General features: G+C 71.4%; 47 protein-coding genes and 3 pseudogenes (1 of these 50 running past the window's edge). 26 read left to right on the forward strand and 24 right to left on the reverse strand.

Translation table 11 applies throughout. From position 1 onward, the window contains the following. The 5 genes and pseudogenes from IF655_RS27210 to tkt all read right to left on the reverse strand — a co-directional run. Positions 1–497: pseudogene (locus IF655_RS27210) on the reverse strand (glucose-6-phosphate isomerase); the annotation flags it as partial. A 1-nt stretch (position 498) separates the two neighbouring features. Then, positions 499–1,425 carry a glucose-6-phosphate dehydrogenase assembly protein OpcA gene (opcA, locus tag IF655_RS27215; RefSeq protein ID WP_199587780.1) on the reverse strand — a complete coding sequence of 309 codons (927 nt, stop codon included), beginning with the start codon at positions 1,423–1,425 and terminating at the stop codon, positions 499–501. Further along, positions 1,422–3,128 carry a glucose-6-phosphate dehydrogenase gene (gene zwf, locus IF655_RS27220; RefSeq protein ID WP_199587781.1) on the reverse strand — a complete coding sequence of 569 codons (1,707 nt, stop codon included), beginning with the start codon at positions 3,126–3,128 and terminating at the stop codon, positions 1,422–1,424. Before zwf ends, opcA begins: the two co-directional genes overlap by 4 nt. Further along, entirely contained in the window at positions 3,128–4,270 is a 1,143-nt protein-coding gene (gene tal, locus IF655_RS27225) for a transaldolase (protein WP_199587782.1), read from the reverse strand. The genes zwf and tal overlap by 1 nt, the downstream gene beginning before the upstream one ends. Before the next feature lie 19 nt (positions 4,271–4,289). Beyond that, positions 4,290–6,365 carry a transketolase gene (gene tkt, locus IF655_RS27230; protein WP_199587783.1) on the reverse strand — a complete coding sequence of 692 codons (2,076 nt, stop codon included), beginning with the start codon at positions 6,363–6,365 and terminating at the stop codon, positions 4,290–4,292. Between the two features lie 146 nt (positions 6,366–6,511). Here tkt and IF655_RS27235 point away from each other — a divergent pair, with 146 nt between their 5' ends. The 3 genes from IF655_RS27235 (at position 6,512) to IF655_RS27245 (ending at position 9,140) form a co-directional block, all read left to right on the forward strand. After that, positions 6,512–7,417 carry an AraC family transcriptional regulator gene (locus IF655_RS27235; RefSeq protein WP_199587784.1) on the forward strand — a complete coding sequence of 302 codons (906 nt, stop codon included), beginning with the start codon at positions 6,512–6,514 and terminating at the stop codon, positions 7,415–7,417. 74 nt (positions 7,418–7,491) lie between these two features. After that, the gene (locus tag IF655_RS27240) at positions 7,492–8,694 is read left to right on the forward strand and encodes an MFS transporter (RefSeq protein WP_199587785.1); all 1,203 of its coding nucleotides are present in this window, start codon (positions 7,492–7,494) and stop codon (positions 8,692–8,694) included. Positions 8,695–8,717: 23 nt separating this feature from the next. Then, positions 8,718–9,140: a MerR family transcriptional regulator gene (locus tag IF655_RS27245; RefSeq protein WP_199587786.1), complete on the forward strand. Its 423-nt coding sequence runs from the start codon at positions 8,718–8,720 to the stop codon at positions 9,138–9,140. Between the two features lie 21 nt (positions 9,141–9,161). Here the strand turns inward: IF655_RS27245 and IF655_RS27250 are convergent, their stop codons facing one another. Further along, entirely contained in the window at positions 9,162–10,574 is a 1,413-nt protein-coding gene (locus IF655_RS27250; RefSeq protein ID WP_199587787.1) for a glycoside hydrolase family 16 protein, read from the reverse strand. Positions 10,575–10,813: 239 nt separating this feature from the next. Between IF655_RS27250 and IF655_RS27255 the strand changes: the two genes are divergently transcribed. Continuing rightward, on the forward strand, positions 10,814–12,151 hold the full coding sequence (locus IF655_RS27255; RefSeq protein WP_199587788.1) for a 6-phospho-beta-glucosidase: 1,338 nt from the start codon (positions 10,814–10,816) through the stop codon (positions 12,149–12,151). 64 nt (positions 12,152–12,215) lie between these two features. Here the strand turns inward: IF655_RS27255 and IF655_RS27260 are convergent, their stop codons facing one another. Together IF655_RS27260 and IF655_RS27265 are read right to left on the reverse strand one after the other, a co-directional pair. Next, the gene (locus IF655_RS27260) at positions 12,216–13,907 is read right to left on the reverse strand and encodes a carbohydrate binding domain-containing protein (protein WP_199587789.1); all 1,692 of its coding nucleotides are present in this window, start codon (positions 13,905–13,907) and stop codon (positions 12,216–12,218) included. A gap of 148 nt (positions 13,908–14,055) precedes the next feature. Then, positions 14,056–15,183: an ATP-grasp domain-containing protein gene (locus IF655_RS27265; protein WP_199587790.1), complete on the reverse strand. Its 1,128-nt coding sequence runs from the start codon at positions 15,181–15,183 to the stop codon at positions 14,056–14,058. Between the two features lie 272 nt (positions 15,184–15,455). Here IF655_RS27265 and IF655_RS27270 point away from each other — a divergent pair, with 272 nt between their 5' ends. Further along, entirely contained in the window at positions 15,456–16,136 is a 681-nt protein-coding gene (locus IF655_RS27270) for a 4'-phosphopantetheinyl transferase superfamily protein (protein ID WP_199587791.1), read from the forward strand. A 59-nt stretch (positions 16,137–16,195) separates the two neighbouring features. On the opposite strand, the gene IF655_RS27275 is transcribed toward IF655_RS27270, so the two are convergent. The 3 genes from IF655_RS27275 to IF655_RS27285 all read right to left on the reverse strand — a co-directional run bounded on the left by IF655_RS27275 (position 16,196) and on the right by IF655_RS27285 (position 17,831). Then, positions 16,196–16,426 carry a hypothetical protein gene (locus IF655_RS27275; RefSeq protein ID WP_199587792.1) on the reverse strand — a complete coding sequence of 77 codons (231 nt, stop codon included), beginning with the start codon at positions 16,424–16,426 and terminating at the stop codon, positions 16,196–16,198. A 176-nt stretch (positions 16,427–16,602) separates the two neighbouring features. Beyond that, the gene (locus tag IF655_RS27280) at positions 16,603–17,148 is read right to left on the reverse strand and encodes a toxin-antitoxin system, toxin component (protein ID WP_199587849.1); all 546 of its coding nucleotides are present in this window, start codon (positions 17,146–17,148) and stop codon (positions 16,603–16,605) included. Positions 17,149–17,174: 26 nt separating this feature from the next. Continuing rightward, positions 17,175–17,831 carry a helix-turn-helix transcriptional regulator gene (locus tag IF655_RS27285; protein ID WP_199587793.1) on the reverse strand — a complete coding sequence of 219 codons (657 nt, stop codon included), beginning with the start codon at positions 17,829–17,831 and terminating at the stop codon, positions 17,175–17,177. A gap of 263 nt (positions 17,832–18,094) precedes the next feature. Here IF655_RS27285 and IF655_RS27290 point away from each other — a divergent pair, with 263 nt between their 5' ends. The 8 genes from IF655_RS27290 (at position 18,095) to IF655_RS27325 (ending at position 27,983) form a co-directional block, all read left to right on the forward strand. After that, a complete protein-coding gene (locus IF655_RS27290) occupies positions 18,095–18,733 on the forward strand; it encodes a hypothetical protein (RefSeq protein WP_199587794.1) in 639 nt (212 codons plus the stop codon). A 135-nt stretch (positions 18,734–18,868) separates the two neighbouring features. Beyond that, positions 18,869–19,867 carry a LacI family DNA-binding transcriptional regulator gene (locus IF655_RS27295; RefSeq protein ID WP_199587795.1) on the forward strand — a complete coding sequence of 333 codons (999 nt, stop codon included), beginning with the start codon at positions 18,869–18,871 and terminating at the stop codon, positions 19,865–19,867. Between the two features lie 175 nt (positions 19,868–20,042). Next, complete coding sequence (locus tag IF655_RS27300) at positions 20,043–21,398, forward strand: ABC transporter substrate-binding protein (protein ID WP_199587796.1); 1,356 nt, start codon at positions 20,043–20,045, stop codon at positions 21,396–21,398. A gap of 4 nt (positions 21,399–21,402) precedes the next feature. Continuing rightward, the gene (locus IF655_RS27305; RefSeq protein WP_199587797.1) at positions 21,403–22,359 is read left to right on the forward strand and encodes a carbohydrate ABC transporter permease; all 957 of its coding nucleotides are present in this window, start codon (positions 21,403–21,405) and stop codon (positions 22,357–22,359) included. A 48-nt stretch (positions 22,360–22,407) separates the two neighbouring features. Next, positions 22,408–23,283, forward strand: coding sequence for a carbohydrate ABC transporter permease (locus tag IF655_RS27310; protein WP_199587798.1), 876 nt, complete (start codon positions 22,408–22,410; stop codon positions 23,281–23,283). Between the two features lie 51 nt (positions 23,284–23,334). Then, positions 23,335–24,942 carry a glycoside hydrolase family 13 protein gene (locus IF655_RS27315; RefSeq protein ID WP_199587799.1) on the forward strand — a complete coding sequence of 536 codons (1,608 nt, stop codon included), beginning with the start codon at positions 23,335–23,337 and terminating at the stop codon, positions 24,940–24,942. A gap of 56 nt (positions 24,943–24,998) precedes the next feature. Then, complete coding sequence (locus IF655_RS27320) at positions 24,999–27,173, forward strand: discoidin domain-containing protein (protein WP_199587800.1); 2,175 nt, start codon at positions 24,999–25,001, stop codon at positions 27,171–27,173. Positions 27,174–27,287: 114 nt separating this feature from the next. Beyond that, entirely contained in the window at positions 27,288–27,983 is a 696-nt protein-coding gene (locus tag IF655_RS27325; protein ID WP_199587801.1) for an LURP-one-related/scramblase family protein, read from the forward strand. A 77-nt stretch (positions 27,984–28,060) separates the two neighbouring features. Here the strand turns inward: IF655_RS27325 and IF655_RS27330 are convergent, their stop codons facing one another. After that, on the reverse strand, positions 28,061–29,023 hold the full coding sequence (locus IF655_RS27330; RefSeq protein WP_199587802.1) for a hypothetical protein: 963 nt from the start codon (positions 29,021–29,023) through the stop codon (positions 28,061–28,063). Then, entirely contained in the window at positions 29,020–29,832 is an 813-nt protein-coding gene (locus IF655_RS27335; RefSeq protein WP_199587803.1) for a phosphatase PAP2 family protein, read from the reverse strand. Before IF655_RS27335 ends, IF655_RS27330 begins: the two co-directional genes overlap by 4 nt. Positions 29,833–30,066: 234 nt before the next feature. On the opposite strand from IF655_RS27335, the gene IF655_RS27340 reads away from it, so the two are divergent. Beyond that, positions 30,067–30,681, forward strand: coding sequence for a TetR/AcrR family transcriptional regulator (locus IF655_RS27340; protein WP_199587804.1), 615 nt, complete (start codon positions 30,067–30,069; stop codon positions 30,679–30,681). A gap of 133 nt (positions 30,682–30,814) precedes the next feature. Here the strand turns inward: IF655_RS27340 and IF655_RS27345 are convergent, their stop codons facing one another. Then, the gene (locus IF655_RS27345) at positions 30,815–31,762 is read right to left on the reverse strand and encodes a DUF2510 domain-containing protein (protein WP_199587805.1); all 948 of its coding nucleotides are present in this window, start codon (positions 31,760–31,762) and stop codon (positions 30,815–30,817) included. Between the two features lie 319 nt (positions 31,763–32,081). On the opposite strand from IF655_RS27345, the gene IF655_RS27350 reads away from it, so the two are divergent. Further along, positions 32,082–34,760, forward strand: coding sequence for an AAA family ATPase (locus IF655_RS27350; RefSeq protein WP_199587806.1), 2,679 nt, complete (start codon positions 32,082–32,084; stop codon positions 34,758–34,760). A 161-nt stretch (positions 34,761–34,921) separates the two neighbouring features. Here the strand turns inward: IF655_RS27350 and IF655_RS27355 are convergent, their stop codons facing one another. Further along, positions 34,922–35,992, reverse strand: a complete 1,071-nt coding sequence (locus IF655_RS27355; protein ID WP_199587807.1) for an ATP-dependent DNA ligase — start codon at positions 35,990–35,992, stop codon at positions 34,922–34,924. A 74-nt stretch (positions 35,993–36,066) separates the two neighbouring features. Between IF655_RS27355 and ligD the strand changes: the two genes are divergently transcribed. Both ligD and IF655_RS27365 read left to right on the forward strand, forming a co-directional pair. Beyond that, the gene (ligD, locus tag IF655_RS27360; RefSeq protein ID WP_199587808.1) at positions 36,067–37,086 is read left to right on the forward strand and encodes a non-homologous end-joining DNA ligase; all 1,020 of its coding nucleotides are present in this window, start codon (positions 36,067–36,069) and stop codon (positions 37,084–37,086) included. 72 nt (positions 37,087–37,158) lie between these two features. After that, on the forward strand, positions 37,159–38,178 hold the full coding sequence (locus IF655_RS27365; protein ID WP_199587809.1) for a LacI family DNA-binding transcriptional regulator: 1,020 nt from the start codon (positions 37,159–37,161) through the stop codon (positions 38,176–38,178). A 35-nt stretch (positions 38,179–38,213) separates the two neighbouring features. On the opposite strand, the gene IF655_RS27370 is transcribed toward IF655_RS27365, so the two are convergent. Then, positions 38,214–39,005: a VOC family protein gene (locus IF655_RS27370; protein ID WP_199587810.1), complete on the reverse strand. Its 792-nt coding sequence runs from the start codon at positions 39,003–39,005 to the stop codon at positions 38,214–38,216. 208 nt (positions 39,006–39,213) lie between these two features. Between IF655_RS27370 and IF655_RS27375 the strand changes: the two genes are divergently transcribed. Further along, complete coding sequence (locus IF655_RS27375) at positions 39,214–39,459, forward strand: WhiB family transcriptional regulator (RefSeq protein WP_199587811.1); 246 nt, start codon at positions 39,214–39,216, stop codon at positions 39,457–39,459. A gap of 41 nt (positions 39,460–39,500) precedes the next feature. Here IF655_RS27375 and IF655_RS27380 read toward each other — a convergent pair whose 3' ends face one another. From IF655_RS27380 to IF655_RS27390, 3 genes are all read right to left on the reverse strand, one after another. Continuing rightward, positions 39,501–40,475, reverse strand: coding sequence for an acyl-ACP desaturase (locus tag IF655_RS27380; RefSeq protein WP_199587812.1), 975 nt, complete (start codon positions 40,473–40,475; stop codon positions 39,501–39,503). Positions 40,476–40,719: 244 nt separating this feature from the next. Further along, positions 40,720–42,360: an ABC-F family ATP-binding cassette domain-containing protein gene (locus tag IF655_RS27385; RefSeq protein ID WP_199587813.1), complete on the reverse strand. Its 1,641-nt coding sequence runs from the start codon at positions 42,358–42,360 to the stop codon at positions 40,720–40,722. Between the two features lie 305 nt (positions 42,361–42,665). Next, positions 42,666–43,082, reverse strand: coding sequence for an SsgA family sporulation/cell division regulator (locus IF655_RS27390; RefSeq protein ID WP_199587814.1), 417 nt, complete (start codon positions 43,080–43,082; stop codon positions 42,666–42,668). Positions 43,083–43,297: 215 nt separating this feature from the next. Here IF655_RS27390 and IF655_RS27395 point away from each other — a divergent pair, with 215 nt between their 5' ends. Then, positions 43,298–43,630 carry a plasmid stabilization protein gene (locus tag IF655_RS27395; RefSeq protein WP_199587815.1) on the forward strand — a complete coding sequence of 111 codons (333 nt, stop codon included), beginning with the start codon at positions 43,298–43,300 and terminating at the stop codon, positions 43,628–43,630. A 53-nt stretch (positions 43,631–43,683) separates the two neighbouring features. On the opposite strand, the gene IF655_RS27400 is transcribed toward IF655_RS27395, so the two are convergent. After that, the gene (locus IF655_RS27400) at positions 43,684–43,980 is read right to left on the reverse strand and encodes a YciI family protein (protein WP_199587816.1); all 297 of its coding nucleotides are present in this window, start codon (positions 43,978–43,980) and stop codon (positions 43,684–43,686) included. A 42-nt stretch (positions 43,981–44,022) separates the two neighbouring features. Between IF655_RS27400 and IF655_RS27405 the strand changes: the two genes are divergently transcribed. Next, on the forward strand, positions 44,023–44,724 hold the full coding sequence (locus IF655_RS27405; RefSeq protein WP_199587817.1) for an endonuclease V: 702 nt from the start codon (positions 44,023–44,025) through the stop codon (positions 44,722–44,724). Between the two features lie 130 nt (positions 44,725–44,854). On the opposite strand, the gene IF655_RS27410 is transcribed toward IF655_RS27405, so the two are convergent. Next, the gene (locus tag IF655_RS27410) at positions 44,855–45,829 is read right to left on the reverse strand and encodes a serine/threonine dehydratase (protein WP_199587818.1); all 975 of its coding nucleotides are present in this window, start codon (positions 45,827–45,829) and stop codon (positions 44,855–44,857) included. 80 nt (positions 45,830–45,909) lie between these two features. On the opposite strand from IF655_RS27410, the pseudogene IF655_RS31835 reads away from it, so the two are divergent. Beyond that, positions 45,910–46,416, forward strand: a pseudogene (locus IF655_RS31835) (LysR family transcriptional regulator); the annotation flags it as partial. 224 nt (positions 46,417–46,640) lie between these two features. Then, a complete protein-coding gene (locus IF655_RS31355; RefSeq protein WP_307815088.1) occupies positions 46,641–47,009 on the forward strand; it encodes a LysR substrate-binding domain-containing protein in 369 nt (122 codons plus the stop codon). 458 nt (positions 47,010–47,467) lie between these two features. On the opposite strand, the gene IF655_RS27420 is transcribed toward IF655_RS31355, so the two are convergent. Both IF655_RS27420 and IF655_RS27425 read right to left on the reverse strand, forming a co-directional pair. Next, on the reverse strand, positions 47,468–48,325 hold the full coding sequence (locus tag IF655_RS27420; RefSeq protein WP_242488960.1) for a hypothetical protein: 858 nt from the start codon (positions 48,323–48,325) through the stop codon (positions 47,468–47,470). Positions 48,326–48,461: 136 nt separating this feature from the next. Further along, positions 48,462–48,916, reverse strand: a pseudogene (locus tag IF655_RS27425) (NUDIX domain-containing protein). A gap of 624 nt (positions 48,917–49,540) precedes the next feature. Between IF655_RS27425 and IF655_RS27430 the strand changes: the two are divergent. After that, complete coding sequence (locus IF655_RS27430) at positions 49,541–50,764, forward strand: transcriptional regulator (protein WP_307815085.1); 1,224 nt, start codon at positions 49,541–49,543, stop codon at positions 50,762–50,764. Positions 50,765–50,892: 128 nt separating this feature from the next. Here IF655_RS27430 and IF655_RS27435 read toward each other — a convergent pair whose 3' ends face one another. Continuing rightward, positions 50,893–52,071 carry a trans-acting enoyl reductase family protein gene (locus IF655_RS27435; protein ID WP_199587820.1) on the reverse strand — a complete coding sequence of 393 codons (1,179 nt, stop codon included), beginning with the start codon at positions 52,069–52,071 and terminating at the stop codon, positions 50,893–50,895. Between the two features lie 259 nt (positions 52,072–52,330). Between IF655_RS27435 and IF655_RS27440 the strand changes: the two genes are divergently transcribed. From IF655_RS27440 to IF655_RS27450, 3 genes are all read left to right on the forward strand, one after another. Further along, positions 52,331–53,512, forward strand: coding sequence for a CaiB/BaiF CoA-transferase family protein (locus IF655_RS27440; RefSeq protein ID WP_206776510.1), 1,182 nt, complete (start codon positions 52,331–52,333; stop codon positions 53,510–53,512). 55 nt (positions 53,513–53,567) lie between these two features. Then, on the forward strand, positions 53,568–54,782 hold the full coding sequence (locus IF655_RS27445) for an acetyl-CoA C-acetyltransferase (protein WP_199587821.1): 1,215 nt from the start codon (positions 53,568–53,570) through the stop codon (positions 54,780–54,782). An 86-nt stretch (positions 54,783–54,868) separates the two neighbouring features. Next, positions 54,869–56,636 carry the 5' portion of a 3-hydroxyacyl-CoA dehydrogenase NAD-binding domain-containing protein gene (locus tag IF655_RS27450; RefSeq protein ID WP_199587822.1) on the forward strand. Its footprint extends 407 nt past the window's final position, so 1,768 of the gene's 2,175 nt are visible here — the first part of the coding sequence; it begins with the start codon at positions 54,869–54,871; its stop codon lies beyond the right edge, outside the window.

The raw sequence follows: 56,636 nt of genomic DNA on the forward strand, positions 1-56,636 counted from the left end.
GCCGGACCCAGATCCGAGCCGCCGATACCGATGTTCACGACGTTCTTGATCCGCTTGCCGGTGTGCCCGGTCCACTCACCCGAGCGGACCCGGTCGGCGAAGACGGCCATCTTGTCGAGGACCGCGTGCACGGCCGGGACGACGTTCTCGCCGTCCACCTCGATGACCGCCTCACGCGGGGCGCGCAGCGCGGTGTGCAGGACCGCCCGGTCCTCGGTCACGTTGATGCGGTCACCGCGGAACATCGCGTCCCGCAGCCCGAACACGTCCGTAGCCGTGGCCAGTTCCTGGAGCAGGGCGAGCGTCTCGTCCGTCACCAGGTTCTTGCTGTAGTCGATGTGCAGGTCGCCCACCCGGACGACGTACCGCTCCGCGCGGGACGGGTCCGCCGCGAACAGCTCGCGCAGGTGCGGCTGGGGCGTGGCACGGTGGTCGGCCAGCGCCGTCCACTCGGGCCTGCGGGTGAGCTTGGGGGTGTCTGACGGTGCGTCGGACATGTCAGGAGTTCTCCTTGGTGGCCTCGCCCTTGAGGGCGATGGCGTACATCTCGTCTGCGTCGAGGCGGCGCAGCTCCTCGGCGATCAGCTCCGAGGTCGGGCGGACCTTCAGCGCCAGGGTGCGCGGCGGCTGACCCGGCAGGGTCAGCGTGGCCAGCGGGCCCTCGGGCCGGTCGATCACGATCTCGCCCTCGGCGGTGCCGAGCCGTACGGCGGTGACGACCGGGCCGCCGCTGACGACACGGTCCACCTTCACGTTCAGGCGGGCTTCCAGCCAGCGCGCGAGCAGCTCGGCGCTGGGGTTGTCCTCCTCCGCCTCGACGGCGGCCGAGGTCACCTTGATCCGCGCCTGGTCCAGCGCGGCGGCGAGCATCGAGCGCCACGGGGTCAGACGGGTCCAGGCGAGGTCGGTGTCGCCGGGGGCGTAGGTGCGGGCCCGGGTCGCCAGGACCTCCAGGGGTCGCTCGACCGCGTACAGGTCGGTGATCCGGCGCTGGGCGAGCGCGCCCAGGGAGTCCTTGGCGGGCGCCTCGGGAGCCTCCACCGGCCACCAGACGACCACGGGGGCGTCGGGGAGCAGCAGCGGCAGCACGACGGACCCGGCGTGGTCGGAGACCTCGCCGTAGGTGCGCAGCACGACGGTCTCACCGGCGCCTGCCTCGGAGCCGACGCGGACCTCGGCGTCGAGGCGGGAGTTGGTCCGGTCGCGCAGGGTGCGCGGGTGGCGCTTGATGACGACCAGGGTGCGCGAGGGGTGCTCGTGCGAGGCTTCCTCGGCGGCCTTGATCGCGTCGTAGGCGTTCTCCTCGTCCGTGACGATGACCATCGTCAGGACCATGCCGACGGCGGGGGTGCCGATCGCTCGGCGGCCCTCCACCAGCGCCTTGTTGATCTTGCTTGCCGTGGTGTCGGTCAGGTCGATCTTCATGGCCTGCGCCAGCTCCGTCCGTCTCGTGCGAGCATCTCGTCGGCTTCCCGCGGTCCCCAGCTTCCGGAGTCGTACTGCGCCGGCTTGCCGTGGGTGTCCCAGTACTCCTCGATCGGGTCGAGGATCTTCCAGGACTCTTCCACTTCCTGGGTACGGGGGAACAGGTTGGCGTCGCCGAGGAGCACGTCCAGGATGAGCCGCTCGTACGCCTCGGGGCTGGACTCGGTGAAGGACTCGCCGTAGGCGAAGTCCATCGAGACGTCCCGGATCTCCATGGAGGTGCCGGGCACCTTGGAGCCGAAGCGGACGGTCATGCCCTCGTCGGGCTGGACGCGGATGACGATCGCGTTCTCGCCCAGCTCCTCCGTGGCGGTGGAGTCGAAGGGGGAGTGCGGAGCGCGCTTGAAGACGATCGCGATCTCGGTGACGCGACGGCCCAGGCGCTTGCCGGTGCGCAGGTAGAACGGCACGCCCGCCCAGCGGCGGTTGTCGATCTCCAGCTTCACGGCCGCGTAGGTGTCGGTGGTCGACTCGGGGTTGATCCCGTCCTCTTCGAGGTAGCCGACGACCTTCTCGCCGCCCTGCCAGCCCGAGGCGTACTGGCCGCGCACGGTGTGCTCGCCCAGCTCGTCGGGGAGGCGGACCGACTTGAGGACCTTCAGCTTCTCGGTGAGCAGCGAGTCCGCGTCGAACGCGATCGGCTCCTCCATGGCGGTGAGCGCCATGAGCTGGAGCAGGTGGTTCTGGATCACGTCACGGGCGGCGCCGATGCCGTCGTAGTAGCCCGCGCGGCCGCCGATGCCGATGTCCTCGGCCATCGTGATCTGCACGTGGTCCACGTAACTGCGGTTCCAGATGGGCTCGTACATCTGGTTGGCGAAGCGGAGCGCCAGGATGTTCTGGACGGTCTCCTTGCCGAGGTAGTGGTCGATGCGGAACACCTGGTCCGGCTCGAACACCTCGTGCACGATCGCGTTCAGCTCGTGCGCGCTGGCCAGGTCGTGGCCGAACGGCTTCTCGATGACCGCGCGGCGCCAGGAGCCCTCGGGGGCGTCCGCCAGACCGTGCTTCTTGAGCTGCTGGACGACCTTGGGGAAGAACTTCGGCGGCACCGAGAGGTAGTACGCGAAGTTGCCGCCGGTGCCCCGGGAGGCGTCCAGCTCGTCGACGGCCTGCTTGAGCTGGTCGAAGGCGGTGTCGTCGTCGAAGTCGCCGGGGATGAAGCGCATGCCCTCGGCGAGCTGCTGCCACACCTCCTCGCGGAACGGCGTGCGCGCGTGCTCCTTGACGGCGTCGTGGACGACCTGTGCGAAGTCCTGGTCCTCCCAGTCGCGGCGGGCGAAGCCCACCAGGGAGAAGCCCGGCGGCAGCAGACCGCGGTTGGCCAGGTCGTAGACGGCCGGCATGAGCTTCTTGCGGGACAGGTCACCGGTGACACCGAAGATGACCAGACCCGACGGACCCGCGATGCGGGGCAGTCGGCGGTCGCGGGCGTCGCGCAGCGGGTTGTCCCAGTCGGCGGCCGGGACCACCGGGACGCGCACCTGCTCGGCCGCGCGGGCGGCGGCGGGCCGCTCCTTGGCCTTGGCGCGCGCCTTGGTCCCGGTCTCGGCGGGTGCCGCCTTGACCTCGGCCTCGGCCGGGGCCTGCGCGGCCCCGGCTTCGGCGGGGGCCGACTTGGCCCCGGCTGACTTGCTTGCCATTACGCGTCCACTCCCTTGCTCTTCAGGGACTCGGTCACGGCGTCCAGCAGCTCCAGCCAGGCGGCCTCGAACTTGGCGACGGCCTCGTCCTCGAGCTGCTGGACGACCTCGTCGTAGGAGATGCCCAGCTTCTCCACGGCGGCGAGGTCGGCGCGGGCCTGCTCGTAGCGGCCGGTCACCGTGTCACCGGTGATGTCGCCGTGGTCGGCGGTGGCCTTGAGCGTGCCCTCGGGCATGGTGTTGACGGTGCCGGGGGCGACCAGCTCGTCCACGTACAGGGTGTCCTTGTACGCCGGGTCCTTCACACCGGTGGAGGCCCACAGCGGACGCTGCTTGTTGGCACCCGCGGTGGCCAGCGCCTGCCAGCGGTCGGACGAGAAGACTTCCTCGTACGCCTCGTAGGCCAGACGGGCGTTGGCGAGGGCCGCGCGACCCTTCAGGGCCAGCGCCTCGTCGGTGCCCAGCGCGGTCAGGCGCTTGTCGATCTCGGAGTCCACGCGGGACACGAAGAAGGACGCCACGGAGTGGATCTGGGAGAGGTCGATGCCGCGCTCCTTGGCCTTCTCCAGACCGGCCAGGTAGGCGGCCATGACCTCGCGGTAGCGCTCCAGGGAGAAGATCAGGGTCACGTTGACGCTGATGCCCAGGCCGATGACCTCGGTGATGGCCGGCAGACCCGCCTTGGTGGCCGGGATCTTGATCATCACGTTGGGGCGGTCGACCAGCCAGTTGAGCTGCTTGGCCTCGGCCACGGTGGCGACGGTGTTGTGGGCCAGACGGGGGTCGACCTCGATGGAGACCCGGCCGTCGCGGCCCTCGGTGGCGTCATACACGCCGCGCAGGATGTCGGAGGCGTCGCGCACGTCGGCGGTCGTCATCATGCGGACGGCCTCGTCGACGGTCAGACCGCGCACGGCCAGGTCGGTGAGCTGCTCCTCGTACCCCTCGCCCGAGCCGATGGCGGCCTGGAAGATGGAGGGGTTGGTGGTGACGCCGACGACGCCGCCGTCCGTCACCAGCGCGGCGAGGCTGCCCGAGGTGATCCGCTTGCGCGACAGGTCGTCCAGCCAGACCGAGACGCCCTCGTCGGCGAGACGCTTGAGGGAACCGGGGGTGCTGATTGCTTCGGTCACAGTGCTCATTCTTTCTTTGTCGCGTGGATCAGGCGCGCGCGGCGGCCAGCGATTCGCGGGCCACGTCGGCGACGTTCTCGGGGGTGAAGCCGTACTCGGCGAACAGGGTCTTGGCGTCGGCGGAGGCGCCGAAGTGCTCCAGGGAGACGATGCGGCCCGCGTCGCCCACGTAGCGGTACCAGGTCAGCCCGATGCCGGCCTCGACGGCCACGCGCGCCTTGACGGCGGGCGGCAGGACGCTCTCGCGGTAGGCGCGGTCCTGCTGCTCGAACCACTCCACGGACGGCATGGAGACCACGCGCGTACCGATGCCCTCGGCCTCCAGCGCCTCACGGGCGGCCACGGCGAGGTGCACCTCGGAGCCGGTCGCGATGATGATCACCTCCGGGACCTCGGTCGAGGAGTCGGCGAGGACGTAGCCGCCCTTGGCCGCGTCCTCGTTCGGAGCGTACGTCGGGACACCCTGGCGGGTGAGGGCGAGTCCGTGCGGTGCCGGGTCGCTGGCGTGCCTCTTCAGGATCTCGGCCCAGGCGATGGCGGTCTCGTTGGCGTCCGCCGGGCGGACGACGTTGAGGCCCGGGATCGCGCGCAGCGAGGCCAGGTGCTCGACCGGCTGGTGGGTCGGGCCGTCCTCGCCGAGACCGATGGAGTCGTGCGTCCAGACGTACGTCACCGGGAGCTGCATGAGGGCCGACATGCGGACGGCGTTGCGCATGTAGTCGGAGAACACCAGGAAGGTGCCGCCGTAGACGCGGGTGTTGCCGTGCAGGGCGATGCCGTTCATCTCGGCGGCCATGGAGAACTCGCGGATACCGAAGTGGACGGTACGGCCGTACGGGTTCGCCTCGGGCAGCGGGTTGCCCTTAGGGAGGAAGGAGCTGCTCGCGTCGATGGTGGTGTTGTTCGAGCCCGCGAGGTCGGCGGAGCCGCCCCACAGCTCGGGCAGGACCGGGCCGAGCGCCTGGAGGACCTTGCCGGAGGCGGCGCGGGTGGCGACCGAGGTGCCCTCCTCGAAGACCGGCAGGGCGTCCTGCCAGCCCTCGGGCAGCTCGCCCTTGGAGACGCGGTCGAACAGCTCGGCGCGCGCGGGCTGGGCGGTGCGCCACTCGGCGATCTTCTTGTCCCAGGCGGCGTGCGCCTCGGCACCGCGGTCCAGGGCGCGGCGGGCGTGACGCAGGACCTCGTCGGAGACCTCGAAGGACTGCTCCGGGTCGAAGCCGAGGACGCGCTTGGTGGCCGCGATCTCCTCTGCGCCGAGCGCGGAGCCGTGGGACGCCTCGGTGTTCTGGGCGGTCGGGGCGGGCCAGGCGATGATCGTGCGCATCGCGATGATGGAGGGGCGCCCGGTCTCCGCCTTGGCGGCGGTCAGCGCCGCGTACAGCGCGGGGACGTCCACGTCGCCCTCGGCGGTGGGCTCGATGCGCTGGGTGTGCCAGCCGTACGCCTCGTACCGCCCCAGGACGTCCTCGGAGAAGGCGGTCTCGGTGTCGCCCTCGATCGAGATGTGGTTGTCGTCGTAGAGGAAGACCAGGTTGCCGAGCTTCTGGTGGCCGGCGAGCGAGGACGCCTCGGCGGAGACGCCCTCCTCCAGGTCGCCGTCGGAGACGATCGCCCAGATGGTGTGGTCGAAGGGGGAGGTGCCCTCGGGAGCCTCCGGGTCGAACAGACCGCGCTCGTAGCGGGCGGCCATGGCCATGCCCACCGCGTTGGCGGCGCCCTGGCCGAGCGGTCCGGTCGTCGTCTCGACACCGGCGGTGTGCCCGTACTCCGGGTGGCCGGGCGTCTTCGAGCCCTGGGTGCGGAACGCCTTGAGGTCGTCCAGCTCCAGCTCGTAGCCCGCGAGGAAGAGCTGGGTGTACAGCGTCAGCGAGGTGTGGCCGGGGGACAGCACGAAGCGGTCACGGCCGGTCCACTCGGGGTCCGCGGGGTCGTGCTTCATCACCTTCTGAAAGATCGTGTACGCGGCAGGCGCGAGGCTCATCGCGGTGCCGGGGTGGCCGTTGCCGACCTTCTGCACGGCGTCGGCCGCGAGAAGCCGGGCCGTGTCGACGGCGCGACGGTCGAGATCGGTCCACTCGAAGCTCTCGGGTGTCTGCGTGCTCATCTTCAAGAAGTCCTCGTTCGAAGCATGGTTTCTGATCAAACGCGTTCAAACTTAAAAGTCTGACTTTTTCGCGGAAAGGTCGGGGTGTGTCAGCCTGTGGTGAATCTGGGACAACGAACGCGTGAGAGGGACGGCGCGAAAAGAACATGGCGGACAGAACCACTCAAGCCGCTCCGGGCGGTCGGCACGGCGAGGGCATCGCGACCTTCCCCTTCCCGACCGAGCTGGCGGTGGGCGGCGTCGGGATGCAGGTCGGCGCGATGGGCACCGATCACTCCTGGCACGCCGACGCGCCGCTCGACCGCGTCCACCGCATCGACTTCCACGTGGTCATGCTCTTCACCGGGGGTCCCGTACGGCACATGATCGACTTCGCCGAGTACGAGGCGGGACCCGGCGACCTGCTGTGGATCCGGCCCGGCCAGATCCACCGCTTCGACCGCACCCGTGAGTACCGGGGCACCGTTCTCACCATGCAGCCCGGCTTCCTCCCCCGCTCCACCGTCGAGGCCACCAACCTCTACCGCTACGACCTGCCTCCGCTGCTGCACCCCGAACCCGCCCAGCTCGCCGCACTCCAGGCGTCCCTGGACCAACTGCGCCGCGAGTACGAGGACACCACTACCCTCCCGCTCAGCCTGCACACCGCCGTCCTGCGGCACAGCCTGACGGCGTTCCTGCTGCGCCTGGCCCACCTCGCGGCCAGCTCCGCCGAGGCGTCCCGGCGCCAGGCCGACACCACCTTCACCCTCTTCCGGGACGCGGTCGAGAAGGGGTTCCCCACCAACCACAGCGTCAACGCCTACGCCGACGCCCTCGGTTACTCCCGCCGCACCCTGGTCCGCGCCGTCCGCGCCGCCACCGGGCAGACCCCCAAGGGCTTCATCGACCGCCGCGTCATCCTGGAGGCCAAACGCCTCCTCGCCCACACCGACATGCCCATCGGCCGCGTCGGCGCCGCCGTCGGCTTCCCGGACAACGCCAACTTCTCCAAGTTCTTCCACCTGCACACCGGGCAGACGCCGGTGGCGTTCCGGGCGGAGCTGCGCTGAGGCGGGGCGTTGCCTCGGACCGGGCTTGACCGGGCTTGACCCTCACCCCGGCGTGAAGGTCGAGGCTGCCGGACATGAACCGAACGCCACACCCGTCCCGGGCACTCGCGGTCCTGACGCTCTGCTCGTTCACCCTCGGCACCGGCGAGATCATGATCGCGGGACTGCTGCCCGCCATCGCCGCCGACGTCTCGGTCCCGCTGTCCACGGCGGGGCTGCTGGTCAGCGCGTTCGCCCTGACCGTCGTCGTCGGCGGTCCGGTCCTCGCGCTCGCCACCGGTCGCGTCCCGCGCCGGGGGATGCTCGTCGCCCTGATGGGCTGTTACGTCCTGGGCAACGCCGTCTCCGCGCCGGCCCCGGGCTTCGGGCTCCTCGCCGGGGGTCGTGTCCTCGCCGCCCTCGCGCACTCCGCGCTGATGCCGCTGTTCTTCCGCACCGCCGCCGACCTGGTCCCGCCGGAGCGGCGCGGCCGGGCGGTCGCCCGGGTCTCGGCCGGATTCAGCCTGGCCATGATCGCCGGGCTGCCGCTCGGCACCGCCGTCGGGCAGTGGCTGGGCTGGCGGGCCACCTTCTGGGCCGTCGCCGCGCTCACCGCCGCGGTCACGGTGTGCGTGGCACCGCTGGTGCCCGGCTCTCCGGAACAGGCTGCCCCAGGACGGCGCCTGACGGAACTGCGGGTGCTCGGCGACCGGCGGGTGCGCGCGGTCACGGCGGTGACCGCCCTGAGCGCGGCGGCCGCCTTCACCGCGTACACCTACGTCACTCCGCTGCTCACCGACACCGTCGGCTTCAGCCCCTCCGCCGCGACCGTGCTCCTGCTGCTGTTCGGCATCGGCGGCACGGTGGGCAGCACGGTCGGCGGGCGGCTCACCGACCGCTCGGTGACCGGCGCGATCGGCTGGACCGTGGGAGGGCTCGCCGCCGCCCTGCTGCTCCTGGCCGTGACCACCGGGGCGAAGGCGCCCGCGGTGGCCGCCCTGTTCCTCTTCGGAGTCACCTACTACGCCGTCATCCCGGCGGTGAACACCCGGCTCCTCGACGTCGCCGCCGGACGGGCTCGCACCCTCGCGCTCACCGTGCAGAGCTCGGCGTTCAACCTCGGTACGGCGCTGGGCGGCTGGCTCGGCGGACGGCTGCTCGCGGCCGGGGCCGGACTGGAGCGGTTGCCGCTCGCGGGTAGCCTGATCGCGCTCGCGGCGCTGGCGTGGACCCTGCGGGAAGCGGCGGGGGAGCGGCGCGCCGCCGTGGCGGACCGCCCGGGCGAGCGTGTCGCCTGACCTCCCGGGAAAGAGGGAACACCATGCGCATCGGGGAACTCGCCCACGCGACCGGCACCACCACCCGGGCCCTGCGCTACTACGAGGAACACGGGCTGCTCCGCCCCGAACGCTCCGCGAACGGCTACCGCTCCTACGGTCCCGACGCCGTCCGCGTCGTCGAGAACATCCGCCTGCTCCTGGCCTCCGGCCTCACCACCGACGACCTGCTCCTGATCGAGGACTGCCTGCGCGACGAACTCGCGGGCACCCACCGTTGCGCGGAACCCGCCGCCAAGACCGCGCTGCTCGAACAGCGGCTGACCGTGGTCCAGGGGCGGATCGACGAACTGGCGCGGGTACGGGCAGAGTTGCTGGACCGGCTGACGGAACTGGGCGCGCGTCCCGGAAACGGCTGCCGCCAGGAGGCGCACCCCCTGGCGGCAGCCGCCGTTCCCTCTCGCTGACAGAACTCGCTGACAGAACTGTCAGTGGGCGAAGCCGAACCAGTTCACGTTCACGAAGTCGGCCGGCTGGCCGCTGCTGAAGGTGAGGTAGACGTCGTGCTTGCCGGTGACCGAGGAGATGTTGGCCGGGACCGTGCGCCAGGTCTGCCAGCCGCCGGTGTTGCCGACGGCGAAGCTGCCGATGGGGGCGTTGCTACGGCTGTCGAGGCGGACCTCGACCAGACCGCTGATGCCGTCGGGGGCGCCGCTCGCGACCCGGGCCTTGAACTGGGTGGCCGGGGTGGAGCCGAAGTCGACGCCCTTGTACTGGGCCCAGTCGCCGTTGGAGACATAGCCGAGGTCCTGACCGCCGCCGGAGTCCGTGGTGGACTCGGTGGTGGTGCCGGACTGGCTGTCGTAGGACTCGGCCTGGATCGTGCCGTAGGCGTCACGGCTGCCGCCGGAGGGTGGGGGAGTGGTGCCGCCGCCACTGGACTGGAGGACCTGGACGTAGTCCACGGTCATCGGGTGCCCCGGCTCGGTGCCGCCGTCGGGACCGCCGCCGAAGGCGCCCGGGAAGCCGCCGCCCATCGCCACGTTGAGGATCACGAAGTAGCCGTGGTTGGTGGCGTTGGCCCAGGTGGTCGCGTCGACCTGGTTCGCCTTGACGGTGTGGAAGTTGACGCCGTCGAGGTAGAAGCGGATCTCCTCGGGGCTGGTGGAGCGGTCCCACTCCATCGCGTAGGTGTGGAAGCCCGCCTGGCAGGAGGTGCCGGTGCAGGCGGTCGAACCGCCGATACCGGTGGTCTCGTTGCACGGACCGCCCGGGTTGGTGCCGCAGTGCACGGTGGCCCAGTCGGTGTTCAGACCCTGGACGTTCTCCATGATGTCCAGCTCGCCGACGCCCGGCCAGTTCTGGTAGTTGCCCCGGAACGGCGCGCCGAGCGCCCAGAACGCCGGCCAGTAGCCCTTGGCCGCCGCGCCCGTGACGTTGGGCAACTGGATGCGCGCCTGCACGCGCAGCTTGCCGCCCGCCGGGGGCTGGAAGTCGGTGCGCTTGGTCTCGATGCGACCCGAGGTCCAGTTGCCCGAGGCGTCGCGGCGCGGGGTGATCAGCAGATTGCCGTTGCCGTCCAGCGCGACGTTGCTGGTGCTCGAGGTCATCGTCTCGACCTCACCGGTGCCCCAGTTGGCCGCGCCGCCGGGGTACGAGGTCCCGGTGTCGTACTGCCAGTTGGAGGTGTTGACGCCGGAACCGGCCGCGCCGTCGAAGTCGTCCAGGAAGACCTGGCTCCAGCCGGAGGAGGGCGCGGGCGCGGAGGCGTCGGCGGGGGCGACGCCCGTCGCGGCGGCCACGGCCGCCAGGCCCAGCGTGCCGATGGCCGCGACCAGGGCCCGGCGGACCGGGTACCGGCGTCTGCCGACCGCGCGCGGCATACCGGAGGTTTCGCTCATGGGGGGTGCCTTCCGGGTACGGGGAAAAGTGCTGCGGGTGCCCTTGAGAGCGCTCTCAAGGTGCCGCCAATGTGCTCCGCGCTCTTGCGGGCGTCAAGGGTTGAAGCAAGGAAACTCCTTGCGGGGCAAGGGAGTTCACGCCCTGAAGCCGCCCGTACCGGAGCAGATCGCGCCGGGTCCGCCCCGCGCGTGCCATGATCCGGGAAGGTGACCGAAGGCGGCGCGCGAAGGGTACGGACGTGAGGCTGACGATTCTGGGAGGCGGCGGATTCCGCGTGCCGCTCGTGTACGGCGCGCTGCTCGGCGACCGTGGCGCGGGGCGGGTCACCGACGTCGTGCTGTACGACACGGACGCCGCGCGGCTGCGAGCCGTGACGCGGGTGCTGGGGGAGCAGGCGGCGGGGGTGACCGACGCGCCGCGCGTCACGGCCACCACCGACCTGGACGAGGCGCTGCGCGGAGCCGACTTCGTGTTCTCCGCGATCCGGGTCGGGGGACTGAAGGGACGCGCCGAGGACGAGCGGGTCGCGCTGGCCGAGGGGGTGCTCGGGCAGGAGACCGTCGGCGCCGGGGGCATCGCCTACGGGCTGCGGACCGTGCCCGTCGCCGTCGGCATCGCCCGCCGGATCGCCCGGCTCGCGCCGGACGCCTGGGTCATCAACTTCACCAACCCGGCAGGGCTCGTCACCGAGGCGATGTCCCGCCACCTGGGCGACCGCGTCATCGGCATCTGCGACTCCCCGGTCGGTCTCGGGCGCCGTATCGCCCGGGTGCTCGGCGCCGATCCGCGCGAGGCGTTCGTGGACTACGTCGGGCTCAACCACCTCGGCTGGGTACGGGGGTTGCGCGTCGCCGGACGCGACGAACTCCCGCGCCTGCTCGCCGACCCCGCGCTGCTCGGCTCCTTCGAGGAGGGGCGCCTCTTCGGCACCGACTGGCTCCAGTCCCTCGGCGCGATCCCCAACGAGTACCTGCACTACTACTACTTCAACCGCGAGACCGTACGCGCCTACCAGGACGTCGAGTTGACGCGCGGCGCCTTCCTCAGCGAGCAGCAGGACCGCTTCTACGCCGACGCCGCCGACCCCGGCGCCTCCGCCCTCGCCGCCTGGGACCGCACCCGCGCCGAGCGCGAGGCGACGTACATGGCGGAGAACCGGGAGAGCGCGGGTGCGGGCGAGCGGGAGGAAGAAGACCTGTCCGGCGGCTACGAACAGGTCGCCCTCGCCCTCATGCGGGCCGTCTCCCGCGACGAACGCACGACCCTGATCCTCAACGTCCGCAACCGCACGACCCTTTCGGCGCTCGACGCCGACGCGGTCGTCGAAGTGCCGTGCCAGGTCGGCGCGGACGGCGCGCACCCCCTCGCCACCGACCCGCTGCCCGGTCACGCCACCGCACTGGTCTGCGCGGTCAAGGCGGTGGAGCGGGAGGTGCTGGCCGCCGCCGGGTCGGGCTCGCGGGCGAGCGCGGTCAAGGCGTTCGCCCTGCATCCACTGGTCGACTCGGTGGACGTCGCGCGCCGCCTCCTCGACGGCTACACCGCTGTCCACCCCGAACTGGCGTATCTGACCTAGGGGTTTCCGGCGCAGGACGGAGGGCCGCTCCGCCGAGCGGCCCTCCGCCGTGTGCGACGTGACCTCAGCCGGTGAAACCGGCCGTGATCGACGTGAACTGCCAGGTGCTCTGGCTGATGCCGGAGCAGTTGCTCACCACGCCGCCGCCGGGGCAGGACCGGTCACGGTTGACCGCCCAGTAGGCGAGACGGGCGATGTGGTGGGAGTTGGACCAGTCCTTGATCTGCGTCCAGATGGCAGGCGTGGTGTTCTCCTGCTGGTCGGACAGACCGTTCATGCCGGAGATCCCGAGGTGGGAGTACGCGGTCGCGTCGTCCCAGCCGAACGTGGACTTGAGCTTGTTCTTCAGACCCTCGGCCGCGTTCACGGTGTTGCCGTACATGTCCGAGCCGCCGCCGAAGTCGAACGGCATGATGGTGAACACGTCGATGTTGGCGTTGAGCGACTGCGCCTGCTCGATCAGCCGGTTGCCGTAGTAGGTCGGGCCGGTGGTCGAGGTGCCGAAGGTGACGATGGTCTTCAGGCCCGGGTTGTTGGCCTTGACCGTCTTCAGCGCGGTCAGGATCTTCGCCTGCACGGCCTCGTTCTCGAACTCGTCCGTGTTCTCGATGTCCATGTCGATCGCCTTGAGACCGTAGGCGTCGATCACCTTCTGGAGGGCACCCGCGAGCGCGCTCGCCGAGGAGCAGTTGGCGCCGAGCTTGCTGCCCTGCCAGCCGCCGAAGGAGGGGACGACGTCACCGCCCGCCGAGCGGATCTGGTTGATCGCACTCTGGTCGGCGCCGCCGGTCAGCGGCCTGCTGCCGTCCCAAGAGGGGTTGCAGCCGCCGGAGTCGAGCACGAACGCCATCGTGAACCACTTGATCCCGGTCGCGCTCATCACGGTCTGCGGGTTCGGCGGATCGCCCCAGCCCTCGTAGAGGTACGGCGCCGCCTGCTTGAAGCCGCCGCCCCCGCCGCCGGAGCCCGCGTCCGTCGTCACGCTCACGGAGTTGGACGCCCCGGAGACGTTCCCGGCCGCGTCCCGCGCCTTCACGGTGAAGGTGTACGACGTGCTCGGCGACAGCCCGCTGACGGTGGCCGACGTGCCCGCCACGCTGAGGAGCTGGTTGGAGCCGCTGTAGATGTCGTAGGCGGTCACGCCGACGTTGTCGGTGGCGGCGTTCCACTTCAGCGATACGCTGGAGGAGGTCTTGCCGGTGGAGGCGAGACCGCTCGGCGCGCTCGGCGCCTGGGTGTCACCGCCGCCCCCGCCGCCGCCCGGGCCGTCCAGGTTGATGTCGTCGGCCCAGTAGGTGCCCTGCGCGTACCAGCCGTGCACATAGATCTTGGCGCTGGTCTGCGAGGCACCCGTGGTGAAGGAGAGGCTGAGCTGGCTGTAGGCGGACGGCGAGGTGGTCCAGGTGGACGCGCCGCCGTCGACGCCGAGGTAGACGTACGAGCCGCGGACCCAGCCGCTGAGCGCGTACGTGGTGTTCGGCTTGACCGCGACCGTCTGGCTGCACTGGGCGTTGTCGCTGTCGCTCACCGCGCCCTGGAGTGCCTTGGAGCCGCCGTGCACGGGGGAGGAGACGACCGAGCCGAGGTTGCCCGTACAGGTCCACGGCGACAGACTCCCCGACTCGAAGCCGGGGTTGGTGAGGACGTTGGCCGCCTGGGCGGTGCCCGGCAGGGCGATGGCACCGCCGAGCGCGAGGGCGGCGGAACCGAGCAGGGCGAGAAGCCGGCGTCTGGGACGCCCGAATGGATGACGCACGCGATCTCCCTGTGGGGATGGAGGTGTCCGGGAGTGCACAGAGTGCGAAGGAGGTGCGTCGTCCAAAGTGGTATGGACCAATTCAACTGTCAAGCCATTGAACCGAATTGGCCCATACCAAGAGACCTCGTGGAGCGGGCGGGCGCTCTCAGAGGAGCGGCAGCGCCGCCGCGCGGGCGGTCGACTGCTCGGTGGGCGCCGGTGCGACGGGCAGCAGCACCTCCGCCTCCTCGGTGCGCTGCCGGGGCACCGACACCGGGCGCAGCGGACGCGGTCCGGACACCGTCGTGTAGTCCTGCCCGAGGAACGGCGGCTCGATCACGCCCGGGTCCTCGCCCATGGCCAACTGCACTGCCGCCCAAGGCGCGTTGACCCCGCACAGCGCGAGCTGGTGCAGCCCGCCCGCCGCGCGGGTGTTCACGTCGAGCAGCACCGGACGGTCGCCGAACATGCGGAACTGGATGTTGGACAGATGGTGCAGCCCGAAGCCCTCCGCGATCAGCCGCGCGGGCTCCAGCCAGCGCTCGTCCAGGGTGAACCCGCGCCGCCTGCCGTTCTTGGTGCGCCCGATCGACAGCCGGATGCGGTTGTCCGTGCCGGTCAGGCAGTCCACCGACACCTCCGGCTGCTCCAGCCTCGGCATCACCAGCCAGTCCACCGGCTCCTCGGCGCGCCGCAGCGCCTCGACCACCAGATCGAGCTGGACGTACGGCCCGGGGAAGCCGCTCAGGTGGGTCAGCGAGAAGGGCGAACGGGTGATCACCCGGAAGCCGACCCCGCCCGCACCGGCCGCGGGCTTGAAGCACGCCTTGTGCCCCGCCTCCTCCAACTCCTCGACAGCCGCGACGAGTTCGTCCGCCGTCCGCACCCGCCACCACGGCGGCACCGCGACCCCCACCGAGGTGACCGCCTCGTACGCCGTCGCCTTGTCCTCGAAGACGGCCACCGCCTCCGGCGTCGGCGCGAGCAGCGCGGTGCCCGCCGCCTCGAACTCCGCGCGGTGCGCCACGATCGCCGTCTGGTGCAGCCGGGGCACGAACACGTCGATGCCGCGCCGGGCGCACTGGTCGAGCGCGAACTCGACGTATCCGGCGGGAGACAGACCCTCCGGCTCCAGGTCGGCGGTGTCGGCGGCGGCCAGCACGGGCGAGTCCGGGTCGCCGTGCGTGGCGTGGATCTCCACCGCGCGGTCGCTCGGGTTTCTGCGGAGCTGATCCATGAAGAACACGTTCTCCGCGTACGTGCGGTTGAGCCATACGCGTACGCGAGAGACCATGCGGGCCGCCTTTCGGGGTTTTCGGGCAGGACTCAGCGGCCCGTGCCCGGGCAGGGAGGAGGAAGGGTCACCAAAACGCCCTGGAGAAGGGGAGGTTGGGCGCTGATGTTGGGGCGATCATACGGCCTTCGGCGGTGTGCGCGTGCAACGCGCGTGTTACGGATCGACCGCCCCGCCGGCGCCCTTGGGAGCCGGTGCTGTCTTGCCCGGTGGGGGCGGATGTGCTGGGGTGAAATCCCCGTCGCGCCCGCCGTCTGTGGAGGTCCTGTCCGGTGATCGAGGAACTGCTCCCGGAGTCCGTGGTGGCCGTGGAGGCGTTCGGCGAACCGGAGGACGCGGACAGCGCGCTCTTCCCCGAGGAACGGCCGCTGGTGGCCCGCGCGGTGGCCAAGCGCCGCCGCGAGTTCGCCTCCGTACGCGTCTGCGCGCGGCACGCCATGGAGAAGCTGGGCGTACCGCCCGCGCCCGTGCTCACCGGGGAGCGCGGCGCCCCGCTCTGGCCCGCGGGGCTGACCGGCAGCATGACCCACTGCGACGGCTACCGCGCCGCCGCGCTCGTCCGCACCGGCGAGCTGGCGTCCCTCGGCATCGACGGCGAGACCCACGCCGCCCTGCCGGACGGCGTCCTCGACGCCATCGCCCTGCCCGGTGAGCGCGAACGGCACGGGGCGCTCGCCGCCGCCCGGCCCGACGTGCACTGGGACCGGCTGCTGTTCAGCGCCAAGGAGTCCGTGTACAAGGCGTGGTTCCCGCTGACCCGGGCGTGGCTCGACTTCTCCGAGGCGGACATCGAGCTGCTGCCCGGGGCGGACGGCGCTGCTCACGGCACCTTCCACGTCCGGCTGCTGGTGCCGGGTCCAGTGGTGGGAGGCGTGCGGCTGGCGGGGTTCGAGGGGCGGTGGGTCGTCGGACAGGGGCTGGTGCTGACGGCGGTGTCGGTGCCGCGCGGCTGAGCGTCAGCGCCCGGCGCCTTGAGGGGGCTCAACCCTCCGGGCACCAGCCCCCACAGGTCTCACCCCTCCGGGCACCAGCTCCCCACCAACTGGAAGAACTCCTCCTCGTTCCCCGCGAGCCCGGCGCCCGCGAGTGCCCGCTCCGCCTCCGCCAGCACGGTCGGCGGGACGACCGCGGGCCGGGGCCCGGCCGCCGCCGGGCCGTCGAACGCGGCGCGCACGGTGTGCAGCAGCCGCAGATACGCCTGGACGGCGGTGCGCTCACGGTCGGTCAGTACGGCGGTGGCCATCGGTCGGCTCTCCCCGGCTCGGCGTCATGGATCACGCGCGCTGCGGCGCACGGGTCCAGCTTGCCGTCCGCCACTGACAACGCCCCGGCGCGCACAGCGCGGGTGTCGCCCGGTCGGCGCAGGACGCGCCCGGTGCCGTAGGCCATGTGGGCGGGGGAGCGGGGGAACCGGTGAGGTCAGCCCTGCGGACCCGGATAGCCGAGCGAGGTGCTGATGCGACCCGCCACGTCGTCCCGGATCACCGGACCGCTCAGCGACGAACCGCTCATCCGGGTACGGCACTTGCTGGCGAGGAGCAGCCCGAAGGTCTCCGCGTCGCGCTCCGCGTCCAGGTCGAAACGGGTCCGCGCGGCCACCCGCTGCACAGCCGCCTGGAGCGCGGCAGGGTCGGGATCGTCGGCCAGCAGCCGGGTGGCCACGCCCACCCCGAGACCCTCGACATGGTGATCGCAGTGCCCGGCCTGCATGTGCCACAGCTCGTGCCCGAGGATCACCAACTGGTGGTCGGGGGCGGTGCGTTCCTCCACCACGACCAGGTCGCGGTCGGTCATGTCCAGCCACAGCCCGCTGGCGGTGCCGGGCGGGAAGACGGCCGTACGGAACTGCACCGGGCGCCCGCGCCGGTGGCTCATCGCCGTGCACAGCGCGCGGTACAGCTCGGGCGGCGGCACCGGCGCGGGCAGGGCGAGTTGCCCGACCAGCTCGGTACACAGCCGCCGCATGTCCTTGGCGATGCCCCTCACGCGGCTCACGACTCGGGCTGCCGGACGCTCTCCAGGAGCATGTCGAGCCACTCGGCGACCTTGTCCCGGTGCTGGTCGGTGGGGAGTTGGGCGGCGCGCCAGGCGATTCCGCGCACCCCGTGGTCCTGGAGCAGCCGTTCCAGCGGGTCCTCGGCCGTGCTCACCGCGGCCCGCTCCCGGTCCGCGAGGCGCTGGAGCAGTTCCTGCTCGGTGTACTGGAGCGCGCTCGCCAGCGCCTCGGGGTCCTCGGCGGTCAGGAAGCCCGCGTGCACCCGGAAGAACCGCTGGAGCGCGTCGCAGTGCTCCATGGTCGGGCGCCGGTCGCCGTTGATGAGGGCACCCGCCTGCTGCCGGGACATCCCCGCGCCGTCGGCGATCTCCTGCTGGGTGTACTTGCGGCCCCCGGGCTTCAGCCGGGTGCGGCGCAGCAGGTCGAGGCGCTGCAGGAAGCGCGCCTGCACGTCCGGCTCGCCCGCGGGGCGCCCGCCGAGCAGCGCCCTGACCACCGGCTCCGGGACACCGCTGGCGACCGAGAGCCGCCCGGTGTCGAAGACCTCGGCGTGCGGTACGCCCAGCCGGTCGGCGAGGGCGGTGACGCGGGCGACGACGGCGGGTAGCTGAGCGGTCGCCGCGGCGCCCGGATTCTCGTAGCCATCCGTCACCGACAGAACTCCTACGTCTCTCAAGGCAAGTCTCCGGGGCCGTGGACCGACGCGTCCGCGTCCGCGTCCGTCACCGCCGGCCGCGAGTGAACTTCCCGGAGAGTAGCCGGTCGTTCGAACTCGCATCCAGGTCTCGCCACAACTGTGGCGAATTTCGGCCGTCAACAGGCATGGAATGCCACGATAGTTGACACGGCTCTCGTCCGGGCCCCAGGATCGCAGGGCCGCGAGAAGGCGGCCGAGGCAAGAGGGGTGACCTCTCGATGGCACACCAGGCAGGAGGGCGGCGGCCGGCAGCACGGCCCGTCCCCGAGAGCTCCGAGACGCGGGCGTATCTCGAGGACTACGCCGCCGTGGTGGAGGCTGCCCCGTTCCCCTCGCTCGTCGTGGACCACCGCTGGAACGTACTCCTTGCCAACGGCGCCTTCGGCAGGCTCTTCGGGGACGTGCGCCCCCACCCCACCGCGATGCCCGGCGACAACTTCCTGCGCTTCGTCCTCTTCCACCCCGACGCGGCCCAGGTGCTCGGCGAGCACGAGCCGGGCTGGTGCCTGCCGATGCTGGTCCAGTTGAAGTCCGCGATGGAGGGGTACGGCCACGACCACGAACTCCAGGCGATACGCCGGGACGTGGCCCACGACCCGCTCATGGACGCCGCCTACCGGCAGGGGCTGCCGCACTGGATACGCGCGGTCGGGGAGTCGGCGGCGCGGCTCGACGGCGCCGTACGGCTGCTGCACCACCCCGACCCGCGCCGGGGCACCGCCGAGTGCCGCATCGTCGACGAGACCCCGCCCCTCCTGCGCGAACTGGGCCACCGCAGGCTGACGATGATCCCCCGCGAGCCCGCGGTTCCCACGCACCGGGCCCGGCTGACGATCGTCCCGCCCCCACAGACCTGACCCGGCCCCGTCGGTGTTCAGGTCACCGACGGCGCCGGGTCTTCCGTCGCGGCGATCCCCCCTCCTCCAGGACCGCCGGTCACCTCTGTCTCCGTTACGCAAGCCGCTTGCATCACTTGCGCTACCCTTGCGCGCATGACGCGACGACTTGCGGAAGTGGCGAAGAAGGTCGGGGTCAGCGAGGCCACGGTCAGCCGGGTGCTCAACGGCAAACCCGGAGTCTCCGAAGCCACCCGGCAGTCGGTCCTCACCGCCCTCGACGTCCTCGGCTACGAGCGGCCCACCCAGTTGCGCGGCGAGCGCGCCCGGCTCGTCGGGCTCGTCCTGCCCGAGCTGCAGAACCCGATCTTCCCCGCGTTCGCCGAGGTCATCGGGGGCGCGCTGGCGCAGCTCGGACTCACCCCGGTGCTCTGCACACAGACCAAGGGCGGCGTCTCCGAGGCGGACTACGTGGAACTGCTGCTCCAGCAGCAGGTGTCGGGCGTCGTCTTCGCCGGAGGTCTCTACGCCCAGGCCGACGCCCCGCACGACCACTACCGCAGGCTCGCCGAGCGCAAGGTGCCCGTGGTGCTGGTCAACGCGGCGATAGAGCACCTCGGTTTCCCGGGCGTGTCCTGCGACGACGCGGTCGCCGTCGAGCAGGCGTGGCGCCATCTGGCCTCCCTCGGCCACGAGCGCATCGGCCTGCTGCTCGGTCCCGGCGACCATGTGCCGTCCGCCCGCAAGCTCGCCGCCGCCCGCGCCCTGGCGGGCGACCTGCCCGACTCCCGGGTGGCTCGCGCCATCTTCTCCATCGAGGGCGGTCACGCCGCCGCCTCCCGGCTGATCGACCACGGCGTCACCGGCATCATCTGCGCCAGCGACCCGCTCGCCCTCGGCGCCGTAAGAGCCGCCCGGCGCAAGGGACTTGACGTGCCGGGCCGTATCTCGGTCGTCGGCTACGACGACTCGGCGTTCATGAACTGCACCGAACCCCCGCTCACCACCGTCCGCCAGCCCATCGAGGCCATGGGCCGCGCCGCCGTGGAACTGCTGAACGCGCAGATCGGCGGCACCGCCGTACCCGCCGAGGAGCTGCTGTTCGAGCCCGAGCTGGTGGTCCGGGGCTCCACCGGACAGGCTCCGCGCGACTGAGGTCCGGACCGCGATCCCGGAGATACGGTTGACTGTCGAATAATTACAGATTCCGCGCGACATCTTGCGGCCTCCTGTCGGCGGTGCTTGAGTGTGCGGCGCCCACTGCTCCCGCCGTGAGTGCCCGCCACACCTGTGCGCGGCACCCATGGCTCCCGCCATGAGGGGTCCACCGATGAGAAGCACCGGGTTCCGCCGCACCCTCGCCGCGATCGGCGTCTGTTCCTCCCTCGCGCTCACCGCCGCCGCATGCGGCTCGGGCGACGACGACAGCTCGGCGGGCGGGAAGACCCGCATCACCGTCAACTGCGAGCCGCCCAAGAGCGCCAAGACCGACCGCGCCTTCTTCGAGCAGGACATCGCCTCCTTCGAGAAGCAGAACCCGGACATCGACGTCGTCGCGCACGACGCCTTCCCCTGCCAGGACCCCAAGACCTTCGACGCCAAACTCGCCGGTGGCCAGATGGAGGACGTGTTCTACACCTACTTCACCGACGCCCGGCATGTGGTCGACATCCACCAGGCAGCGGACCTCACGCCGTACCTGAAGGACCTCAAGAGCTACGACTCGATCCAGCAGCAGCTCCGGGACATCTACACCGTCGACGGCAAGGTCTACGGCATCCCGCGCACCGGCTACTCCATGGGTCTGCTCTACAACCGCGCCCTCTTCAAGAAAGCCGGACTCGACCCCGACAAGCCCCCGGCCACCTGGGACGAGGTCCGCGCCGCCGCCAAGAAGATCGCCGCACTCGGCAACGGCACCGTCGGATACGCCGACTACAGCGCCCAGAACCAGGGCGGCTGGCACTTCACCGCCGAGCTGTACTCCCAGGGCGGCGACGTGGTCAGCGCCGACGGCAAGAAGGCCACCGTCGACACCCCCGCGGGTCGCGCCGTCCTGCAGAACCTGCACGACATGCGCTGGAGCGACGACTCGATGGGCAGCAAGCAGCTCCTCATCATCAACGACGTGCAGCAGCTCATGGGCTCGGGCAAGCTCGGCATGTACCTCTCCGCGCCGGACAACATCCCGATCCTGGTGAAGGAGAAGGGCGGCTCCTACAAGGACCTCGCGCTCGCCCCGATGCCCGGCGGCAAGGGCACGCTCATCGGCGGCGACGGCTACATGTTCAACAAGAAGGACAGCCCCGCCCAGATCCGCGCCGGGCTCAAGTGGCTCGACCACATGTTCCTCACCCCCGGAAAGGGCTTCCTCGGCGACTACGCCCGCGCCAAGCAGCACGACGCCCCCGTGGGGCTGCCCGAGCCGCGCCTGTTCACCGGCGCCGCCGACGCCAAGGACCAGCAGGTCAAGAAGGCCAACGCCAACGTCCCGGTGGAGAACTACCAGGCGTTCCTCGACGGCAACCACAGCCTGGAGCTGAAGATCGAGCCGCCGCACGCCCAGCAGATCTACTCCGTCCTCGACGGCGTGGTCTCCGCCGTCCTCACCAAGAAGGACGCGAACATCGACCAACTGCTCAAGGACGCGTCCGGCAAGATCGACGGCATCCTCGCCCGGAGCTGACGCCATGACGAAGACGGCCGAGCGGCAGCCCCCCGCGGTCGCCGCCCTCCCGGCCCCGCCCGGTCCCGCCCCGGCGGGCGGCGGCCGGCGCCGCCGGGTCCTGCTCGACCAGGCCCGCGCCTACGCCTTCCTGCTCGGCGGGCTGATCTGCTTCGCGCTGTTCTCCTGGTACCCGGCGATCCGCGCCGTCGTCATCGCCTTCCAGAAGTACACCCCCGGCTCCCCGCCCGAATGGGTCGGCACCGCCAACTTCACCCACGTCCTGGACGACCCGGAGTTCGGCGCCGCCTGGCGCAACACCCTCACCTTCACCCTGCTCGCGCTGCTCCTCGGCTTCGCCGTCCCCTTCGTCCTCGCCCTCGTCCTCAACGAACTCCGGCACGCCAAAGCCTTCTTCCGGGTCGTCGTCTACCTGCCGGTGATGATCCCGCCCGTGGTCAGCGCGCTGCTGTGGAAGTGGTTCTACGACCCGGGCGCGGGCCTGGCCAACGAGGCGCTGCGTGCCCTGCACCTGCCCACCTCGAACTGGTCCAACGGCACCGACACCGCGCTGATCTCCCTGGTGATCGTGGCGACTTGGGCCAACCTCGGCGGCACCGTCCTCATCTACCTCGCCGCGCTCCAGTCCATCCCCGGCGAGCTGTACGAGGCTGCCGAACTCGACGGGGCGAACCTGCTCCAGCGCATCCGGCACGTCACGATCCCGCAGACCCGGTTCGTGATCCTGATGCTGATGCTCCTTCAGATCATCGCCACCATGCAGGTGTTCACCGAACCGTTCGTCATCACCGGCGGCGGACCGGAGAGCGCGACCGTGACCGTGCTCTACCTGATCTACAAGTACGCCTTCCTCTACAACGACTTCGGCGGCGCCTGCGCCCTCAGCGTCATGCTGCTCGTCCTGCTCGGCGCCTTCTCCGCCGTCTATCTGCGGCTCACCCGCACCGAGGGGGACGCGTGAACACCCGTACCGAGGAGGGCACATGAGCACCCGCACCGAGGGGGAAGCATGAGCACCCGCACCCTCGTCTCCCCGGCCACCCTCGCCCGCCCGCGCGGAAAGACCGTCTACTGGACGGTGTTCACCGCCGTCGTCCTCCTCTTCGCGCTCGCCTTCCTCTTCCCCGTGTACTGGATGGCGTCCGGCGCGATGAAGTCCCCGGACGAGATCGCCCGCACACCCCCCACCCTCGTCCCCGAGCACTGGCACCTCACCGGCTACACCGACGCCTGGGACCTGATGCAGCTCCCGGAGCACCTGTGGAACACGGTGGTGCAGGCGGCCGGCGCCTGGGCGTTCCAGCTCGTGTTCTGCACCGCCGCCGCCTACGCCCTCTCCAAGCTGAAGCCCGCCTTCGGCAAGGTGGTCCTCGGCGGCATCCTCGCCACCCTGATGGTCCCGGCGCAGGCACTGGTCGTCCCCAAGTACCTGACCGCCGCCGACCTGCCCTTCCTCCACACCAGCCTGCTCAACGACCCGCTCGCCATCTGGCTGCCCGCCGTCGCCAACGCCTTCAACCTCTATCTGCTCAAGCGGTTCTTCGACCAGCTCCCGCGCGACGTGCTGGAAGCGGCCGAGATCGACGGCGCGGGCAAGCTGCGCATCCTGTGGTCGGTCGTGCTGCCCATGTCCCGGCCGGTGCTCGGCGTGGTGTCGATCTTCGCGCTGGTCGCCGTCTGGCAGGACTTCCTGTGGCCGCTCATGGTCTTCTCCGACACCGACAAGCAGCCCATCAGCGTGGCCCTGGTCCAGTTGTCGCAGAACATCCAACTGACCGTGCTCGTCGCCGCGATGGTGATCGCGAGCATCCCCATGGTGGCCCTGTTCCTCGTCTTCCAGCGGCACATCATCGCCGGGATCAGCGCGGGCAGCACCAAGGGCTGACCCGGGTCCGACGCACGGGTGACCCGCCCCCCCGACAGAAAGGCACGCACCGTGGCACAGCCCACCCCTGCCCGCGCGACCGACGACTGGTGGCGCTCGGCCGTCATCTACCAGGTCTACGTCCGCAGCTTCGCGGACGGCGACGGCGACGGCACCGGGGACCTCGCCGGGGTCCGCGCGAAGCTGCCCTACCTCGCCGAACTCGGCGTGGACGCCCTGTGGTTCAACCCCTGGTACGTCTCCCCGATGAAGGACGGCGGCTACGACGTCGCCGACTACCGCGGGGTCGACCCCGCCTTCGGCACCCTCGCGGAAGCCGAGAAGCTCATCGCCGAGGCGAGCGAACTCGGCATCCGCACCATCGTCGACATCGTGCCCAACCACGTCTCCGACCAGCACCCCTGGTTCCGCGCCGCCCTCGCGGCAGGACCCGGCAGCCCCGAGCGCGAGCTGTTCCACTTCCGCCCCGGACGCGGCGAGGACGGTCAACTCCCGCCCAACGACTGGCCGTCGCAGTTCGTCGGCTCCACCGAACCGGTGTGGACCCGGCTGCCCGACGGCGACTGGTACCTCCACCTCTTCACCCCCGAACAGCCCGACCTCAACTGGGACCACCCCGCCGTCCGCCGCGAGCACGAGGACATCCTGCGCTTCTGGTTCGAACGCGGCGTCACGGGCGTCCGCATCGACTCCGCCGCCCTGCTCGCCAAGGACCCCGAACTGCCGGACCTCGCCTCGTCCCCCGAGCCGCACCCCTTCGTCGACCGCGACGAACTCCACGCGATCTACCGCTCCTGGCGCACGGTCGCCGACTCCTACGGCGCGATGTTCGTCGGCGAGGTCTGGCTCCCCGACGCCGAACGCTTCGCGCGCTATCTGCGCCCCGACGAACTCCACACCGCCTTCAACTTCGCTTTCCTGTCCTGCCCTTGGGACGCGACGAGACTGCGCTCCGCCATCGACTCCACCCTCGCCGAGCACGCCCCCGTCGGCGCCCCCGCCACCTGGGTGCTCTGCAACCACGACATCACCCGCACCGTCACCCGCTACGGTCGCGAGGACACCGGATTCGACTTCGCCACCAAGGAGTTCGGCACCCCCACCGACCTCGCCCTCGGCACCCGCCGCGCCCGCGCCGCCGCCCTGCTCTCGCTCGCCCTGCCCGGCTCGGTCTACCTCTACCAGGGCGAGGAACTGGGTCTGCCCGAAGCCGACATCCCCCGTGAGCGCGTCCAGGACCCGATGTACTTCCGCTCCGGCGGCACCGATCCGGGGCGCGACGGCTGCCGCGTCCCGCTGCCCTGGTCGGCGGGGGAACCCTACGCGGGCTTCGGCTCACGCGAGGAGCCCTGGCTGCCGCAGCCCGCCGACTGGGCGGCGTACGCCGCCGACCGGCAGCGCGCGGACCCGCACTCCATGCTCACCCTCTACCGCGAGGCCATCGCCGCCCGCCCCGCCTTCGGCGACGGACCGCTCACCTGGCTTCCCGCCCCCGAAGGCGTGCTCGCCTTCGCCCGCGCGGACGGCGCGCTCTGCGTGGTCAACCTCTCCGACGCACCCGCCGAACTGCCCGCGCACTCCGAACTCCTGCTCAACAGCGGTCCCTTGGACGACGAGGGCCGACTGCCGCAGGACACCGCGGTCTGGCTGCGCGCCTGACCGCACCCGCACCACTTCTGCTATCCCCGGCACCCCCCCCACGAAGGGATCAGCACATGGACACCAGCACCGCCAAGTACCTCAGACTGCCCGCCGTCGGCGCGGCCGTCGCCCTCGCCGCGGGCATGATCGTCGCCGTGGCCCCCGCCGCGCACGCCGCCTCGGGCGCGAACCTGCCCTTCACCTCCGTCGAGGCGGAATCCGCGACCAGTACCGGCACCAAGATCGGTCCCGACTACACCCAGGGCACCGTGGCATCGGAGGCGTCCGGTCGTCAGGCCGTACGGCTCACCTCCGGGCAGCGCGTGGAGTTCACCGTGCCGCGCGCCGCCAACGCCGTGAACCTCTCCTACAACGTCCCCGACGGCCAGTCCGGCTCGCTGGACGTGTACGTCAACGGCACCAAGATCTCCAAGACGCTCCCGGTGACCTCCAAGTACTCGTACATCGACACGAGTTGGATAGCGGGCGCGAAGACACACCACTTCTTCGACAACTCCCGGCTGCTGCTCGGCCAGAACCTCCAGGCCGGGGACAAGGTGGCGTTCCAGGCGACCGGCACCCAAGTGACCGTGGACGTGGCCGACTTCGAGCAGGTCGGCGCTGCCGCCTCGCAGCCCGCCGGGTCGGTGTCCGTCGTCTCCAAGGGCGCGGACCCGAGCGGGAGCGGCGACTCCACCCAGGCGTTCCGCGACGCCATCGCCGCCGCCCAGGGCGGCACGGTGTGGATCCCGCCGGGCGACTACCGGATCACCTCCTCGCTCAGCGGCGTGCAGAACGTGACCCTCCAGGGCGCGGGCAACTGGCACTCGGTCGTGCACACCTCCCGCTTCATCGACCAGTCCAGCTCCTCAGGCAATGTCCACATCAAGGACTTCGCCGTCATCGGCGAGGTCACCGAGCGCGTCGACTCCAACCCGGACAACTTCGTCAACGGCTCGCTCGGACCGAACTCCTCGGTCTCCGGCATGTGGCTCCAGCACCTGAAGGTCGGGTTCTGGCTGATGGGCAACAACGACAACCTGGTGGTGGAGAACAACCGCATCCTCGACACCACCGCCGACGGTCTCAACCTCAACGGCAACGCCAAGGGCGTGCGGGTCAGCAACAACTTCCTGCGCAACCAGGGCGACGACTCGCTCGCCATGTGGTCCCTCTACGCCGCCGACACCAACTCCAGCTTCGAGAACAACACCATCTCGCAGCCCAACCTCGCCAACGGCATCGCGATCTACGGCGGCACCGACATCTCGGTCAAGAACAACCTGGTGTCCGACACCAACGCCCTCGGCAGCGGCATCGCGATCTCCAACCAGAAGTTCCTCGACCCCTTCTCCCCGCTCTCCGGCACCATCACGGTCAGCGGCAACACCCTGGTCCGCGCGGGCGCGATGAACCCCAACTGGAACCACCCCATGGGCGCGCTGCGCGTGGACTCCTACGACAGCGCGATCAACGCGACCGTCAACATCACCGACACGACGATCACCGACAGCCCGTACTCCGCCTTCGAGTTCGTCTCCGGCGGCGGCCAGGGCTACCCCGTCCGCAACGTCAACGTGAGCGGCGCGACCGTGAAGAACACCGGCACGGTCGTCGTCCAGGCGGAGGCGCAGGGGGCGGCGACCTTCAAGAACGTGACCGCGACCCAGGTCGGCGTCGCCGGGATCTACAACTGCCCCTACCCGTCGAACTCCGGCTCCTTCGCGCTCACCGACGGCGGCGGCAACTCCGGCTGGTCCAGCACCTGGTCGGACTGCTCCTCCTGGCCCCAGCCGGGGCAGGGCAACCCGGACCCGGACCCGAACCGCAACCTGGCCAAGGGGCGTCCGGCGACGGCGACCGGCTCGCAGGACGTCTACACCCCGGGCAAGGCGGTGGACGGTGACGCCAACAGCTACTGGGAGTCGGCCAACAACGCCTTCCCGCAGTCCTGGACGGTGGACCTCGGCTCGTCGTACGGGGTGCGGCGGCTGGTGCTCAAGGTGCCGCCGTCCTCGGCGTGGGGCGCCCGTACGCAGACCGTCGCGGTCCTCGGCAGCGCCGACGGCTCTGGCTACTCGACCGTGGTCGGCGCGAAGGACTACCGCTTCGACCCGGCTTCGGGCAACACCGCGACCGTCTCGCTGCCGAGCGGGACGAACCTGCGCTATCTGCGGCTGACCGTGAGCGCCAACACGGGCTGGCCGGCCGGGCAGTTCAGCGAGGTGGAGGCGTACCAGACCTCCTGACGCGAGGGGCGCGGGCGGTCGCCCGGGAGAACCGGGCGACCGCCTGTGCGTCCGTTCGGCCACGATTCGGAAAATTCCTGGTCAGGTCCAGGTCAATCCCCATAGTGTGCCCCGGTGACCACGCAATCGAACATTCCTTCCGACGCCGACCCGAAGGTCCAGCGTCAGGTGCAGCAGCAGGCCGGGGTGGCCGCCTCGGCCGCGGGCGGCGGCACCCTCTTCACCGAGCCCGTGCTCGTGGTGAATCAGAAGGCCAAGCTCATCGAGCTGACCAACGAGTACACGGTGATGGACCAGAACGGCGGCCGGCTCGGCTCGGTCGTCGAGGTCGGTCAGGGCGTGCTGCGCAAGATCCTGCGCCTCGTCTCCAGCCTGGACCAGTACCTGACCCACCGCCTGGAGATCCGGGACGCCGCGGGTCAGCCGCAGTTGCTGCTCACCCGTCCCGCGAAGATCTTCAAGTCCCGGGTCGTCGTCACGCGCCCCGACGGCTCGCCGGTCGGCGAGATCGTGCAGAAGAACATGATCGGCAAGATCAACTTCTCCATGACCGCCGAGGGCCGCGAGATCGGCGCGATCAAGGCCGAGAACTGGCGCGCCTGGAACTTCGCGATCACCGACCACGAGGGCACCGAGGTCGCGCGGATCACCAAGACGTGGGAGGGGCTGGCCAAGACGCTGTTCACCACGGCGGACAACTACGTCCTCCAGATCCACCGCCCGCTGTCCGACCCGCTGCTGAGCCTCGTCGTGGCCGCGGCTCTGACCGTGGACACCGCGCTCAAGCAGGACGCCCGCGGGCTGGGCTGATCCCGCCCCGCGCAGCGAAAAGGCGGCGGCGCGTGTCCGATGGGACACGCGCCGCCGCCTTTCGTACGGGACGTCCGTCACAGGCGCGTCAGCCGGTTCCGCCCCGGCTGACGCGGCACGAGCGCCGGTTCGGCCGTCGCCGTCTCCGCCTTCAGCGCGAGTACGGCGGCGACGGGATGCTCGTCGTCGTACGCCGGAGGTGACGCGGAAGCCGCGTGGGACGGTGTCACCCGGGTCAGCACCACCACGCCCCACGAGGCGAGGAGTGCCCCGGTCACGCCGAGCAGGATCCCGCTGGTACCGCCCTTGAGCCCCTGTCCGAGGAGGGTCAGTCCGATGACCGCCGCCGCGACCGGGTTGGCCAGGGTGACCACCGCGAGCGGGGCGCCGAGACCGCCCCGGTAGGCGGTCTGGGACAGCAGCAGTCCACCCGTGGCGAAGGCGGCGACCAGCACGGCCACCACGATCACCCGGGGGCTCAGGGCGGGACCCGAGTGGTCCGTGGCCGCCACCGTGGCGGTCTGGGTGAGCGCGGAGGCGACACCCGAGGCGAAGCCGGAGGCGGCGGCGTGCCGCAGTCCTGGACGGGTGCCGGGCCGGGAGAGCAGACCGATCACCGCGATGGTCGTCCCCGCCACCGCGAGCGCGGCCGTCAGGCTCAGCACCCGGTGCGGTGCCGGACCCGAGGCGGTGATCAGCAGTGCGCCGAGCCCGAGCAGCGTCAGTGCCGTACCCCGCCACTCCGCCGGGCTGACCCGGCGCCCCGCCGCCCGTGCCCCGAGCGGGACCGCCGCGACCAGGGTGAGGGCGCCCAGCGGTTGGACCACGGTCAGCGGTCCGAAGCGCAGCGCGACGACGTGCAGGAGTGCCGCGCCCGCGTTCAGACCGACCGAGGACCACCAGGCGCCGGTGCGGAGCAGATGGAGCAGACCGGAGCCCGCGTCGCGGGAGGCCAGCCGTTCCTGGGCGACCGCCGCGGCCGCGTAGGCGACGGCGGAGATCAGCGAGAGACCGACGGCGATCAGGATCGCGGCGCTCATCGGACCGCACCCGTGAGCACGGACCCCTCCGGGGCGAGCCGCGCGGGACGCCCGAGGGCGAGCGGGCGGCCCGCGCCGCGTCCCGGCGCGTGGTGCGGCGGGTGGACGACGGCGAGGGCGATGCCGAGCATGGCGGTCGCCACGACCGAGTCGAGCCAGTAGTGGTTGGCGGTGCCCACGATGACGATCAGCGTGACCAGCGGGTGCAGCAGCCAGAGCCAGCGCCAGCGCGAGCAGGTGGCGGCGATCAGACCGACCGCCACCATCAGGGCCCAGCCGAAGTGCAGCGAGGGCATCGCGGCGAACTGGTTGGAGAGGTGGTCGCGGGCGGGCGGGCCGTAGACCGAGGGGCCGTAGACCCGGGCCGTGTCGAGGAGACCGGTGCCGGTCACCATCCGGGGCGGCGCCAGCGGGAAGGTGAACGGCAGGACCAGCGCGGCGGCGGTCACCAGCGCGAGGACCCGGCGCGCCCACACGTAGTGCGCGGGGCGGCGCAGATACAGCCAGATCAGGAACGCCACGGTCGCCGGGAAATGGACGGTGGCGTAGTAGGTGTTCGCCAGGTGCACCGGGGTCGTGCCGTGCAGCAGCAGCGCCTGCACGTCGGTCTCGTCGGGCAGATGGACGGCGCGCTCCAGACCCCACACGCGGTGGGCGTCGCGGAACGCCTCGGCGGTGTGGCCGATGGCGAGCCGGCGGCCGAGCTTGTAGACGAGGAAGAGCCCCGCGACGAGCAGGAACTCGCGCAGCAGCGGCGGCCTCGCTATCGCGTCCGCCCCTCCTGGGGAAGGCTCGGTTCGGGCATTCATCCCCCGGCCCCTTCTTGACGGTGGTGCTGCCGGTCCCGGACCGGATGCCCGGAACTCAGCCATGCGATACGTCTCCGTACCGAAACGTCAGTGTACCGAAACGACCATGTACCGATACGACAGTGTACCGATACGGTCGAGTTCCGGTACGCTTGCGTATCGCTTGAACTGGGGCAACACTGGGAGCGGGCCGCACGGACGCGGTCCCGGGTGACGAGTGAGGGGAAACCACGCATGACGTCGCAGGCCGCGGACGGACCGGACACGGTCGCCGCCTCGCGCCGCTCCAAGATCACGCCGGAGCGTGAGCGGGAGTTCTTCGACGCCGTGCTCGACCAGGTCCGCGAGTGCGGGTACGACTCCCTGACCATGGAGGGCATCGCTTCCAGCACCCGGTGCAGCAAGTCCACGCTCTACCGGCAGTGGAAGACCAAGCCGCAGTTCGTCGCCGCTGCCCTGCGGGCCAACCGCCGGGTGCGCTTCGCCGGGATCGACACCGGCTCCCTCGCCGAGGACCTGCGCCAGGCGGCCCGTGCCGCGGGCGACTGGTCGGGCAAGGACACCCGGCTCCTCCAGGCGCTCATGCCCGCCGCCGCGGTCGACAAGGAACTGGCCGAGGCGCTGCGCGACGCGCTGGTCGCCCCCGAGATCACCGCGCTGGAGAAGATGATCGCGCGCGGTGTGGCCCGCGGCGAGGTCCCGGCCGGGCATCCCGCCCTCGAGTTCGTGCCCGCGATGATGTTCGGCGTCCTGCGGGTACGCCCGGTGCTCAGCGGCCAGTACGCCGACGCCGACTACCTGGTCCGCTTCGTGGAAGCCGCCGTGCTCCCCGCGTTCGGACTCACCTGAGACCCAGGCCGCCGTTCACGGGATGACTGAACGGTGACCTGCTCGCGCCGCACCGTGGGGACGGGGGCGGCGCGCACCCCCTGGCCGGGTGGGGCCCCCTTGAGCGGAGGGGTCCCCACCCGGCCGATTTCGTTCACACGTCCTGGCCGCTGCCGCCGCCCGACCACACCTTGATGCCCTTGAGGATCTCGTCGATCACTGCGGTGCGCTGGCCGACGTCCAGGCCGAAGCGGACGACGAGGATCTCGTGGGCGTCGTTGGGGGAGGGGAAGGCGACCGACTCCACGTAGCCGTCGGAGCCCTTGCTCGTGACCGCTTTCCAGCGGACCAGGTAGCCCTTCTGTCCGGCCACCGTCACGGTCTTGGAGGCGAGCACCTCGTGGGAGGTGATGCTGCCGTAGGTTGTGCCGCCGTACGACTGCTTGGCGTTGGCGGCGATGTCCGCCTTGGCGACCGCCTCGGCGGTGTCGCCCTTGGTGCCGAGGGCGGTGGCGGACGCGGTGTAGGCGCCGCCCGCCGTGCAGCTCTGGGAGGCGTTGCCCGGGCACTTGTAGGACTTGTCGGAGGTCACCTGGGCGCCGATGCTGATGACCTCGCCGGTCCAGCCGTCCGGCACCGGCATGCTGATCCCGTTGAAGGGGTCGGGCAGCGTGCCGCCGCCCTTGACCTTGGGTATCTGGGAGCGGCGCGGCGACGGCGAGGACCCGGGGTCGCCCGGACCGCCCCGGTCGCCGGGACCGGAGCCCTCGGGTCCGCCCCGGCCGCGCCGCTCCTGGCCCGCGCCCGCGCGGTCGTGACCGCCGCCGGAGTCCTTGGCGAGGGCGTACACCCCGACCCCGATGCTCGCCAGCACCGCGACCGCCGCCGCGACGGCTATCCCGATCCGCAGTCCGCGCCGGGGCGCGGGCGGGGGCGGGTAGGGGGCGGTCGCCGGATAGGCAGGGGGAGCGGGGTACGTGCCGTGACCGGCCGGGCGGACCTGGGCCGTCCAGGCGGTGCCGTCCCACCAGCGTTCGGCGGGCGGGGCGTTGTGCGGCTGCCCGGGATCGGGGTACCAGCCGGGAGGAGTCACCTGCGTCATGGACACACCGTATGAGGCATCGGTGAAAGCGTGATGAGAGCACCCCGGCCGAATCGCCCGGCGCGCCGGACCGGCTGCCGCGCCGACGTGACTTCCGTCACGCCCGAACGACCCGCTCCTGTTCCCAACTCGCACCAATCCAGGCATTATTGACGCCTCATCGGGCGCAGACCGACCGGTCGGGCCGGGTCGGGGGCGACTGGCCGGTAACCAGTCCGCACGGGGGATACGACACTGCCCGGTCGGACCACCATCCCTCCCCCCAGGCGGCTACGCTCGTGGTCTGCACGCCGTCCGGGCGACCTGGGGAGGGAACAGGATGACGCGGGCACGGCCGTCGGCGGCCGCCTCGGCCCACCTGTGGGAACGGGACGCGGAACTCGCCACCATCGCGCAGGCGATCGACGAGCTGCGCGCCGACCGCTCCTCCGGCGGCAACGTCCTCGTGATACGCGGCGAGGCCGGACTCGGCAAGACCGCGCTGCTCAACGAGACCCGCCGCCTGGCCGAACGCCAGAACTGCACCGTCTGGTCCGCCCGCGCGGGCGAGACCCTGCGCACGGTCCCCTTCCACGTCCTGCGCCAGTTGCTGCAGCCCATGCTGACCTCGATGCTGCCGGAGGAGGCCCGCGAGTACCTCGGCGACTGGTACGACATCTCGGGTCCCGCCCTCGGCATCGTCGAACCCGGCGCCGCCCCCGCCGACCCGCAGTACGTCTGCGACGGACTCGTCGCCACGGTGCGCCGGTTCGCGACCCGGGAGTGGCCGCTCGTCCTGCTCATCGACGACGCCCACTGGGCCGACCTGGAGACGCTGCGCTGGCTCGCCGCGTTCACCGCCGACCTGGGCGAACTGTCCGTGCTCGTCGTGGTCACCCGCCGCTCCGGCGCCCTGCCCGGGGGCACCGCCCGCCACCTCGACGCGGTGGAGAGCGCCGGGCACCGCGTCGACGGTCTGAGCACCCTCACCCCGGAAGCCACCGCCGGGCTCACCCGCGACACCGTCGGCTCGCACGCCGACGACCCCTTCTGCCGCGAGGTCTGGGCCGTCACCGCGGGCAACCCCTACGACACCGTCGAACTCCTCGCCAAGGTCCGCGACAGCGAACTCCAGCCGGTCGAGGGCAGGGCCGCCGAACTGCGCGCCCTGAACCACTCCGGACGCGGCGGCGGAGTCGTGGAGCGCCTGTCCGTACTCGGCGACGAGGCCACCCGCTTCGCCTGGGCCGCCGCCGTCCTCGGCACCGGCAGCACCGTCGACCTCGTCGCCCGGGTCGCCGGGATGACCCCGACGGCCGCCCAGGAGTGCCTCGAACGCCTCGGCGTCGCCCGCATCCTGACCGAGGGCATCGCGGACCCCACCCGGAACGGACCGCAGGGCACGGTCCTCGAGTTCGTCCACCCGCTCGTCGCCACCGCCGTCTACGACTCCATGACGGACGCCACCCGGGGCTTCTTCCACGGCGTCGCCGCCAAGACCGTCACCGAGAGCGGACGCGGCGCCGCCGAGGCGGCCCGGCACCTGCTGAAGGTGGAACCGGAGGGCGACGAGGAACTGGTCACCCAACTCCGCGAAGCCGCCCGCGAACACCTTGCCGTCGGCGCCCCCGACGCTGCCTGCCGCTGCCTGGAACGCGCCCTGCGGGAACCACCCCGCCCCGACGTCCGCGCCAAGGTCCTCTACGAACTCGGCTGCTCCACCCGTCTGACGGCGCCCGCCGTCACCGTCGAGCACCTGCGCGCCGCGCTCGCCACCCCCGGTCTCGACCACGCCGAGCGCGTCGAAGCCGTCATCCGTCTCTCCCAGGCGCTGCTCCACAACGACCAACTGGAGGAGGCCGTCCGCACCGTCGGCGCCGAAGCCGCGCGGTACGAGACGGGACCGGTGCGGATGCGCCTGGAGGCGGTGCGCTTCATGTGGGAGGCGATCCACCGCGAGACCGTCTCCCCGGAGCGCTCCCGGCGCCTGGCCGAACTCGCGGACACCTGCACGGGGCGCGACAACTCCGAGCGCGCGCTGCTCATCCTGCGCGGCTTCGACGCCATGACCCACGGCGAGGACGCCCAGGTCGTCGTCGAACTGTGCGACCGCGCCCTGGTCAACAACCGCCTCGCGCCCGGACTCGGCTGGACCGACGAGGAGTGGGGCGTCGAACTGCTGATGATGCTCGGCAGCACCTACGCCTACACCGACCGGCTCGACCTCGCCGACAGCCTCTTCGCCGAAGCCCTGCGCGCCTACACGAGCGCGGGCTGGCACGGCGGTCACCTCTCCCTCGCCAACTCCTATCTGGGACTCGCCCTGCGCCGCCAGGGCAAGCTGAAGGAGGCGGAGGAAACCCTGCGCGAGGCGCTGACGCTCGCCGAACGCGTCGGCCGCAGGCTGCCGTTGTACTGGTCCGCGATGTGCGGTCTGGTCGACACCCTGCTCGCCCGGGGTCACGTCGAGGAGGCGTGGGCGGTGGCGGAGCGCGGCGGCTTCGCACCGCCGTACCCCTCCACGATCGTGCTGCCCGACCTCCACTCCGTACGCGGCCGTCTGCTCCTCGCCGTCGGCCGCACCGAGGAGGGGATCAACGAGCTGGAAGCCGCCGAGAAGACCGCCGTCGCCCGGGGCGGACACAACCCCGTCCTCGCCCCCTGGGCCGTCGACCTCGCCCGCGCCCTCGCCGCCCAGGACCCCGCCCGTGCACGGGCGCTCGCGGCGGACGCCCGCCGCCAGGCCGAGCGGTTCGGCACCGACACCGCGATCGGTGAGGCACTGCGCTGCGCCGCCGCGCTGGCCACCGGACCGGAGGCGGTCCGCCTCGCCCGCAAGGCGGTCGCCTTCCTGGAGGCGTCCCCCTGCCAGTACGAGCACGCGGCCGCCCTCGTGGAGTACGGCATCCTGGCCGACTCGGCACCCGACCTCGCCCGGGGTCTGGAACTGGCCCGCTCCTGCGGCGCCGACGGTCTGGTCGCCCGCGCCGAGCGCGCCCGGCGCTCCGGCACGACCTAGGGCCTGTCCGGCGGATCTTCGTGGGCCCGCGACGCCTGGCACGCACTCTCGCCGCACGCCCGAATCACCCGAGTACGTCCAGTACGAGGGAGATCCGGGCGCACGCCGAGAGCACGCACCAGCCGCCGCGGGCTGCTCCACGAAGATCCGCCGGACAGGCCCTAGCCCGCGCTCCCCAGGATCTCCGCGAGGTCGTAGCGCACCGGCTCCTCCAACTGGGCGTAGGTGCAGCTCTCCGGGGTGCGGTCCGGGCGCCAGCGGCGGAAGCGCGCCGTGTGCCGGAAGCGGGCGCCGTTCTCCATGTGGTCGTACGCCACCTCCGCGACCCGCTCCGGGCGCAGCGGCACCCAGGACAGGTCCTTCTTGCCCGACCAGCGGCTCGGCGCCCCCGGCAGCCGCGCCTCCTCGTGCGCCGACTCCTCCGCCCAGCGCGCCCACGGATGCCCGCTCACGTCCGTCATCCGCAGCGGCGCCAGCTCCTCGATCAGCTCCGCGCGCCGCTTCATGGAGAACGCCGCCGCCACGCCCACGTGCTGGAGGACGCCGTGGTCGTCGTACAGCCCGAGCAGCAGCGAGCCCACCACCGGTCCGCTCTTGTGCAGCCGGTAGCCCGCCACCACCACGTCCGCCGTCCGCTCGTGCTTGACCTTGAACATGGCCCGCTCGTCCGGGAGATACGGCAGCCCGAGCGGCTTGGCCACGATCCCGTCGAGCCCCGCCCCCTCGTACTGCTCGAACCACTCCCGCGCCACCTCGACGTCGGTCGTCGCCGGAGCCAGATGCACCGGCGGGGTCACCCCGTCCAGCGCCCGGTCCAGCAGGGCGCGCCGGTCGGCGAGCGGCACGTCGAGCAGGGCGTGGTCGTCCAGCGCCAGCAGGTCGAAGGCGACGAAGGAGGCGGGCGTCCGCTCGGCCAGCGTCCGCACCCGCGACTCGGCCGGATGGATGCGCTCGGTCAGCGCGTCGAAGTCCAGACGCCCCTCCCGCGCGATCACGATCTCCCCGTCCACCACGCACCGCTCGGGCAGCCGCTCCCTGAGCGCCGCCACCAGCTCGGGGAAGTACCGGGTCAGCGTCTTGCCGGTACGGCTGCCCAGCTCGACCTCGTCCCCGTCGCGGAACACGATCGCCCGGAAGCCGTCCCACTTCGCCTCGTAGTGCATCCCGGGCGGGATCTTCGTCACCGGCTTGGCGAGCATCGGCTTCACGGGCGGCATCACCGGCAGATCCATGGCTCCGATTCTGCGCGCACCCCGCCGAGCGCGCCCGGTGTGCGCGGTGTGCGGGGGACGCCTACGGTGGCCGCATGGGCGATGCGGTGGAACTGGAGGTGGCCGGCCGGACCGTACGGCTGACCCACCCGGACAAGGTCTTCTTCCCGGAGCGCGGATTCACCAAGCTCGACGTCGCCCAGTACTACGCCTCCGTCGGTCCCGGCATCCTGCGCGCCCTGCGCGACCGCCCCACCACCCTGGAGCGCTACCCGGACGGGCTCGACGGCGAGTGGTTCTACCAGAAGCGGGCGCCCAAGAACATGCCCGACTGGATCCCCACCGCCCACATCACCTTCCCCAGCGGCCGCAGCGCCGACGAGATGTGCCCCACCGAGGAGGCGGCGGCGGTGTGGGCCGCGCAGTACGGCACGCTCACCTTCCACCCCTGGCCGGTGCGCCGCGACGACGTCGACCACCCCGACGAACTGCGCATCGACCTCGACCCGCAGCCCGGCACTGGCTACGAGGACGCCGTGCGCGCCGCCTTCGAACTCCGTTCGGTACTGGAGGAGTTCGGGGGTCTGCGGGGCTTCCCCAAGACCTCCGGCGGGCGCGGACTGCACGTCTTCGTGCCCATCGAACCGCGCTGGACCTTCACCCAGGTCCGCCGCGCCGCCATCGCGGTCGGCCGCGAACTCGCCCGCAGGATGCCCGAGCAGGTGACGGTGAAATGGTGGAAGGAGGAGCGCGGCGAACGCATCTTCGTCGACTACAACCAGACCGCCCGCGACCGCACCATCGCCTCCGCCTACTCCGTGCGCCCCCGCCCCGAGGCGACCGTCTCCGCCCCGCTGCGCTGGGACGAGGTGGCCGACGCCCGCCCCCGCGACTTCGACCTCGCCACCATGCCGGTCCGCTTCGCGGAGGTCGGGGACGTGCACGCCGACATGGCCGACCACGCCTACTCCCTGGACGCCCTTCTGGAGCTGGCCCGCCAGGACGAGCACGACCACGGGCTTGGCGATCTGCCGTACCCGCCCGAGTATCCGAAGATGCCCGGCGAGCCCAAGCGGGTGCAGCCGAGCCGGGCTCGCAAGGACGAGGCTTCCTGACGCTCTCGCCCCCGGTGCCGGGGGTCGTCGCGCGGTTATCCTGGGCGGCAGCCGCCCGATGAGGAGCACCGAGTGACCGAGGCAGTGCCGCGCCCCACGCTGGAGGCCGTAGCCGAGCGGGCCGGAGTGTCGAGGGCCACCGCCTCCCGCGTCGTCAACGGCGGCGACGGAGTGCGCGCCCCGCTCGTCGCCCGCGTCCAGGAGGCTGTCGAGGAACTGGGCTACGTCCCCAACCGCGCCGCCCGCAGCCTCGTCACCCGACGGCACGACGCGGTCGCCGTCGTCATCGCCGAACCCGGCACCCGCGTCTTCGCCGACCCCTTCTTCGCCGCCCAACTGCGGGGAATAAGCAAGGAGTTGACGGCACGCGACAACCAGCTCGTGCTGCTGCTCACCGAGGGCAGGGACGACCACGCGCGCGTGGCCCGCTATCTGGCGGGCGGTCACGTGGACGGCGCGCTCGTCTTCTCCCTCCACCTGGACGACCCGCTGCCCGGCCTCATCCACGACGCGGGCGTCCCCACCGTCTTCGGCGGTCGCCCCGACTGGAGCGACGGCCGGGGCGGACCTGTCTACGTCGACAGCGACAACCGGGGCGGCGCCCGCGCGGCCGTACGCCATCTGGTCTCCCTCGGCCGCACCCGCGTCGCGCACATCACCGGTCCCCTGGACCAGACCTCGGCGGTGGACCGCCTGGACGGCTACCGCGACGTCATGGGCACCGACGCCCCCGACCTCGTCGTCTACAGCGACTTCACGCCCTCCGGCGGCGAGCGCGCCATGCGCGAACTCCTCGACCGCCGCCCCGACGTCGACGCCGTCTTCGCCGCCAACGACCTCACCGCCCTCGGCGCCCTCCGCGTCCTGCGCGAACACGGCCGCCGCGTCCCCGAGGACGTCGCCCTGATCGGCTTCGACGACATGGCCCCCGTCGCCGAACAGACCGACCCGCCCCTGACCACCGTCCGCCAGGACATCGAGGAAATGGGGCGCCTGATGGCCCGCCTGCTGCTGCGCGGTCGCACGGCACCCGAGTCCGGCCCGTCCTCGGTCGTCCTGCCGACGACACTGGTCCACCGGGCGACGGCGTAGCTCAGCGCTGGGACTCAGTGCCGGGTCGGTCTGGGTCAGCTCTGAGTCGGCTCGCCCCTGATCACCGCGAAACGGGCGCCGTACGGGTCGGTGAGGCGGGCCATGCGCCCCACGCCCGGAACGGTGGTCGGCGGCAGCAGCACCGTGCCGCCCCCCTGCCGCGCCCGCTCGGTCACCCCCTCGGGGTCCGTCACCGCGAAGTACGGCAGCCAGTACGCGCCCGTGTCCGCGTCCGCCGGGTCGTCGAGGGAGCGGACGACGCCGCCGAACATCGTGTCCTCCCCGGCGCCGGGCGGGTTGACGCAGGTGTACATGCCGTCGGGGAACGCGGTGGCGGAGGTCTCCAGACCGAGGACCCGGTGGTAGAAGGCGGCGCCCGCCGCCACGTCCGGGGTGTGCAGCTCGACCCAGCACAGCGCGCCCGGCTCGCTCGCCGCGTCCAGACCCTCGACCTCGCCGGGCTGCCACACGCGGAACACCGCCCCCGCCGAGTCGGCGAGACCCGCCATCCGGCCGAGCCCCATCACCTCGCCCGGCGCCAACAGCACGCTGCCGTGCGCCCGTTCGGCCGCCTGCGCGGTGGTCTCGGCGTCCTCGGTCCGGAAGTACACCGTCCAGCCCGGCAGCTCACGCCCCGCGCCGGTCGGCATCGCACCGGCGACCGTCCTGCCGTCCGACTGGAGGAAGCCGTACCCGCCCGCGTCCGGGCCCAGCGAGTGGAACCGCCAGCCGAACAGGGCGCTGTAGAAGGCGAGCGCGCCGTCGAGGTCGGGGGTGGCGAGGTCGATCCAGTTCGGGGCGCCCTCCAGGGCGCGGGTGCTGAGCATGGCTTGCCCTCCTCGCAGGGACCCCTCACGGTCCGTGGCACTGCCGAGTCTGGCACCGCGCACCGGCACGCGCCGCCGGAGCGCGTCCGCGCGCGCCGCCGTGCGGGGAGGCGGCGGGAGGGGGAGCATGGGGCGGGCGCCGGTCTCCCGGGGCGTTGTTGAACCGGCGTTGATAGAACGTTTTTCGCGGCCCGGCACGATCCGTCGCATGCACACCGAGACCATGACCCCGGCCGACACCGACTGGCAGAACCAGGCGCTGTGCGCGCAGACCGGGGCCGAGTTCTTCTTCCCCGAGCCCGGCAGCTCCGTCCGCGAGGCGAAGCGGATCTGCGGCATGTGCGCGATCCGCTCCGCGTGCCTGGAGTACGCGCTCACCCATGACGAACGCTTCGGGGTGTGGGGCGGGATGTCGGAGAAGGAACGCATGGCACTGCGGCGCACCTCCCGCTGAACCGGGGGAGGCACGCCGCAGAGAGTCGGGCCAGGTGCGGGTCAGCCCGCCGCGCGCGCCGCCATCCGCGCCTTGCGGGCCGCGAGACGCTCGTCGAACGTCGTCGCCTGCGCGTCCAGACCGCCCATGTACAGGCCGAGTTCCTCCTGCGCCGCGGCACCCTCGGGACCGAGCCCGTCGATCTCCATGACCTTCAGGAAGCGCAGCACCGGCTGCAGCACGTCGTCGTGGTGGATGCGCAGGTTGTAGACCTCGCCGATGGCCATCTGCGCGGCGGCCCGCTCGAAGCCGGGGATGCCGTGACCGGGCATGCGGAAGTTGACGACCACGTCGCGCACCGCCTGCATGGTGAGGTCGGGGGCCAGCTCGAAGGCCGCCTTCAGCAGGTTCCGGTAGAACACCATGTGCAGGTTCTCGTCGGTGGCGATGCGCGAGAGCATCCGGTCGCAGACCGGGTCGCCCGACTGGTGGCCGGTGTTGCGGTGCGAGATGCGGGTCGCCAGCTCCTGGAAGGCGACGTACGCGACCGAGTGCAGCATCGAGTGCCGGTTGTCCGACTCGAAGCCCTCGCTCATGTGCGACATGCGGAACCGCTCCAGCTCGTCCGGGTCGACCGCGCGCGAGGCGAGCAGATAGTCGCGCATGACGATGCCGTGCCGTCCCTCCTCCGCCGTCCAGCGGTGCACCCAGGTGCCCCAGGCGCCGTCCCGCCCGAAGAGCGAGGCGATCTCGTGGTGGTAGCTCGGGAGGTTGTCCTCGGTGAGCAGGTTCACCACCAGCGCGGTGCGGCCGATGTCGGTGACCTTGGACTGCTGCTTGGCCCACGGCTCGCCGTCCTCGAACAGTCCGGGGAAGTTGCGGCCGTCGCTCCAGGGCACGTACTCGTGCGGCATCCAGTCCTTGGCGACCTTCAGGTGCCGGTTCAGCTCCGTCTCCACCACCTCCTCCAGCGCGAACAGCAGCCGGGCGTCGGTCCACGCGGACGGGCTGCCGAGGTGAGGGGAGGTGATCGTCACGGGAACTCCAGGTAATGCCGAGCGGGGAGCACAGATGAAGTGAAAGAGGGCGGGCAGGCCGATGAAGACCCCGCGCCGCGAACCTACGTGATCGTAGGCTACGAATCCGTAGGTTACGAACCCGTAGGTTAAGGGTGGCGTAAGGACGGCTCCGCAGCAGGTGGGAGGGCGTTTCGGGGACACGGCGGCGGCTACGCCGAACGGCCCTGGAACCGTCGGTTCCAGGGCCGTTCGGGTGAGTGCGTCACTCGGTCGGGGTCGCCTCGATCTCCTCCCGGCTCGTCTCGCGCAGCACCCCGTCCGCCATCAGCAGCCAGCGGGTGATCCCCACCGAGTCGAGGAACGGCAGATCGTGGCTCGCGATCAGCAGCGCGCCCTCGTACGAGTCCAGGGCCGAGGTGAGCCGGCGCACGCTCGCCATGTCCAGGTTGTTCGTCGGCTCGTCCAGGAGCAGCAACTGGGGCGCGGGCTCGGCGAGCATCAGCGCGGCAAGCGCCGCCCGGAAGCGCTCGCCGCCGGAGAGGGTGCCCGCGAGCTGGTCGGCCCGCGCGCCCCGGAACAGGAAGCGGGCGAGCCGGGCGCGGACCCGGTTCGTGGTGGCGTCCGGCGCGAAGCGGGCCACGTTCTGCGCGACCGTCGCCGTGTCGTCCAGCACGTCCAGGCGCTGCGGCAGGAACCGGAGCGGGACGTGCGCCCGCGCCTCGCCCGCCACCGGCGCCAGCTCCCCGGCCACCGTCCGCAGCAGGGTCGTCTTGCCGGAGCCGTTGCGCCCGACCAGTGCGATCCGCTCCGGGCCGCGCAGATCGAGGATGCCCTCGACCCGCGCCCCGAATGCCGTCTCCAGTTTCTCCAGGGTGAGCACCTGGCGGCCGGGTGGCACGGCGGTGTACGGCAGATCGACGCGGATCTCGTCGTCGTCCCGTACGGCGTCCACCGCCTCGTCCAGCCGGTCGCGTGCCTCCGCGAGCCGTTCCTCGTGCAGGATGCGGTGCTTGCCCGCCGACTCCTGGGCGGCGCGTTTGCGGGCGCCCATCACGATCTTCGGCTCGCGCTTGGAGTCGTTCATCTTCTGCCCGTACCGCTTGCGGCGGGCCAACTTGGTCTGGGCGTCGGACAGTTCGCGTTTCTGCCTGCGCACGTCTGCCTCCGCCGCGCGGACGGTGCGTTCGGCTGCCTCCTGCTCCACCGCCAACGCCTCCTCGTACGCCGTGTAGTTGCCGCCGTACCAGGTGACCGTGCCGGAGCGCAGGTCCGCGATCCGGTCGACCAGGTCGAGGAGTTCGCGGTCGTGGCTGACCACGACGAGGACGCCGGACCAGGCGGCGACCGCCGCGTAGAGGCGTCTGCGGGCGTACAGATCAAGGTTGTTGGTGGGCTCGTCCAGGAGCAGCACGTCGGGGCGGCGCAGCAGGAGGGCGGCCAGGCGCAGCAACACCGCCTCGCCGCCGGAGAGTTCGCCCACCGTGCGGTCCAGATCGAGGTGTCCGAGACCGAGTTCGCCGAGGGTGGCCAGGGCGCGCTCCTCGACGTCCCAGTCGTCGCCGAGGGTCTCGAAGTGCGCCTCGGCGGCGTCGCCCGCCTCGATGGCGTGCAGGGCGGCGCGCCGGGCGGCGATGCCGAGGACCTCGTCCACGCGCAGACCGGTGTCGAGTGTGACGTGCTGCGGGAGGAGTCCGATCTCGCCGGTCGCCTTCACGGAGCCGCCCGAGGGGGTGAGTTCCCCGGCGATCAGCTTCAACAGGGTCGATTTTCCCGACCCGTTGGCGCCGACGAGACCGGTGCGGCCGGGACCGAAGGCGATGTCGAGACCGTCCAGGACGGTCGTGCCGTCGGGCCAGGCGAAGGAGAGGGAGGTGCAGGTGAGTGACGCGGGTGCGGATGACATGGAGCCTCGCGGAATGCTGGTGCGGTCGGGGGCGCGTGTCGAGACACCGCGAGGCGGAAACCGGGAACCAGCGGAGGCGGGAGAAAGGGCCTGTGTCTGGAGGACGGCTCGGTCGCCGAGGTCGTACGCCACGGACACCCCAAAGGGTGTGAACGCGGTGTCTCAGGACCTCAGACGAGCAACGTCCTACTCCGATCGACGACAACAGAACCGCTGTACACCGTAGGAGCGGCCGGGAGGGCTGTCAAAAGAATTACCCGGCGGGATGAACCGGCGCCCGAGCGATCAGCGGCGCCGCCCCGCGTTCAGCAGGCGTCCCGCATCAGCTCGGCCAGACCGTGGTCCAGGTCCAACTGGAGGTGCTCCAGACCGACCGGCACCAGCTCGGCGGTGGCCGCGAGGAAGCGCCGTACGTCACCGGAGCGCAGATGCACGACCGCCATGCCCTCGGGGGCGTGGAACTCCAGCACCGTGCGGTCGTAGCCGTAGGGGCGGACCCGTACGTCCCCCTGCCCCTCCGAGCCGGTCAGCCCGGCGGAGAGCAGCTCCCGGGAGAAGGTCCAGCAGATCTCCACGCCCGCGAGGGTGGCCGGGGCCGGGAAGGTCATGCGGACGGCGAAGGGGTCCTGCCGGTCGTAGTGCAGCGTGACGGGAATGGTCGGCATGCGCGGGGCGGCCGCGACCAGCCGCGCCTCCACTACCTGCTCGATGGTGGACAACACCTTGCTCCCTCGTGACGGCCGGACGCCCTCGGGGCGTCCGGCGACCTGACACCGGAAGAGACGACGGAAGCGGCCGTTCCGTGCACATGGAGGGAACGTGACGTCCGTCACCGTCCGGGTGCGTCCGGTGAGCCCGCGCGAACGGGGTACCCGCACGGTGTCCCCCTCAGCGCGGGGACGCGCGGACGACTACGGACACGACGACGGGAGTGACCATGCCTGCCGGTTCCAGCCCCAAGCGCGAGCGTCAGTACGAGCACATCAAGGAGAGCGAGCGGGAGCGGGGTGCGAGCACCGACCGGGCCGAGGAGATCGCCGCGCGCACGGTCAACAAGGAGCGCGCCCGCACCGGCGAGTCCAAGAGCGCGAGCCGCACCTCGACCGAGGACATGTCCTCCGGCGAGCGCGGCGGCAAGCGGTCGGGCAGGGGCTCCGGCGGTCCGACCTACGACCAGCTCTACAACGAGGCGAGGCAGCGCGACATCCACGGCCGCTCCGACATGAACAAGGAGCAGTTGCGGCGGGCCCTCGACGAGAAGAAGAGCTGAGGCAGGGGAGAGCCGGGGCAGAGGGGGAGCCGGGGCAGGGGGAGAGCCGGGGCTCAGCCCAGCGTCTCCCGGTACTGCTCAAGACCGGGCGCCGTCTTCGTCGCGGTGAACTCGGTGACGCGGTACTCGCACACCCCGGCGGTGACGAACGGATCGCCCGCCACGACCTCCTCGACGGCCGCCCGGTCCGCGCCGACGGCCAGGATGATCCCGCCGTCCCGCGGGTTCTTCCGCCCGGAGGCCAGGAAGATCCCCTTCGCGTACTGCTCGTCCAGCCAGGTCACATGCGCGGCGAGAGCGGCGTCGACGGCGTCGAGCGGGGCGGTGTAGGTCAATTCGAGCACGAACATGATCGCGAGCGTACCGCCCGCCGTCGTACAGTCGGCCGCACCATGACGAAGATCGCACCGGTGCCCGAGGACTGGCCCGCCACGGAGGCGCAGGCGCGCGCCGTCCAGGACGCCCTGCGCGCCCGGGTGATCCTGGACGAGCCGGGTCCGCCGCCGGGCACGGGTCACGTCACCGGTCTGGACGTGGCCTACGACGACGAACGCGACCTGGTCGCGGCGGCGGCCGTCGTCCTGGACGCGGCCACGCTGGAGACCGTCGCGGAATCGACGGCAGTCGGTCGCGTCTCCTTCCCCTACGTCCCCGGTCTGCTCGCCTTCCGCGAGATCCCGGCCCTCCTCGCCGCCCTGTCGGCACTCCCCTGCCCGCCCGGCCTCCTGGTCTGCGACGGTTACGGTCTCGCGCACCCCCGCCGCTTCGGCCTCGCCTGTCACCTGGGCGTCCTGACCGACCTCCCCGCGATCGGCGTCGCCAAGAATCCCTTCACCTTCACCCACCCCGCCCCCGCCGCCCCGCGCGGCAGCACGACCCCGCTCCTGGACGGTCCGGAGGAGGTGGGCCGAGCCCTCCGCACCCGGGACGCCGTGAAACCGGTCTACGTCTCCGTGGGCCACCGCACCACCCTCCCCACCGCCGTCGCCCACACCCTGGCGCTCACCCCGCGGTACCGCCTCCCGGAGACGACCCGCAGAGCGGACGCGCTGTGCCGGAGGGCGCTGCGGGAGGTGGTGGGGGAGGGGGTGTGAGGGCGGGACCCCACATGGTGGGAGCCCATATGGCGGGACCCCACATGGTGGGAGCCCATATGGCGGGACCCCACATGGTGGGACCCCACATGGTGGGACCCCACATGGCGGGACCCCACACGGTGGGACCTCACATGGTCGGGGTCCAGTCGGTGTTCGCGCCGCACACCACCAGGCAGGGCCGCTCTCCGGGAACCCGCCCGGCGAGCCACGCCGCGAAGGGGACCGCCGCCGCCGGTTCGGCCGCGATCCGGTACTCCTCCCACAGCAGGTCGCGGGCCGCGAGGATCTCCTCGTCGCTGACCAGCACGGACACCACGTCGTGGGCGGCCAGGACGGCGTAGGGGAGGGCACCCGCCCGGCTCGCGCCGGTCGCGGAGGCGGCGACCGAGTCCACCGCCGAGTCCGTCGGACCGCCCGCCGCGAGCGCGTCGTGCAGACAGCGGCAGTGCTCCGGCTCGACGGCGACGACACGGCGCTTTTCGGGGGTGACCCCGGAGGTGCCGGAGGTGCCGGGGGTGGCGCCGGGTCCGGGTGAGCCGAGGGCGAGAGCCGCCCCCGCCGCCAGCCCTCCGCCGCCGACCGCCACCGCGACGGTGTCCACGTCCGGGGCGTCGGCGAGGATCTCCGCCGTCACCGTCCCCTGTCCGGCGACGACGGCAGGATCGTCGTAGGGGTGCACGAACCGGTGCGCCGGTCGTGCCGCCACCTCCGCCGCCGCCGAGGCGGCTTCGGCGAAGGTGGCGCCGTGCCGGACCAGCCGTACGCCGGTGGCCTCGATACGGCGCGCCTTCGCCTCCGGAACCGTCCGGGGCACGTAGACCGTCGCGGACATCCCGAGCAGGGAAGCCGCCGTAGCGACCGCGAGACCGTGGTTGCCGCCCGACGCGGCCACCACGTGGTCGTCCGAGGGTCCGGAGAGCATCGCGTTGAGCGCGCCGCGCAGCTTGAACGAGCCGCTGCGCTGGAGGTACTCCAGCTTCAGCAGGACGCGGCGCCCGCCGGTCTCCACGTCGAGCAGGGGAGTGCGGCGGACGTAGGGGCGGATGCGGTCGGCGGCGGCGCGTACGTCGGCGGCGGAGGGCGTGAGGGTCGGACTCGTCATACGGCCATCCTTCGCGGGCCGCTCCCATAAGCACAAGCGGCGATCGGTAAGCCTCCGTTAGCGGTGCTTACGATGGCTCCATGGCGCGAGAACTGGACGTGAACCGGCTGCGGGTCCTGGTCGAGGTGGCGCACGCGGGGTCCATCGCGGAGGCGGCGCGCACGCTCGCGTTCACGCCGTCGGCGCTGTCCCAGCAGATCGCCAAGCTGGAGGCGGAGCTGGGCGCCCGACTGCTGGAGCGTCGCCCGGGCGGTGTCGTCCCCACGCCGGTCGGCGCGGTCCTGGTCGAGCACGGCGAGCGGGTGATCGGCGCGCTGCGCCAGGCGCGCACCGCCGTCGACACCGCGCTCGGCGTCCAGCCCCGCCACCTCGCGCTCGGCTCCTTCGCCACCGCCGCCCAGACACTGGTCCCGGCGGCACTCGCGGAACTCAAGAGCCGTTACCCGGACGCCGAGTTGTCTCTCGTGGACATCGAACCCCCCGACGGCTACGGCCTGGTGACCTCCGGCGACCTCGACGCCCTGATCACCCACCGCTACCCCGGCCTGCCACAGGTCCCTCACCCGGGCCTGGAACGGCGCCCCTTGCTCGCGGACCCACTACGACTCGTACTGCCCCCAAACCACCAACTCGCCCGGCACACAGAACGCGACGGCATCGCCCTAGGGCCTATCCGGCGGATCTTCGTGGGCCCGCGACGCCTGGCACGCACTCTCGCCGCACGCCCGAATCACCCGAGTACGTCCAGTACGAGGGAGATCCGGGCGCACGCCGAGAGCACGCACCAGACGCCGCGGGCTGCTCCACGAAGATCCGCCGGACAGGCCCTAACCGCCTCACGGACGAGACCTGGATCTCCGGCGCCCCGGGCATCCCCAACCGCGTCTGCCTGCAACACCTCGCCCACCAGGCGAAGTTCGAGCCCCGCGTGGCCTACGAGTCCGCCGACTACCACGTCATCCTGGCCCTGGTGGCCGCCGGTCTCGGCATCGCCCTCGTCCCCGAGAGCGTGCTCGCCGACACGGACCGGAGCCGGGTCGCGGTGTGCGCCCTGCGCGGGCTGGCTCCGGTGCGCGAGACAGCCGTCGTCCACCGTCGGCGGCCGACCGTACTGGTCCGGGAGCTGACGGCCTTCCTGCGCACGGCGGCCGATGCCGTGAGCGGAGACGGCCGCTCGTAGTTCTAGTCCTGCAACATGTCCGTGAATTGCCAAGAGTGCCCCGGCCAGTGATCGGCAAAAAGTGTGCACGCCTCTCGCTGCACGGGGTTCACGGTGGGGTCAACTGCGCCACATGGCCTCAGCATGACGTACGTGAACCCGCCGCTCTCCCAGATGACCCACACGTGAGAGACGGGGCTCAGTTCGCCCAGGTAGGCGGCGTGATAGGTGCTGTGCTGGCTGCATAGCTCACACACGACGTGGGCGTATAAGTCCCAGGGGAAATCCTCCCCCACCGGTATGCCCCCGGCCGCAAGTGCCTCGATCAGGTCCAGCCACGGTGATGGGGAAGACGCATTGCAGTGGTACATGAGCGCTCTCTGTCTGGGAAAAGAGAGCCCCGCCCGCGCGCCTTCTTGGGGTGGAGTACGCGGGCGGGGCAGATGATGCAGCGAATGTGGGCCCCGCTGGTGTGATCGCTAGGCGCTGAGCTCCAGCGCGGCGGGTTCGAAGTAGGAGCTCGCCAGGAACACGCCGGAGAAGGTGCCCGGGCCGTGCCGGTCATCAAGCCACGCGCCCAGCCCTCGCGTGTCGCCGCTGATCACGGCGGCCAACAGGAGGTCGTGCAGGTTCTCCTCCTCCCCGGGCGCGAACTCCCCGAGGAAGGACGTGTATCGGCGACTCACGCCCGCCTGGAACCGGCACAGCCTCTCGACGTACCCGACCTCCTCGCCGGTCAGCTCCTCGCGCAGCTTCGCCGTCACGTCGTCGGCAGAGAGCGTCCCGGTCATGTCCCGGAACGCGAGTCGACCCATCGTGTCCTCAGGCTCGCGAATACCCGCCCGTACTGCTGCCTCGCGGGTGATGCGCTGGGCCTCCCTGTCGCAGGCCCCCTCCATGACGATCCCGAGGTTCCGCGTGTGCCGGCTCCCTTGCGGGTCGGTGGCCGAGTAGCACTGACCCGCCGGACGCCGGAAGTTGATGCCGTACTGAGTCGGGGTCGGCTTGCCCCCGACCGAGATGTACCGCCGCCGAGAGCCGTAGTGCAGGCAGTCGTGGGCGTACGCCCGGAGCAGGTCGAGCAGGGCCAGTTCCGGGCGCTGGGGAGTGTCGCCCTCCATCGGACCGTGCATGGTCACGACCGCGAGCATTTGAAGGTGGCGATAGCCCTGGTTCAGGTGCTGGAACCCGCCGAAGGCGCCGACCCGGCGCGACTCCGCCCCCACCAACACGCGGTCGAGCGGCAGAAGCTGGGAGAGCCCCAGTTCCGCGTAGCGGCACCGGACCGCGTACAGGCCACCGTGAACACGGCCGTGTCGGCGCCCGCCTCCTGCCATCTCGTGAGGCGTTCCGGGGCCGTTCGGAACGTGTGCTCCGGGTGCTGGCCGGTCAGCTCCGACGAGTCGGCCCGTAAGAAATCCAGGGCTGCGGCGACGCCATCACCGATGACGGTCTCGTTCGGCGCCAACGGCGTCACCCCTGCGGACTGCCCAGGATGAGCCGCCGGTGGGAGTCCTGCATTCCCTCGGGCAGTGAGTCCGTGCTGAACCACTGTGCCTCCAAGATCTCGAAGTTGTCGATCTTCAGGTTTCCCCCGGTGTGCAGCCCTTCGTACGCCACCTCGACCCGGAGTTTGTAGCCGCTGGTCACGCTCCCAGGCGACCGGGCTTCACGTCCAATCCGGTCTCCTCCTTCACCTCCCGCACGATGGTGAGCGAGAACTCTTCACTCTTGATCGCGTAACCGGTGGGGAGCCCCCATGGCCTCTCCGGGGGCCACATGCGGTGCTTGAGGAGCAGCACTTGACCCGCGTCGTTCCGGACGACTCCCGTCACGCCGACCATGAATTTGGCGTGAGCGAACCACAGAATGCGCCATTGCAGAGGGCCACGGATGAGTCGCCAAAGCCGGGCAGCCACTCGTTTCATCGTTTGCCTTTCATCGGGCCTGCGTGACGTTTCGGGTACGCCCTCGCAGTGATTGCGCCGAGTCTTTCAGCCGGAGTCAGTCTTTGAAGCTCGACGCCGTGACCGGCCGTCAGGCGGAGCCGAACGGACCGGTCACAGGTACTCGCCCCGACTGCGCGCGTTCGCGCGAGCGGTCTTCGCCTGTAAGCGCTGTTCAGGGCTGGCCGGCTGGACTGCTGCCTCGGGGGCAGCGGTCCATGCCCTGCCGCCAGTGACCGGCCGCAGGGACCACTGACCGCACCACTCCCCGCGAAACTCGCCCACCTTTTCTCGACTGGTGTCGTACACAAGATCTCTGACTTGCGGCATGAAATCGCCCATCGAATGCCTCCTTTCGGTGCCGGGTTCTCTCTAAGAGAACCGCGGAACGGGAAATCCGGATACCGTCAACGACACTGGCAAACCCTGGCACTTGGCTTGGGCGCGGTAGGGAGGAGCGGGGATGGGTGAAGATGAGAACCGTAGGAACCAAAAGCTCAGCGACATGTTCGATCGCCCAGGCATGAGCCGGGGATACTTAGCGCGTCAGGTTGGGAAAAGGCCCAGCTCTACGGCCTCCGGGGAGTGCAGCCCGACGCAGTCAACGTGCGACGCTGGCTGAAGGGTGGCCAACCGCGCGACCCGTTGCCAAAGATCATTGCTGACACGTTCTCGGATCACTTCAAGTACCGAGTGACGACGTACGACCTTGGCTTGGGAGACTCGCCCGACCTTGACCGGCCGCTGACCTACAGCTCATCGTTTCAAGAGACGGTCGAGTCAGTGACCGAGCTAGGGAGAGCGGACATGGACCGCAGGAATTTTCTCGCCACCACGCCGTTCCTGGCGGCGGCGAGCGTCGGGCCGTCGCGCGACTGGTTGTTGAACGTGCTCGACCGGGGCGAGCCCGAACCCGGCCCCCGCGTCCGGCTGGAGGACGTGACGAGCGTCCGGAACATGTTTGGGACGTTCCAGGAAATGGACGTGATGCAGGGGGGCGGCTCCGGCCGCCTGGTGCTCACGGAGTACATGAACCAGCACGTCTATCCACTTCTTCGGCGTACGCACTCGGACGCCGTCCGTAGTGCGTTGTGCAGCGCCGCCGCTGAACAGACGTACCTACTCGGATGGATGGCCTTCGACAACGGCGAACACGGCACCGAGCAGCGCTACTTGATTCAGGCGCTCCGCCTGGCGGAAGAGTCAGGGGACGTGGCGCTCGGAGCGCACGTTCTCGCAGGCATGGCGGATCAAGCGACGCTGCTCGGCAACCCTGTTGAGGGCCGCCGGTTGACGCAGGCCGGGCGGCAAGGGCTACGAGACACGCACTCGCCCGCCTGCCTCGCGGACCTTTGGGCACTGGAAGCCCGTGCGCTCGCCGCGCTTGGAGATGAACGGGGAACTGCGCGGGCCGTGCTGTATTCGGAAGCCGCGTTCGCCCGCGTGGTGCGCGAGGACGAGCCGGAGTGGGCGAAGTTCATCGACGGGGCGTATCTGCACGGCGAGCACGCCAATGCGTTCCGCGATCTTCAGCAGCCTGAGCACAGCGCGGAGCACGCACGGCAGTCCATCGAGTACGCCCGTGCTCAGAACCGAGCGCGACGCGGAGCGATGTCCCACGCCGCCCTTGCCGTGTCTCACCTCCAGTGCGGGGATCTCGAAGCCGCACACGCGACGGGGGTCCGCACGCTCGAACTCGCAAGGCGCGTGAAGTCCTCACGAAGCGTCGAAGCGGTTCAGGACGTACAGCGCCGCATGATCCCGTTTGGTCGGCACGCCCTCGTCGCTGACTTCAACGAGCGCGCCCGGCAGCTCGTAGCCGCCGCGTAGCAGAGGGGTGCGGCTGCCGCGCCGACAGCGAGAGCCCCGCCCGTTCCTTACCGGGGGCGTAGCGGGGTTCCTCCATGCATCCTTCGTACGGCTGCCGATGCCCTGAGCGCGGACGGCCGCCCGTAGCCCTACCGCTCCGCCACCACCCGAAACCCGATCCCCGCCCCCCGCAGCCGCTCCGTCAGCGCATCCCCCATCGCCGTCACCGTCGTGACCTGGCCGGAGACCGGGGGGTTGGGGTCGAAGGCCAGGGAGAGGGCTGCCTCCGCGAAGATCTTGGCCGTTTCGTCGTAGCCGGGGTCGCCGCCGGTGACCTCGGTGTAGACGCGGTGGCCGTCGCCCTCGCCGATGAAGCGGACGCGGAACCAACTGCGGGCACGGCGTTCGGGGCTGGGTCCTTCGCCGGGGCGGAGGCGGGCGGAGAGCCAGTGGCGGACGGGTGGGAGCTGGGCGGCGGTCGCGAGGGCGCCGACGGCGGCGATGCCGCCCGCCGCTACGGGGAGGTGGCGTACGGCGGCGTAGTGGCGGTAGCGGAAGTCGGGGCCGTAGCGGTCGAGGGAGCGGGCGGAGCGGCGGACGATCTGGGGGTCGATGGTGGGCAGCGGGAGCGCCCAGGCGCCGATCTCCCCGGCGTAGCGCGGGGCGCCGATCGGGGCGGTCGCCCGGCGCCCGAGGAGGCGGGGCTCGTGGCGGGCGCGGTCGCGGGCGGCGGCCAGCATCCGTCCGCCGCGCGCGAACTGACCCAGCGCGGAGGTCAGGGTGCCGCCGGAGAAGGACGCGTCCACCGTCACGAACCCGTCCACGGTCAGCGGCACCCCCTCGGGCAACTGCCGGACCGTGAAGTACGCGCCCAGGTCGTGCGGCACCGAGTCGAAGCCGCACGCGTGCACCAGACGGGCGCCGGTCTCCCGCGCGCGGGCGTCGTGCCGTACGTACACCAGGTCCACGAACTCCGGCTCGCCGGTGAGGTCGAGGTAGTCGGTGCCGGTGTCCGCGCAGGCGGCGACCAGGTCCTCGCCGTAGGTGACGTACGGGCCGACGGTCGTCGCCACCACGCGCGCCTGTTCGGCGAGGGCGCGGAGGGTGGCCGGTTCGTGTACGTCCGCCTTCAGCACCCCGACGCCCTCGCCGCCCGGCAGCTCCGCGCGCAGTCGCTCCAGGCGCGCCTCGTCGCGGCCCGCCATCGCCCAGCGCAGTCCCTCAGGGGCGTGTGCGGCGAGATAGCGCGCGGTCAGGGTGCCGACGAAGCCGGTGGCTCCGAAGAGCACGATGTCGTAGGGACGGTCCGTCGTTTTCACCCTGCTCATGACACCCCTGCTCATGACTTCCCTTGGTGGTACAGCCCGCGCCGCGCCGGTCGGCCGAGGCTAGCGTGAGTGGTGCGGACCACGACCGGCGGGCCGGAGGCGGTGGCGCGGGTGCCCGGGAATACCCGGAAGAAGCGGGCGAAGCCCGTCGGGCACTCGGCTAAGCGCTCGCTCGTTCAGGTCTTGTGCCCGGTGGAACGTCTTCCTAGCATCACCGGTGTTACATCGGTTGTGTCACACACGCTTGGGGGCTGACGGCATGACGACGGCAACGACGCCGGGGCAGGGCCCGCTCACCGGTGTGCGCGTGGTGGAGCTGGCCGGCATCGGTCCGGGTCCCTTCGCCGCGATGCTCCTTGCCGACCTCGGCGCGGACGTGGTCCGGGTGGACCGTCCGGGCGGTGCCGGACTCGGCGTCGACCCGGCGTACGACGTGACGAACCGCAACAAGCGCTCCGTCGTCCTCGATCTCAAGGACCCGGAAGGACCCGCGCGCGTGCTCGACCTCGCCGAGCGCGCCGACGTCCTGATCGAGGGCTACCGCCCGGGCGTCGCCGAGCGCCTCGGCGTCGGTCCCGCCGACTGCCACGCCCGCAACCCCCGTCTGGTCTACGGCCGCATGACCGGCTGGGGGCAGGAAGGACCGCTCGCCCAGCGCGCGGGTCACGACGCGGCGTACATCGCCCTCACCGGCACCCTCGGCATGATCGGCCGCCCCGGCGAGCCCCCCGCCCTGCCCGCCAACCTCCTCGGGGACTACGCGGGCGGCGCCCTCTACCTCGTCGTCGGCGTCCTCGCCGGCCTCCACCACGCCCGCGAGAGCGGCACCGGGCAGGTCGTGGACGCCGCGATCGTGGACGGCACCGCCCACCTCTCCGCCATGATCCACGGCATGCTCGCGGCGGGCGCCTGGCAGGACCGCCGCGCCGCCAACCTGCTGGACGGCGGCTGCCCGTACTACGGCACGTACGAGACCGCCGACGGCGGGTACATGGCGGTGGGCGCCCTGGAGGCGCGGTTCTACGGCGAGTTCCTGCGCCTGCTCGGCCTGGACGGGCTGGAGACCGCCCACCACGACCTCACCCGCTGGCCCGAGCTGCGCGAGCGGATCGCGGCGCGCTTCAAGTCCCGTACGCGTGAGGAGTGGACGGCGGTCTTCGCGGACTCCGACGCCTGCGTGGCCCCCGTGCTGTCCCTGACCGAAGCCCCGCACCACCCCCACCTCGCCGCGCGCGGCACCTTCACCGACCACGCGGGGCTCACCCAGCCCGCTCCCGCCCCTCGGTTCTCCGCCACCCCCACCACCGTCCGCACCGGCCCCGCCCTGCCGGGCACCGGCACATCGGAGGTCGCCCGGGAGTGGGGCATCCCCGCCCTGGACGACCGGCACGACGACCAGCACGACGACCGCCACGACAGCCGCCTCGCAGGCGCCGACTGACAGCGGCGACCCCCGCGACAGCCCCTCCCGGCCCACCCTCCCGAAAGGCACCCCAGTGAGCAGCGAAGCGTACGTGTACGACGCGATCCGCACCCCGCGCGGCCGCGGCAAGGCGAACGGCGCCCTGCACGGCACCAAGCCCATCGACCTCGTCACCGGTCTCATCCGTGAACTGCAGGGCCGCAACCCGGACCTGGACCCGGCCGCCGTCGACGACATCGTGCTCGGCGTCGTCGGTCCCGTCGGCGACCAGGGCTCGGACATCGCCCGGATCGCCGCCGTCGCCGCGGGACTCCCGGACACCGTGGCGGGCGTGCAGGAGAACCGCTTCTGTGCCTCGGGTCTGGAAGCCGTCAACATGGCCGCCGCCAAGATCCGTTCCGGCTGGGAGGACCTGGTCCTCGCGGGCGGCGTCGAGTCGATGTCCCGGGTGCCGATGGCCTCGGACGGCGGCGCCTGGTTCAACGACCCGATGACCAACCTGGCCACCAACTTCGTGCCCCAGGGCATCGGCGCCGACCTCATCGCCACCATCGAGGGCTTCTCCCGCCGCGACGTGGACGAGTACGCGGCGCTGTCCCAGGAGCGCGCCGCCACCGCGATCAAGGAGGGCCGCTTCGAGCGCTCCCTCGTCCCGGTCAGGGACCGCGCGGGTCTGACCGTCCTCGACCACGACGAGCACCCGCGCCCCGGCACCACCGCCGACTCCCTCGCGAAGCTCAAGCCGTCCTTCGCGGACATCGGCGAACTCGGCGGCTTCGACGCGGTCGCGCTGCAGAAGTACCACTGGGTCGAGAAGATCGACCACGTCCACCACGCGGGCAACTCCTCCGGCATCGTGGACGGCGCCTCCCTGGTCGCCATCGGCTCGCGCGAGGTGGGGGAGCGGTACGGTCTCACCCCGCGCGCCCGGATCGTCTCCGCCGCCGTCTCCGGCTCCGAGCCCACCATCATGCTCACCGGTCCCGCCCCCGCGACCCGCAAGGCGCTCGCCAAGGCGGGGCTGACCATCGACGACATCGACCTGGTCGAGATCAACGAGGCGTTCGCCGCCGTCGTGCTCCGCTTCGTCAAGGACATGGGTCTGTCCCTGGACAAGGTCAACGTCAACGGCGGCGCCATCGCGCTCGGCCACCCCCTCGGCGCCACCGGCGCGATGATCCTCGGCACCCTCGTGGACGAACTGGAGCGCCAGGACAAGCGCTACGGCCTGGTCACCCTGTGCGTGGGCGGCGGCATGGGCATCGCCACGATCATCGAGCGCATCTGAACTCCCGGCGGAATCAGCGGAATCAGCGCAATCAGCGGGATCTGCGGGATCTGCGCCATCAAGAGACTTCTACGGAGACGACTGTCATGACCGAGAGCACCACCATCCGCTGGGAACAGGACGACACCGGTGTCGTCACCCTCGTCCTCGACGATCCCGGCCAGTCCGCGAACACCATGAACCAGGCGTTCCGCGACTCCCTCGCCGCGATCACCGACCGCCTGGAGGCAGAGAAGGACTCGATCCGGGGTGTCGTCCTCACCTCCGCCAAGAAGACCTTCTTCGCGGGCGGCGACCTGCGCGACCTGATCCGGGTCACCCCCGAGACCGTGCAGGACCTCTACGACGGCGGCCTCGCCATCAAGCGGAACCTGCGCCGCATCGAGACCCTGGGCGTCCCGGTCGTCGCCGCGATCAACGGCGCGGCGCTCGGCGGCGGCTTCGAGATCGCCCTCGCCTGCCACCACCGCATCGCCCTGGACGCCCCCGGCTCCCGCATCGGCTGCCCCGAGGTCACCCTCGGTCTGCTGCCCGGCGGCGGTGGCGTGGTCCGTACGGTACGGCTGCTCGGCATCACCGACGCGCTGCTGAAGGTGCTGCTCCAGGGCACCCAGTACAACCCGCGCCGCGCGCTCGACAACGGCCTCGTGCACGAGGTGGCCGAGACGCCCGAGGAGCTGATCGCGAAGGCGCGCGCCTTCATCGACGCCAACCCGGAGTCCAGGCAGCCCTGGGACCAGCCCGGTTACCGCATCCCCGGCGGCACCCCGGCCAACCCCAAGTTCGCCGCCAACCTGCCCGCCTTCCCCGCGTCCCTGCGCAAGCAGACCAACGGCGCGCCCTACCCGGCGCCGCGCAACATCCTCGCCGCCGCCGTCGAGGGCGCCCAGGTCGACTTCGAGACCGCGCAGCTCATCGAGGCGCGCTACTTCGCGGAGCTGGCCGCCGGGCAGACCTCGAAGAACATGATCCAGGCGTTCTTCTTCGACCTCCAGGCCGTCAACTCCGGCGCCAACCGCCCGAAGGGCATCGAGCCGCGCCAGGTCCGCAAGGTCGCCGTGCTCGGCGCGGGCATGATGGGCGCGGGCATCGCCTACTCGTGCGCGCGCGCCGGGATCGAGGTCGTCCTCAAGGACGTCGCCCTGGAGGCGGCTATCAAGGGCAAGGGCTACTCCGAGAAGCTGTGCGCCAAGGCCGTCGCCAAGGGCCGTACCAGCCAGGAGAAGGCGGACGCCCTGCTGGCGCGCATCACCCCGACCGCCGACGTGGCCGACCTCGCGGGCTGCGACGCGGTGATCGAGGCGGTCTTCGAGGACACCGCCCTCAAGCACAAGGTGTTCCAGGAGATCCAGTCCGTCGTCGAACCCGACGCGCTGCTGTGCTCCAACACCTCCACGCTCCCCATCACCGCGCTGGCCGAAGGCGTCGAGCGGCAGGGCGACTTCATCGGGCTGCACTTCTTCTCGCCGGTCGACAAGATGCCGCTGGTCGAGATCATCAAGGGCGAGCGCACCGGCGACGAGACCCTCGCCCGCGCCTTCGATCTGGTCCGCCAGATCAACAAGACCCCGATCGTCGTCAACGACTCCCGCGGCTTCTTCACCTCCCGGGTGATCGGCCACTTCATCAACGAGGGCGTCGCCATGGTCGGCGAGGGCGTCGAACCCGCCTCGGTGGAGCAGGCGGCGGCCCAGGCGGGCTACCCCGCGAAGGTCCTCTCCCTCATGGACGAGCTGACCCTCACCCTCCCGCGCAAGATCCGCGCCGAGACCCGCCGCGCGGTGGAGGAGGCGGGCGGCACCTGGACCCCGCACCCCGCCGACGAGGTCGTGGACCGCCTGGTGGACGAGTTCC

Source organism: Streptomyces sp. DSM 110735 (genome assembly GCF_016482685.1).
Lineage (GTDB): Bacteria > Actinomycetota > Actinomycetes > Streptomycetales > Streptomycetaceae > Streptomyces.

What these genes read in the sequence shown, in the direction of transcription:
- IF655_RS27240 (WP_199587785.1), top strand. Translation starts at nt 7,492, where the DNA reads ATGAACCGAACGCCACACCCGTCCCGGGCACTCGCGGTCCTGACGCTC.
- IF655_RS27400 (WP_199587816.1), bottom strand. Translation starts at nt 43,980, where the DNA reads ATGTTCGTGCTCGAATTGACCTACACCGCCCCGCTCGACGCCGTCGAC.
- IF655_RS27340 (WP_199587804.1), top strand. Translation starts at nt 30,067, where the DNA reads ATGACGTCGCAGGCCGCGGACGGACCGGACACGGTCGCCGCCTCGCGC.
- IF655_RS27405 (WP_199587817.1), top strand. Translation starts at nt 44,023, where the DNA reads ATGACGAAGATCGCACCGGTGCCCGAGGACTGGCCCGCCACGGAGGCG.
- IF655_RS27440 (WP_206776510.1), top strand. Translation starts at nt 52,331, where the DNA reads ATGACGACGGCAACGACGCCGGGGCAGGGCCCGCTCACCGGTGTGCGC.
- IF655_RS27335 (WP_199587803.1), bottom strand. Translation starts at nt 29,832, where the DNA reads ATGAATGCCCGAACCGAGCCTTCCCCAGGAGGGGCGGACGCGATAGCG.
- ligD (WP_199587808.1), top strand. Translation starts at nt 36,067, where the DNA reads ATGGGCGATGCGGTGGAACTGGAGGTGGCCGGCCGGACCGTACGGCTG.
- zwf (WP_199587781.1), bottom strand. Translation starts at nt 3,128, where the DNA reads ATGGCAAGCAAGTCAGCCGGGGCCAAGTCGGCCCCCGCCGAAGCCGGG.
- IF655_RS27385 (WP_199587813.1), bottom strand. Translation starts at nt 42,360, where the DNA reads ATGTCATCCGCACCCGCGTCACTCACCTGCACCTCCCTCTCCTTCGCC.
- IF655_RS27395 (WP_199587815.1), top strand. Translation starts at nt 43,298, where the DNA reads ATGCCTGCCGGTTCCAGCCCCAAGCGCGAGCGTCAGTACGAGCACATC.
- IF655_RS27420 (WP_242488960.1), bottom strand. Translation starts at nt 48,325, where the DNA reads ATGGCAGGAGGCGGGCGCCGACACGGCCGTGTTCACGGTGGCCTGTAC.
- IF655_RS27320 (WP_199587800.1), top strand. Translation starts at nt 24,999, where the DNA reads ATGGACACCAGCACCGCCAAGTACCTCAGACTGCCCGCCGTCGGCGCG.
- IF655_RS27245 (WP_199587786.1), top strand. Translation starts at nt 8,718, where the DNA reads ATGCGCATCGGGGAACTCGCCCACGCGACCGGCACCACCACCCGGGCC.
- IF655_RS27370 (WP_199587810.1), bottom strand. Translation starts at nt 39,005, where the DNA reads ATGCTCAGCACCCGCGCCCTGGAGGGCGCCCCGAACTGGATCGACCTC.
- IF655_RS27350 (WP_199587806.1), top strand. Translation starts at nt 32,082, where the DNA reads ATGACGCGGGCACGGCCGTCGGCGGCCGCCTCGGCCCACCTGTGGGAA.
- tkt (WP_199587783.1), bottom strand. Translation starts at nt 6,365, where the DNA reads ATGAGCACGCAGACACCCGAGAGCTTCGAGTGGACCGATCTCGACCGT.
- IF655_RS27295 (WP_199587795.1), top strand. Translation starts at nt 18,869, where the DNA reads ATGACGCGACGACTTGCGGAAGTGGCGAAGAAGGTCGGGGTCAGCGAG.
- IF655_RS27275 (WP_199587792.1), bottom strand. Translation starts at nt 16,426, where the DNA reads ATGGCCACCGCCGTACTGACCGACCGTGAGCGCACCGCCGTCCAGGCG.
- IF655_RS27375 (WP_199587811.1), top strand. Translation starts at nt 39,214, where the DNA reads ATGCACACCGAGACCATGACCCCGGCCGACACCGACTGGCAGAACCAG.
- IF655_RS27305 (WP_199587797.1), top strand. Translation starts at nt 21,403, where the DNA reads ATGACGAAGACGGCCGAGCGGCAGCCCCCCGCGGTCGCCGCCCTCCCG.
- opcA (WP_199587780.1), bottom strand. Translation starts at nt 1,425, where the DNA reads ATGAAGATCGACCTGACCGACACCACGGCAAGCAAGATCAACAAGGCG.
- tal (WP_199587782.1), bottom strand. Translation starts at nt 4,270, where the DNA reads ATGAGCACTGTGACCGAAGCAATCAGCACCCCCGGTTCCCTCAAGCGT.
- IF655_RS27235 (WP_199587784.1), top strand. Translation starts at nt 6,512, where the DNA reads ATGGCGGACAGAACCACTCAAGCCGCTCCGGGCGGTCGGCACGGCGAG.
- IF655_RS27410 (WP_199587818.1), bottom strand. Translation starts at nt 45,829, where the DNA reads ATGACGAGTCCGACCCTCACGCCCTCCGCCGCCGACGTACGCGCCGCC.
- IF655_RS27265 (WP_199587790.1), bottom strand. Translation starts at nt 15,183, where the DNA reads ATGGTCTCTCGCGTACGCGTATGGCTCAACCGCACGTACGCGGAGAAC.
- IF655_RS27435 (WP_199587820.1), bottom strand. Translation starts at nt 52,071, where the DNA reads ATGAGCAGGGTGAAAACGACGGACCGTCCCTACGACATCGTGCTCTTC.
- IF655_RS27280 (WP_199587849.1), bottom strand. Translation starts at nt 17,148, where the DNA reads ATGCGGCGGCTGTGTACCGAGCTGGTCGGGCAACTCGCCCTGCCCGCG.
- IF655_RS27310 (WP_199587798.1), top strand. Translation starts at nt 22,408, where the DNA reads ATGAGCACCCGCACCCTCGTCTCCCCGGCCACCCTCGCCCGCCCGCGC.
- IF655_RS27345 (WP_199587805.1), bottom strand. Translation starts at nt 31,762, where the DNA reads ATGACGCAGGTGACTCCTCCCGGCTGGTACCCCGATCCCGGGCAGCCG.
- IF655_RS27250 (WP_199587787.1), bottom strand. Translation starts at nt 10,574, where the DNA reads ATGAGCGAAACCTCCGGTATGCCGCGCGCGGTCGGCAGACGCCGGTAC.
- IF655_RS27330 (WP_199587802.1), bottom strand. Translation starts at nt 29,023, where the DNA reads ATGAGCGCCGCGATCCTGATCGCCGTCGGTCTCTCGCTGATCTCCGCC.
- IF655_RS27300 (WP_199587796.1), top strand. Translation starts at nt 20,043, where the DNA reads ATGAGAAGCACCGGGTTCCGCCGCACCCTCGCCGCGATCGGCGTCTGT.
- IF655_RS27290 (WP_199587794.1), top strand. Translation starts at nt 18,095, where the DNA reads ATGGCACACCAGGCAGGAGGGCGGCGGCCGGCAGCACGGCCCGTCCCC.
- IF655_RS27355 (WP_199587807.1), bottom strand. Translation starts at nt 35,992, where the DNA reads ATGGATCTGCCGGTGATGCCGCCCGTGAAGCCGATGCTCGCCAAGCCG.